The organism is Pseudomonas helvetica, from assembly GCF_039908645.1.
GTDB lineage: Bacteria > Pseudomonadota > Gammaproteobacteria > Pseudomonadales > Pseudomonadaceae > Aquipseudomonas > Aquipseudomonas helvetica.
The window spans coordinates 4,446,204-4,503,874 of the sequence record NZ_CP150917.1; the positions used below are offsets into that span (position 1 = coordinate 4,446,204).

Annotated in this window: 52 protein-coding genes and 4 pseudogenes (2 of these 56 cut by a window edge); 23 read left to right on the forward strand and 33 right to left on the reverse strand. The window is 55.3% G+C overall.

The genetic code is table 11. From position 1 onward, the window contains the following. The 10 genes from brnQ to sdhC all read right to left on the reverse strand — a co-directional run. Positions 1-32: the 5' end (the start) of a branched-chain amino acid transport system II carrier protein gene (brnQ, locus tag AABM55_RS20700; protein WP_054593420.1), read on the reverse strand. The gene continues 1,282 nt to the left of window position 1, outside the view; the window shows 32 of its 1,314 coding nt (coding positions 1-32); its start codon is at positions 30-32; its stop codon lies off the left edge, out of view. Between the two features lie 341 nt (positions 33-373). Next, positions 374-1,255 carry a succinate--CoA ligase subunit alpha gene (gene sucD / locus AABM55_RS20705; RefSeq protein WP_019692317.1) on the reverse strand — a complete coding sequence of 294 codons (882 nt, stop codon included), beginning with the start codon at positions 1,253-1,255 and terminating at the stop codon, positions 374-376. After that, the gene (gene sucC / locus AABM55_RS20710; protein ID WP_007919879.1) at positions 1,255-2,421 is read right to left on the reverse strand and encodes an ADP-forming succinate--CoA ligase subunit beta; all 1,167 of its coding nucleotides are present in this window, start codon (positions 2,419-2,421) and stop codon (positions 1,255-1,257) included. Before sucC ends, sucD begins: the two co-directional genes overlap by 1 nt. 196 nt (positions 2,422-2,617) lie before the next feature. Next, positions 2,618-4,054, reverse strand: a complete 1,437-nt coding sequence (lpdA, locus tag AABM55_RS20715; RefSeq protein WP_054593421.1) for a dihydrolipoyl dehydrogenase — start codon at positions 4,052-4,054, stop codon at positions 2,618-2,620. Positions 4,055-4,165: 111 nt separating this feature from the next. After that, positions 4,166-5,383, reverse strand: coding sequence for a 2-oxoglutarate dehydrogenase complex dihydrolipoyllysine-residue succinyltransferase (odhB, locus tag AABM55_RS20720; RefSeq protein WP_054593422.1), 1,218 nt, complete (start codon positions 5,381-5,383; stop codon positions 4,166-4,168). A 42-nt stretch (positions 5,384-5,425) separates the two neighbouring features. Further along, positions 5,426-8,257, reverse strand: coding sequence for a 2-oxoglutarate dehydrogenase E1 component (locus AABM55_RS20725; RefSeq protein ID WP_054593423.1), 2,832 nt, complete (start codon positions 8,255-8,257; stop codon positions 5,426-5,428). Between the two features lie 262 nt (positions 8,258-8,519). Continuing rightward, the gene (locus tag AABM55_RS20730; protein ID WP_054593424.1) at positions 8,520-9,224 is read right to left on the reverse strand and encodes a succinate dehydrogenase iron-sulfur subunit; all 705 of its coding nucleotides are present in this window, start codon (positions 9,222-9,224) and stop codon (positions 8,520-8,522) included. A gap of 11 nt (positions 9,225-9,235) precedes the next feature. Further along, entirely contained in the window at positions 9,236-11,011 is a 1,776-nt protein-coding gene (sdhA, locus tag AABM55_RS20735; RefSeq protein ID WP_054593425.1) for a succinate dehydrogenase flavoprotein subunit, read from the reverse strand. A 3-nt stretch (positions 11,012-11,014) separates the two neighbouring features. Continuing rightward, the gene (gene sdhD / locus AABM55_RS20740; RefSeq protein ID WP_019692323.1) at positions 11,015-11,383 is read right to left on the reverse strand and encodes a succinate dehydrogenase, hydrophobic membrane anchor protein; all 369 of its coding nucleotides are present in this window, start codon (positions 11,381-11,383) and stop codon (positions 11,015-11,017) included. Further along, the gene (sdhC, locus tag AABM55_RS20745; RefSeq protein WP_081013689.1) at positions 11,377-11,751 is read right to left on the reverse strand and encodes a succinate dehydrogenase, cytochrome b556 subunit; all 375 of its coding nucleotides are present in this window, start codon (positions 11,749-11,751) and stop codon (positions 11,377-11,379) included. Before sdhC ends, sdhD begins: the two co-directional genes overlap by 7 nt. A 363-nt stretch (positions 11,752-12,114) precedes the next feature. Between sdhC and gltA the strand changes: the two genes are divergently transcribed. After that, positions 12,115-13,404 (forward strand): citrate synthase, encoded by a 1,290-nt coding sequence (gltA, locus tag AABM55_RS20750; protein WP_019692325.1) that lies wholly within the window; start codon positions 12,115-12,117, stop codon positions 13,402-13,404. A gap of 294 nt (positions 13,405-13,698) precedes the next feature. On the opposite strand, the gene AABM55_RS20755 is transcribed toward gltA, so the two are convergent. The 3 genes from AABM55_RS20755 to AABM55_RS20765 form a co-directional block, all read right to left on the reverse strand. Continuing rightward, a complete protein-coding gene (locus AABM55_RS20755; protein ID WP_054593427.1) occupies positions 13,699-15,357 on the reverse strand; it encodes a cation acetate symporter in 1,659 nt (552 codons plus the stop codon). Beyond that, positions 15,354-15,665, reverse strand: coding sequence for a DUF485 domain-containing protein (locus AABM55_RS20760; RefSeq protein WP_054593428.1), 312 nt, complete (start codon positions 15,663-15,665; stop codon positions 15,354-15,356). The genes AABM55_RS20755 and AABM55_RS20760 overlap by 4 nt, the downstream gene beginning before the upstream one ends. A 283-nt stretch (positions 15,666-15,948) precedes the next feature. After that, the gene (locus tag AABM55_RS20765; RefSeq protein WP_347927638.1) at positions 15,949-16,800 is read right to left on the reverse strand and encodes a glycine betaine ABC transporter substrate-binding protein; all 852 of its coding nucleotides are present in this window, start codon (positions 16,798-16,800) and stop codon (positions 15,949-15,951) included. Between the two features lie 288 nt (positions 16,801-17,088). Between AABM55_RS20765 and AABM55_RS20770 the strand changes: the two genes are divergently transcribed. After that, positions 17,089-18,684 carry a beta (1-6) glucans synthase gene (locus tag AABM55_RS20770; protein ID WP_347927640.1) on the forward strand — a complete coding sequence of 532 codons (1,596 nt, stop codon included), beginning with the start codon at positions 17,089-17,091 and terminating at the stop codon, positions 18,682-18,684. 140 nt (positions 18,685-18,824) lie between these two features. On the opposite strand, the gene AABM55_RS20775 is transcribed toward AABM55_RS20770, so the two are convergent. After that, positions 18,825-19,196: a hypothetical protein gene (locus AABM55_RS20775; protein ID WP_347927642.1), complete on the reverse strand. Its 372-nt coding sequence runs from the start codon at positions 19,194-19,196 to the stop codon at positions 18,825-18,827. 33 nt (positions 19,197-19,229) lie between these two features. Continuing rightward, positions 19,230-19,421, reverse strand: a complete 192-nt coding sequence (locus tag AABM55_RS20780) for a hypothetical protein (protein ID WP_146016098.1) — start codon at positions 19,419-19,421, stop codon at positions 19,230-19,232. Here AABM55_RS20780 and AABM55_RS20785 point away from each other — a divergent pair. Both AABM55_RS20785 and AABM55_RS20790 read left to right on the forward strand, forming a co-directional pair. Next, on the forward strand, positions 19,420-20,718 hold the full coding sequence (locus AABM55_RS20785) for a serine/threonine protein kinase (RefSeq protein ID WP_054593432.1): 1,299 nt from the start codon (positions 19,420-19,422) through the stop codon (positions 20,716-20,718). The two genes, AABM55_RS20780 and AABM55_RS20785, sit on opposite strands and share 2 nt — an antisense overlap. Next, positions 20,711-21,502: a VacJ family lipoprotein gene (locus tag AABM55_RS20790; protein WP_054593433.1), complete on the forward strand. Its 792-nt coding sequence runs from the start codon at positions 20,711-20,713 to the stop codon at positions 21,500-21,502. The genes AABM55_RS20785 and AABM55_RS20790 overlap by 8 nt, the downstream gene beginning before the upstream one ends. A 99-nt stretch (positions 21,503-21,601) precedes the next feature. Here the strand turns inward: AABM55_RS20790 and AABM55_RS20795 are convergent, their stop codons facing one another. Further along, complete coding sequence (locus AABM55_RS20795; RefSeq protein ID WP_347927645.1) at positions 21,602-22,516, reverse strand: DUF808 domain-containing protein; 915 nt, start codon at positions 22,514-22,516, stop codon at positions 21,602-21,604. Positions 22,517-22,648: 132 nt separating this feature from the next. On the opposite strand from AABM55_RS20795, the gene AABM55_RS20800 reads away from it, so the two are divergent. Next, positions 22,649-23,254 carry a TetR/AcrR family transcriptional regulator gene (locus AABM55_RS20800; RefSeq protein ID WP_054593435.1) on the forward strand — a complete coding sequence of 202 codons (606 nt, stop codon included), beginning with the start codon at positions 22,649-22,651 and terminating at the stop codon, positions 23,252-23,254. A 72-nt stretch (positions 23,255-23,326) separates the two neighbouring features. Here AABM55_RS20800 and AABM55_RS20805 read toward each other — a convergent pair whose 3' ends face one another. Together AABM55_RS20805 and AABM55_RS20810 are read right to left on the reverse strand one after the other, a co-directional pair. Next, a complete protein-coding gene (locus AABM55_RS20805; RefSeq protein WP_347927647.1) occupies positions 23,327-24,460 on the reverse strand; it encodes a hypothetical protein in 1,134 nt (377 codons plus the stop codon). A gap of 37 nt (positions 24,461-24,497) precedes the next feature. Beyond that, positions 24,498-24,938, reverse strand: a complete 441-nt coding sequence (locus tag AABM55_RS20810) for a heme-binding protein (RefSeq protein WP_347927649.1) — start codon at positions 24,936-24,938, stop codon at positions 24,498-24,500. A gap of 268 nt (positions 24,939-25,206) precedes the next feature. On the opposite strand from AABM55_RS20810, the gene gcl reads away from it, so the two are divergent. The 8 genes from gcl to AABM55_RS20850 all read left to right on the forward strand — a co-directional run bounded on the left by gcl (position 25,207) and on the right by AABM55_RS20850 (position 34,808). Next, a complete protein-coding gene (gene gcl / locus AABM55_RS20815) occupies positions 25,207-26,982 on the forward strand; it encodes a glyoxylate carboligase (RefSeq protein ID WP_347927651.1) in 1,776 nt (591 codons plus the stop codon). A 145-nt stretch (positions 26,983-27,127) separates the two neighbouring features. Beyond that, a complete protein-coding gene (hyi, locus tag AABM55_RS20820) occupies positions 27,128-27,910 on the forward strand; it encodes a hydroxypyruvate isomerase (protein WP_054593439.1) in 783 nt (260 codons plus the stop codon). A gap of 108 nt (positions 27,911-28,018) precedes the next feature. Beyond that, positions 28,019-28,909, forward strand: coding sequence for a 2-hydroxy-3-oxopropionate reductase (locus tag AABM55_RS20825; protein WP_103315860.1), 891 nt, complete (start codon positions 28,019-28,021; stop codon positions 28,907-28,909). A 171-nt stretch (positions 28,910-29,080) separates the two neighbouring features. Next, positions 29,081-30,361, forward strand: coding sequence for a glycerate kinase (locus tag AABM55_RS20830; RefSeq protein ID WP_347927653.1), 1,281 nt, complete (start codon positions 29,081-29,083; stop codon positions 30,359-30,361). After that, positions 30,351-31,766 carry a pyruvate kinase gene (gene pyk / locus AABM55_RS20835; RefSeq protein ID WP_347927655.1) on the forward strand — a complete coding sequence of 472 codons (1,416 nt, stop codon included), beginning with the start codon at positions 30,351-30,353 and terminating at the stop codon, positions 31,764-31,766. The genes AABM55_RS20830 and pyk overlap by 11 nt, the downstream gene beginning before the upstream one ends. Before the next feature lie 187 nt (positions 31,767-31,953). Beyond that, entirely contained in the window at positions 31,954-32,874 is a 921-nt protein-coding gene (locus tag AABM55_RS20840) for an urea transporter (protein WP_347927657.1), read from the forward strand. Between the two features lie 21 nt (positions 32,875-32,895). Further along, entirely contained in the window at positions 32,896-33,720 is an 825-nt protein-coding gene (locus tag AABM55_RS20845; RefSeq protein ID WP_347927659.1) for an ion transporter, read from the forward strand. 89 nt (positions 33,721-33,809) lie between these two features. Then, complete coding sequence (locus AABM55_RS20850; RefSeq protein ID WP_054593445.1) at positions 33,810-34,808, forward strand: sulfate ABC transporter substrate-binding protein; 999 nt, start codon at positions 33,810-33,812, stop codon at positions 34,806-34,808. Between the two features lie 62 nt (positions 34,809-34,870). Here AABM55_RS20850 and AABM55_RS20855 read toward each other — a convergent pair whose 3' ends face one another. From AABM55_RS20855 to AABM55_RS20875, 5 genes are all read right to left on the reverse strand, one after another. Beyond that, the gene (locus AABM55_RS20855; protein ID WP_347927661.1) at positions 34,871-35,500 is read right to left on the reverse strand and encodes a DUF5666 domain-containing protein; all 630 of its coding nucleotides are present in this window, start codon (positions 35,498-35,500) and stop codon (positions 34,871-34,873) included. 217 nt (positions 35,501-35,717) lie between these two features. After that, a complete protein-coding gene (locus AABM55_RS20860; RefSeq protein ID WP_054593446.1) occupies positions 35,718-36,053 on the reverse strand; it encodes a helix-hairpin-helix domain-containing protein in 336 nt (111 codons plus the stop codon). 114 nt (positions 36,054-36,167) lie between these two features. Then, positions 36,168-38,162, reverse strand: coding sequence for a nucleoside-diphosphate sugar epimerase/dehydratase (locus tag AABM55_RS20865; RefSeq protein WP_347927664.1), 1,995 nt, complete (start codon positions 38,160-38,162; stop codon positions 36,168-36,170). 106 nt (positions 38,163-38,268) lie between these two features. After that, entirely contained in the window at positions 38,269-39,297 is a 1,029-nt protein-coding gene (locus AABM55_RS20870; RefSeq protein ID WP_347927666.1) for a glycosyltransferase family 4 protein, read from the reverse strand. Further along, on the reverse strand, positions 39,294-40,262 hold the full coding sequence (locus AABM55_RS20875) for an SDR family oxidoreductase (RefSeq protein WP_347930071.1): 969 nt from the start codon (positions 40,260-40,262) through the stop codon (positions 39,294-39,296). Before AABM55_RS20875 ends, AABM55_RS20870 begins: the two co-directional genes overlap by 4 nt. 573 nt (positions 40,263-40,835) lie before the next feature. On the opposite strand from AABM55_RS20875, the pseudogene AABM55_RS20880 reads away from it, so the two are divergent. The 7 genes and pseudogenes from AABM55_RS20880 to AABM55_RS29855 all read left to right on the forward strand — a co-directional run. After that, a pseudogene (locus AABM55_RS20880) lies at positions 40,836-41,701 on the forward strand (transposase); the annotation flags it as partial. Between the two features lie 546 nt (positions 41,702-42,247). Beyond that, entirely contained in the window at positions 42,248-43,810 is a 1,563-nt protein-coding gene (locus tag AABM55_RS20885; protein WP_347927668.1) for a hypothetical protein, read from the forward strand. A gap of 1 nt (position 43,811) precedes the next feature. Then, entirely contained in the window at positions 43,812-45,125 is a 1,314-nt protein-coding gene (locus tag AABM55_RS20890) for a nucleotide sugar dehydrogenase (RefSeq protein ID WP_347927670.1), read from the forward strand. Positions 45,126-45,140: 15 nt separating this feature from the next. Continuing rightward, positions 45,141-45,791 carry a class I SAM-dependent methyltransferase gene (locus tag AABM55_RS20895; protein ID WP_347927671.1) on the forward strand — a complete coding sequence of 217 codons (651 nt, stop codon included), beginning with the start codon at positions 45,141-45,143 and terminating at the stop codon, positions 45,789-45,791. Next, entirely contained in the window at positions 45,791-46,825 is a 1,035-nt protein-coding gene (locus tag AABM55_RS20900) for a glycosyltransferase family 2 protein (protein WP_347927673.1), read from the forward strand. The genes AABM55_RS20895 and AABM55_RS20900 overlap by 1 nt, the downstream gene beginning before the upstream one ends. Before the next feature lie 411 nt (positions 46,826-47,236). Beyond that, on the forward strand, positions 47,237-47,683 hold the full coding sequence (locus tag AABM55_RS20905; RefSeq protein WP_347927675.1) for a DapH/DapD/GlmU-related protein: 447 nt from the start codon (positions 47,237-47,239) through the stop codon (positions 47,681-47,683). Continuing rightward, on the forward strand, positions 47,673-48,059 hold the full coding sequence (locus AABM55_RS29855) for a GtrA family protein (protein ID WP_367576139.1): 387 nt from the start codon (positions 47,673-47,675) through the stop codon (positions 48,057-48,059). Before AABM55_RS20905 ends, AABM55_RS29855 begins: the two co-directional genes overlap by 11 nt. A gap of 172 nt (positions 48,060-48,231) precedes the next feature. On the opposite strand, the pseudogene AABM55_RS20910 reads toward AABM55_RS29855, so the two are convergent. Then, a pseudogene (locus tag AABM55_RS20910) lies at positions 48,232-48,773 on the reverse strand (transposase); the annotation flags it as partial. A 172-nt stretch (positions 48,774-48,945) separates the two neighbouring features. Here AABM55_RS20910 and tnpB point away from each other — a divergent pair. The 3 genes and pseudogenes from tnpB to AABM55_RS20920 all read left to right on the forward strand — a co-directional run bounded on the left by tnpB (position 48,946) and on the right by AABM55_RS20920 (position 50,767). After that, positions 48,946-49,113 (forward strand): IS66 family insertion sequence element accessory protein TnpB, encoded by a 168-nt coding sequence (tnpB, locus tag AABM55_RS20915; protein ID WP_347930072.1) that lies wholly within the window; start codon positions 48,946-48,948, stop codon positions 49,111-49,113. Positions 49,114-49,117: 4 nt separating this feature from the next. Continuing rightward, positions 49,118-49,216 (forward strand): hypothetical protein, encoded by a 99-nt coding sequence (locus tag AABM55_RS29860; protein ID WP_367576150.1) that lies wholly within the window; start codon positions 49,118-49,120, stop codon positions 49,214-49,216. 18 nt (positions 49,217-49,234) lie between these two features. After that, positions 49,235-50,767, forward strand: a pseudogene (locus AABM55_RS20920) (IS66 family transposase). A 66-nt stretch (positions 50,768-50,833) separates the two neighbouring features. Here AABM55_RS20920 and AABM55_RS20925 read toward each other — a convergent pair. The 9 genes and pseudogenes from AABM55_RS20925 to AABM55_RS20965 form a co-directional block, all read right to left on the reverse strand. Then, the gene (locus tag AABM55_RS20925) at positions 50,834-51,472 is read right to left on the reverse strand and encodes a methyltransferase domain-containing protein (protein WP_347927677.1); all 639 of its coding nucleotides are present in this window, start codon (positions 51,470-51,472) and stop codon (positions 50,834-50,836) included. A gap of 101 nt (positions 51,473-51,573) precedes the next feature. After that, positions 51,574-51,843: a tail fiber assembly protein gene (locus AABM55_RS20930; protein WP_347927679.1), complete on the reverse strand. Its 270-nt coding sequence runs from the start codon at positions 51,841-51,843 to the stop codon at positions 51,574-51,576. 6 nt (positions 51,844-51,849) lie between these two features. Beyond that, positions 51,850-52,161 (reverse strand): annotated as a pseudogene (locus tag AABM55_RS20935) (hypothetical protein). 622 nt (positions 52,162-52,783) lie between these two features. Continuing rightward, positions 52,784-53,896 carry a glycosyltransferase family 4 protein gene (locus AABM55_RS20940; RefSeq protein WP_347927681.1) on the reverse strand — a complete coding sequence of 371 codons (1,113 nt, stop codon included), beginning with the start codon at positions 53,894-53,896 and terminating at the stop codon, positions 52,784-52,786. Then, positions 53,893-54,654: a glycosyltransferase family 2 protein gene (locus AABM55_RS20945; protein WP_347927682.1), complete on the reverse strand. Its 762-nt coding sequence runs from the start codon at positions 54,652-54,654 to the stop codon at positions 53,893-53,895. Before AABM55_RS20945 ends, AABM55_RS20940 begins: the two co-directional genes overlap by 4 nt. Continuing rightward, positions 54,647-55,615, reverse strand: coding sequence for a GDP-L-fucose synthase (locus AABM55_RS20950; RefSeq protein WP_347927683.1), 969 nt, complete (start codon positions 55,613-55,615; stop codon positions 54,647-54,649). The genes AABM55_RS20945 and AABM55_RS20950 overlap by 8 nt, the downstream gene beginning before the upstream one ends. 8 nt (positions 55,616-55,623) lie before the next feature. After that, positions 55,624-56,706, reverse strand: coding sequence for a GDP-mannose 4,6-dehydratase (gene gmd, locus AABM55_RS20955; RefSeq protein ID WP_347927684.1), 1,083 nt, complete (start codon positions 56,704-56,706; stop codon positions 55,624-55,626). A gap of 24 nt (positions 56,707-56,730) precedes the next feature. After that, positions 56,731-57,642 (reverse strand): glycosyltransferase family 2 protein, encoded by a 912-nt coding sequence (locus AABM55_RS20960; RefSeq protein ID WP_347927685.1) that lies wholly within the window; start codon positions 57,640-57,642, stop codon positions 56,731-56,733. A gap of 13 nt (positions 57,643-57,655) precedes the next feature. Then, positions 57,656-57,671 carry the 3' end of an ABC transporter ATP-binding protein gene (locus AABM55_RS20965; RefSeq protein ID WP_347927686.1) on the reverse strand. Its footprint extends 1,370 nt past the window's final position, so only the last 16 of its 1,386 coding nucleotides appear in the window; its start codon lies off the right edge, out of view — the gene reads right to left on this strand; its stop codon occupies positions 57,656-57,658.

Consider the following 57,671-nt stretch of genomic DNA (forward strand, 5'->3'; position numbering starts at 1 on the left):
GCCAGGATGTCCTGGCCTTTCAACACTTTCATTAAGGAAATACCACACTACTGAATCGGAATTTAGAGAGGGATTTCCCTTATGGGTGAGGGAAATGCTGTCGGTCCGTATAGGACTGACCCGTTTAGCGCGCAGCGTCCTTGTGGGCAGCAAACGCAAAATGGCGGCTAGCGTAACTAATTTGTCTGACAAACGCACTATTACAGGGCGAACTATCCGATACGCGACATATCCATGTCGTGTTTTTGCATCTAAATCTCCGTTTGCCGTCAGGACGCCATCGCGGGCCTGTCTGGCAACACATACCCCCGGAAACGACAAAGGCCACCCGAAGGTGGCCTTTGTTTGGTGGAGCGTCAGCTAAGCGCGAGGCTTACTTGACAGCCCAGCCAGTCAGCTCGGCCAGGGCCTTGCCGATGTCTGCCAGCGAACGCACGGTTTTAACGCCTGCGTCTTGCAGAGCAGCGAATTTCTCGTCTGCAGTGCCTTTGCCGCCAGAGATGATTGCGCCAGCATGGCCCATGCGCTTGCCCGCAGGAGCAGTCACACCAGCGATGTAGGAAACAACCGGCTTGGTCACGTGTGCCTTGATGTAGGCAGCCGCTTCTTCTTCAGCCGAACCGCCGATCTCACCGATCATGACGATCGCTTCGGTCTTCGGGTCTTCCTGGAACAGCTTCAGGATGTCGATGAAGTTCGAACCCGGGATCGGGTCACCGCCGATGCCGACGCAGGTCGACTGACCGAAACCGGCATCAGTAGTCTGCTTCACAGCTTCGTAGGTCAGGGTGCCGGAACGCGAAACGATACCGACCTTGCCTGGCAAGTGAATGTGACCTGGCATGATGCCGATCTTGCATTCGCCTGGAGTGATCACGCCTGGGCAGTTAGGGCCGATCAGGATCACGCCCAGCTCGTCGCACTTGACCTTGGCATCCAGCATGTCCAGGGTAGGAATGCCTTCAGTGATGCAAACGATCAGCTTGATGCCGCCGAATGCTGCTTCCAGGATCGAGTCCTTGCAGAAAGGAGCTGGAACGTAGATCACGCTGGCGGTGGCGCCGGTGGCTGCTACAGCGTCTTTCACAGTGTTGAACACTGGCAGACCCAGGTGCTCGGTGCCGCCTTTGCCTGGAGTTACGCCGCCAACCATCTTGGTGCCGTACTCGATGGCTTGCTGGGTGTGGAAACTACCTTGCGAACCGGTAATACCCTGGCAGATAACTTTGGTGTCTTTATTGATCAGGACGCTCATTATTTGCCCTCCGCAGCTTTAACGACTTGTTGAGCAGCGTCGGTCAGGCTGGTAGCAGCGATGATGTTCAAACCGCTTTCTGCCAGTACTTTAGCGCCCAGCTCAGCGTTGTTGCCTTCAAGGCGAACAACAACCGGGATTTTCACGCCGACTTCTTTCACAGCGCCAATGATGCCTTCGGCAATCATGTCGCAGCGAACGATGCCGCCGAAGATGTTGACCAATACTGCAGCGACGTTAGTGTCGGACAGGATGATCTTGAACGCTTCGGTAACGCGTTCTTTGGTAGCACCGCCGCCCACGTCGAGGAAGTTGGCTGGTTTGCCGCCATGCAGGTTGACGATGTCCATGGTACCCATGGCCAGGCCAGCACCGTTGACCATGCAACCGATGTTGCCTTCCAGGGCTACGTAGTTCAGTTCGAACTTGGCAGCGTGCGCTTCGCGCGGATCGTCTTGCGACGGATCGTGGAAAGTCTTCAGCTTAGGCTGACGGTACATGGCGTTGGCGTCGATGTTGATCTTCGCGTCCAGGCAGTGCAGATCGCCGTCAGCCTTGATCACCAGCGGGTTCACTTCCAGCAGAGCCAGGTCGTGATCCTTGAACAGCTTGGCCAGACCTACGAAGATCTTGGCGAACTGAGCAACTTGCTTGCCTTCCAGACCCAGCTGGAATGCCAGCTCGCGACCCTGGAATGGCTGAGCGCCAACCAGTGGATCGATAGTGGCCTTGAGGATTTTCTCAGGGGTGTCGTGAGCGATTTTCTCGATGTCCACGCCACCTTCGGTGGAAGCCATGAACACGATGCGACGGCTCGAACGGTCAACGACAGCGCCCAGGTACAGCTCTTTAGCGATATCAGTGCACGATTCAACCAGGATCTTGGTGACTGGCTGACCATTGGCATCAGTCTGGTAAGTCACCAGACGCTTGCCCAACCACTGTTGAGCGAATGCTTTAGCGTCTTCTTTGCTGCGAACCAGCTTGACGCCGCCCGCTTTACCGCGACCACCGGCGTGAACCTGGGCTTTGACAACCCACTCGCTGCCGCCGATTTTGTCGCAAGCTTCTGCTGCTGCTTCCGGGGTGTCTACCGCGTAACCGGTCGATACTGGCAGGCCGTACTCAGCGAACAGCTGCTTACCCTGATACTCGTGAAGATTCATGCTTATTACCGTCTTCGTTAGGTACTGCGCATTCGGTGCTGCACTCATTCAAGTGCCGCACCACCTGTGACTGCTGCTTGCGTAGCCTTTCCGGATACCCGGTACAGCTACGCAAGGCTGCGTCCAGCGGATATTCCGCGGTGAGTCTTGCAGGCAAGGCTCACGACGGGCCATTCCGCCGTGGTTTCTTATTGTCTTAACGCTTCTTGCGGTTGGCGATGTGGATGGCGCCGCCATTCACTGCCAGAGCTGCTTCGTGCAAGGCTTCGGACAGGGTCGGATGGGAGAAAACCATCATGCCCAGGTCTTCGGCGCTAGTGCCGAATTCCATGCCGATTGCACCCTGCTGTACCAGTTCTGCTGCGCTCGGGCCAATCACGTGGACGCCCAATACGCGGTCAGTCTTGGCATCGGCGATAACTTTGACGAAACCACCGGTATCGTTGGCTGCCATGGCACGGCCAGAGGCTGCAAACGGGAAAGTGCCGACGTTAACTTCAACGCCTTCAGCTTTCAAGGCCTGCTCGGTTTTACCGACCCATGCAATTTCCGGGTGAGTATAAATAACCGAAGGGATCAGGTCATAGTTCATCTGGGCTTTGTGGCCCTTGATGCGCTCGACAACCATGATGCCCTCTTCCGAGGCCTTGTGTGCCAGCATCATGCCGCGAACCACGTCACCAATGGCGTAAACGCCCGGTACGGTGGTGGCGCAGTGATCGTCAACGTGCACGAAACCGCGCTCGTCGAGGGTCACGCCGCAATCGGCGGACAGCAGATCAGTGGTCACTGGACGGCGACCAACGGCTACGATCAGCTTGTCGAAAGTGATGTTCTGTTCGCCGTTGGCATCGGTGTAGTTCACAACGACTTCGTTGCCGTTCACTTTGGAACCGGTAACGCGAGCCCCCAGCTTGATGTCCAGACCCTGTTTGGTCAGGGTTTTCAGCGCTTCCTTGGAAACAGCAGCGTCAGCCGCCATCAGGAAGGTGTCCAGCGCTTCAAGAACGGTAACTTCTGCGCCCAGACGGGACCAGACCGAACCCAACTCCAGACCAATCACGCCAGCGCCGATTACGCCCAGACGCTTAGGTACGGACTGGAATTCCAGAGCGCCGGTCGAATCGACGATCACGTTCTGGTCAACCGGAGCCGGTGGAATGTCGATCGGACGCGAACCTGGAGCCAGGATCACGTTCTCGGCTTCGATGATTTCGACGCTGCCGTCAGGCTTGGTCAGCTCGACTTTCTTGCCGGCCAGCAGTTTGCCGTGGCCTTGCAGGGAGGTCACGCCATTGGCTTTGAACAGGGTGGCAACGCCAGAGGTCAGGCCTTTGACGATGTTGGCCTTGCGGCCGACCATTGCTGGCACGTCCATGGTCACGCCAGCGTGGTTGATGCCGTGGATCGCGAAGCCGTCTTGAGCTTCGTGAAACTTCCAGGAGCTGTCCAGCAGCGCCTTGGACGGAATGCAGCCGACGTTCAGGCAAGTACCGCCGAGGGCCAGTTTGCCCTCTTTGTCGGTGTATTTCTCGATGCAGGCAGTCGAAAGGCCAAGTTGCGCCGCTTTAATGGCAGCTACGTAGCCGCCAGGGCCCGCACCAATCACTACCACGTCGAATTTCTGAGTCATGTGTCATTCCTTCTCGAATCAAACCGGACGATCCCGTTCAGGGGACCGTCGTGGGACGAAGCTGGTCATTACAGATGGGCCGCTCATCGCTGAGCGGCCCGTGCAACGAAATCAGATATCCAGCAGCAGACGAGCCGGGTCTTCCAGCAGGTTCTTGATGGTAACCAGGAAGGTCACAGCTTCTTTGCCGTCGATCAAACGGTGATCGTAGGACAGAGCCAGGTACATCATCGGACGAATAACAACCTGACCGTTGATCGCCATCGGACGCTGCAGAATGTTGTGCATGCCCAGGATAGCCGCTTGTGGCGGGTTGACGATCGGGGTCGACATCATCGAGCCGAATGTACCACCGTTGGTGATGGTGAACGTGCCACCGGTCATTTCGTCGATGGTCAGCTTGCCGTCGCGAGCCTTCTTGCCGAAGTTGGCAATGCCGCCTTCGATTTCAGCCAGGCTCATCAGTTCGGCGTTACGCAGAACCGGCACCACCAGGCCACGGTCGCTGGATACGGCAACGCCGACGTCAGCATAGCCGTGGTACACGATGTCGCCACCGTCGATGGAAGCGTTGACAGCCGGGAAGCGTTTCAGCGCTTCGGTGGCCGCTTTCACGAAGAACGACATGAAGCCCAGGCGCACGCCATTGTGGGACTTCTCGAACAGGTCCTTGTACTTCGAACGCAGGGCCATGACTTCAGTCATGTCGACTTCGTTGAAAGTAGTCAGCATCGCCATGTTCGACTGGGCTTCAACCAGGCGCTTGGCCACGGTTGCACGCACGCGGGTCATCGGTACGCGCTTCTCGGTGCGGTCGCCAGCAGCGAACACAGGAGCAGCGGCAGCCGGGGCAGCGGCCTTGGCAGGCGCGGCAGCCGGAGCAGCGGCCTTGGCAGCAACTGCAGCAACCACGTCTTCCTTGGTCACACGACCGCCTTTGCCAGTACCGGCAACGGAAGCGATGTTGATGCCGTTTTCTTCAGCCAGCTTGCGAGCAGCCGGTGCAGCAACAGGATCATCTTCGCCAACAACGGACAAAGCAGCAGCCTGTGCAGGTGCAGCAGCGGCAGCCGGAGCGGCGGCAACAGCACCGCCCTCCCCGATGGAGCCCAGGACTTCGTCGGACAGAACGGTGTCGCCTTCGTTCTTGACGATAGCGCCCAGTACGCCATCAGCGGTAGCCAACACTTCAAGTACGACTTTATCGGTTTCGATGTCGACGATCAGTTCGTCGCGCTTGACCGCGTCGCCCGGTTTTTTGTGCCAGGTGGCAACGGTGCCATCGGCAACCGATTCCGGGAAAGTGGGGGCTTTGATCTCGATAGCCATTGTCTGTGGTTCCTTAAATTCGGTTTCAGGTGCGCGAAGGCGTTAAACAGTAAAGGCGTCTTGCAGCAGTTTTTCCTGCTGCTCGGCGTGCATCGATGCATAACCACATGCAGGTGCAGCAGAAGCGTCACGGCCCGCGTACTCGAGTACGAGAGACTTGTTGTGACCGCCAACGATGCGGCGCATGTGATGCTGGCTGCAGTACCAGGCACCCTGGTTCATCGGCTCTTCCTGACACCAAACGACGTGTTTGAGGTTGGAATAAGGAGCCAGGACTTCAATCAAGTCGTCCTCAGGGAATGGGTACAGCTGCTCAAGACGCACGATGGCGATGTCGTCACGACCTTCGGCACGGCGTTTTTCCAGCAGGTCGTAGTAGACCTTGCCGCTACACAGCACGAGACGAGTGACCTTTTTCGGATCATGCGCATCGATTTCCGGAATAACGGTCTGGAACGAACCTTCGGCCAGATCTTCCAGGGTCGAGATGGCCAGCTTGTGACGCAACAGCGACTTCGGAGTCAGCACTACCAATGGTTTGCGCAGAGGACGAATCACCTGGCGACGCAGCAAGTGGTAGATCTGGGCCGGCGTAGTCGGCATGCACACCTGAATGTTGTGCTCGGCGCACAGCTGCAGGTAACGCTCCAGACGAGCCGAAGAGTGCTCCGGACCCTGACCTTCATAACCGTGTGGCAGCAACATGGTCAGACCGCACAGACGGCCCCACTTGTGCTCACCGCTGGTGATGAACTGGTCGATAACCACTTGGGCACCGTTGGCGAAGTCGCCGAACTGGGCTTCCCAGATCACCAGCGCGTCAGGCGTGGTGGTGGAGTAGCCGTATTCGAACGCCAGTACGGCTTCTTCGGACAGGAACGAATCGTACAGGTCGAAACGTGGCTGGCCTTCGTACAGGTGTTGCAACGGGATGTAGGTGCCCGCGTCTTTCTGGTTGTGCAATACCGCATGACGGTGCGAGAACGTACCGCGGCCGATGTCCTGGCCGGTCATGCGAATCGGGTGACCTTCGAACGCCAGGGTCGCGTACGCCATGGTTTCGGCGTAACCCCAGTTGATCGGCAGGCCGCCGGCTTGCATTTTCTGACGGTCTTCGTAGATCTTCGCAACCTGGCGCTGAACCACGAAACCTTCCGGGATTTCCAGCAGTTTGGCGGACAGCTCTTGCAGGGTCTTCAGATCGAACGTGGTGTCGTGACGCGCAGTCCAGGCGTGGCCCAGGTACGGACGCCAGTCGACGAACAGCTCTTTGTTCGGCTCCTTGACCAGGCTTTTCACTACGTGCAGACCGTTGTCCAGCGCGTTGCGGTATTCGTCGACTTTCGTCTGAACACGCGCAGCGTCAAGCACACCACTCTGGGTCAGGCGATCGGCATACAGCTCACGCGTGGTGCGCTGCTTGGTGATCTGCTGATACATCAGAGGCTGGGTGCCGCTTGGCTCGTCCGCTTCGTTGTGGCCGCGACGACGGTAGCAGACCAGGTCGATCACCACGTCACGCTTGAACTGCATGCGGTAGTCGATGGCCAGCTGGGTCACGAACAATACGGCTTCCGGATCATCACCATTCACATGGAGGATCGGCGCCTGGATCATTTTCGCAACGTCGGTGGCGTACTCGGTGGAGCGCGAGTCTTCCGGGTTGCTGATGGTGAAGCCAACCTGGTTGTTGATCACGATGTGAACCGTACCGCCAGTCCGGAAGCCGCGAGTCTGCGACATCTGGAAGGTTTCCATGACCACGCCCTGACCGGCGAATGCCGCGTCACCGTGGATGGAAATCGGCAGGACTTTCTCACCGGTTGGATCGTTGCGACGATCCTGACGGGCACGGACCGAACCCTCGACCACTGGCGAAACGATTTCCAGGTGGGACGGGTTGAAGGCCATGGCCAGGTGGACTTCGCCGCCTGCGGTCATCACGTTGGAGGAGAAGCCCTGGTGGTATTTAACGTCACCGGAGCCCAGCTCGACCTTCTTCTTGCCTTCGAACTCGTCGAACAGCTCGCGCGGGTTCTTGCCGAAGGTGTTGACCAGCACGTTCAGACGGCCACGGTGGGCCATGCCGATAACGATTTCCTTGGTGCCGTAGGAACCGGAGCGCTGGATCAGCTCGTCCAGCATCGGAATCAGGCTTTCGCCGCCTTCCAGGCCGAAACGCTTGGTGCCCGGGTATTTGGTACCCAGGTATTTTTCCAGACCTTCGCCTGCGGTGACGCGCTCAAGCAGATGGCTCTTGATGTCGGCCGAATACACTGGACGACCACGCACGCCTTCCAGACGCTGCTGGAACCACTGGCGCTGCTCGGAATCGACGATGTGAGTAAATTCAGCGCCGATGGTGCGGCAATATGTCTGCTGCAACGCTTCGTGAATTTCGCGTAGGCTCGCTTCCTCTTTGCCGATGAACAGGTCGCCGGCACGGAAGGTCGTATCAAGATCGGCATTGGTCAAGCCGTAATGATTGATCGACAGGTCTGCAGGTGCAGGACGCTGCCACAGCCCCAGCGGGTCAAGCTGGGCTGCCTGGTGGCCACGCATACGGTAGGCCTGGATCAGTCGCAGTACTTCAACTTGCTTCTTCTCGTGCTCACTGCTCACGCTGCCGGCGGAAACCGGTTGGGCGCGGCGCTGGTTCTTTGCCAGCAGCACGAAATGATCGCGAATCGTCGAGTGCGATACATCGGTGGCAGCGTTGCCGTCAGCGGGCAACGTCTGAAATTTGGTGCGCCACTCTTCTGGCACAGCGTTAGGGTCGTGCAGGTAGAGCTCATAAAGCTCTTCCACATAGGCAGCGTTACCACCTGAAAGATAGCCGCTGTTCCACATGCGCTGCATCACGCTTTCTTGCATGCTTGGTCACCCTCGGTTAGGGGAACACCATCGGCGAAGACACCGAGCAAGCTTGCAGAAGTCCGAGTGCAGCGACCAAAACAAGCCACTTAGGATCACGCTGATAGTCCGGGTACCAGCCCGGATGCCCCTGCTTGTCTCATTTCTTCAAAATAAGAGCCGCAGCCTTGTGGGCTGCCACTCTGGTTATAGCCAAGACGCGGGTTGAAGCCCGCGCCTTAGCCTCTACGGGTACAGCAGTTCTACGGGTACAACAGCTGAATCACACGCCGCTTTGCAGCAGCATGTTACGTATGTGACCGATGGCCTTAGTCGGGTTCAGGCCTTTCGGACATACGTTGACGCAGTTCATGATCCCGCGGCAGCGGAATACGCTGAACGGGTCATCCAGCGAAGCCAGACGCTCGGAAGTCTTGGTGTCACGGCTGTCTGCCAGGAAGCGGTAGGCTTGCAGCAGAGCAGCTGGACCCAGGAACTTGTCCGGGTTCCACCAGAAGGACGGGCAAGAGGTCGAGCAGCAAGCGCACAGGATGCACTCGTACAGACCGTCGAGTTTTTCACGCTCTTCAGGAGTCTGCAGACGCTCGATGGCCGGAGCCGGCGTGTCGTTCTGCAGGAAAGGCTTAACCTTTTCGTATTGCTTGTAGAAGATGCTCATATCGACGACCAGGTCACGGATAACCGGCAAACCTGGCAGAGGACGAACGATCAACTTGTTACCTTTGACGACGGCAGACAGCGGCGTGACGCAGGCCAGACCGTTTTTGCCGTTGATGTTCATGCCGTCGGAACCGCAAACACCTTCACGGCAAGAGCGACGATAGGAGAAACCCTCGTCCTGCTCTTTGATCAGGGCCAGCACGTCCAGCACCATCAGGTCTTTACCACCGGTGTCGACCTTGAATTCCTGCATGAACGGCGCGGCGTCCTGATCAGGGTTGTAGCGATAAACACTGACTTGCAACATGGCGGCCACCCTTAATAAGTCCGAATCTTAGGTTCAAAAGTCGGAACAGTCTTCGGCGAGAAGTTCACGGCACGCTTGGTAACGCGCTTGTCACCCGGGAAGTACAGGGTGTGGCACAGCCAGTTTTCGTCGTCGCGATCTTCGTAGTCTTCACGGGCGTGAGCGCCGCGGGACTCTTTGCGGATCTCTGCAGCAATGGCAGTAGCTTCGGCCACTTCCAGCAGGTTTTGCAGTTCCAGCGCTTCGATACGAGCAGTGTTGAACGCCTGGCTCTTATCGTTGATCTTGACGTTGGCGATACGGCCACGCAGATCAGCCAGCTGAGCAATACCCTTCTGCATGTATTCGCCGGTACGGAATACACCGAAGTAGTTCTGCATGCAGCTTTGCAGCTCTTTACGCAGGGTAGCGACGTCTTCGCCTTCGGTACGCGAGTTCAGGCCATCGAGACGCGCCAGGGCTGCGTCGATGTCGGACTGGCGAGGGCGAGCGTAGTCGACGCCTTCTTTCAGGGTCTGCTCCAGGAACAGGCCGGCCGCACGGCCGAACACCACCAGGTCGAGCAGCGAGTTGCCGCCCAGACGGTTGGCACCGTGAACCGATACGCACGCCACTTCGCCTACCGCGAACAGGCCAGGAATGATCTGGTCCTTGCCGTCGGCATCCTGAGTGATTGCCTGACCATGAATGTTGGTGGCAACGCCGCCCATCATATAGTGGCAGGTTGGAACAACCGGGATCGGCGCTACGGCTGGATCGACGTGAGCGAAGGTCTTGGACAGTTCCATGATGCCTGGCAGACGGCTGTGCAGAACTTCTTCACCGAGGTGATCGAGTTTCAGCATCACGTGGTCGCCATCCGGACCGCAACCGTTGCCGGCGATGATTTCTTTAACCATCGAGCGAGCAACCACGTCACGACCAGCAAGGTCTTTGGCGTTCGGAGCATAACGCTCCATGAAACGCTCGCCGTGCTTGTTGATCAGGTAACCGCCTTCACCGCGGCAACCCTCGGTAACCAGTACACCGGCGCCGGCGATGCCGGTCGGGTGGAACTGCCACATTTCGATGTCTTGTACCGGCACGCCAGCACGCAGAGCCATGCCGACGCCGTCACCGGTGTTGATCAGGGCGTTGGTGGTGGACGAGTAGATACGACCTGCACCGCCAGTCGCCAGAACGGTGGCGTTAGCGCGGACGTAGGAGGTTTCGCCGGTTTCGATGCAGATGACGATCATGCCGACAAAGGCACCGTCTTCGTTCTTCACCAGGTCGACGCCGTAGTATTCGTTGAGGAATACGGTGCCGGCCTTGAGGTTGGCCTGGTACAGGGTGTGCAGCAGAGCGTGACCGGTACGGTCGGCAGCAGCGCAGGTACGGGCAGCCTGGCCACCTTTACCGAAGTCTTTCGACTGACCGCCGAACGGACGCTGATAGATGCGACCCTGTTCGGTACGGGAGAACGGCAAGCCCATGTGCTCGAGCTCGAAGACCGCTTCCGGGCCTACGGAACACATGTATTCGATAGCGTCCTGGTCACCGATGTAGTCGGAACCCTTGACGGTATCGTACATGTGCCAGCGCCAGTCATCGTTCGGATCAGCGGAGGCGATGGCGCAGGTGATGCCACCCTGTGCGGATACGGTGTGCGAACGAGTCGGGAAAACCTTGGTAACTACGGCAGTCTTGTGACCACCTTGTGCCAGCTGCAGCGCAGCGCGCATGCCGGCACCGCCGCCGCCAATGATGATGGCGTCGAACGAAAGCGTATTTACTGAGTTAGACATGAATCAGATACCCCAGAGAATCTGCACACCCCAGACGAAGTAAGCGAACATTGCAACGCCGCATACTGCCTGGAAAAGGAAACGTACTGCAGTCGCGGACTTGCCCAGCGCCATCGGCGTCAGGTAGTCGGTCGCGATGGTCCACATGCCGACCCAGGCGTGAGCGCCAAGGGCAACCAGGGCCAACAGACTGAAGATGCGCATCCAGTTGTTTGCGAACAGCAAGTGCCATTGGGCGTAGCCAAGGCCAGGGTGCGCAACAAGGTATCCGATCAGGAAAATGAAATAAGCCGCGAGAACGACCGCAGACACACGCTGTGCCATCCAGTCATAGAGGCCCGAACGCGATAGGTTCGTAACGCTGGTTACCATATCCAAACTCCCGCCAGAACGATCAACACCACGGAAATGGCGATGATAATTTTCGAGCCCAGTTTGCCGCCTTCCAGCGTCTCACCGATGCCCATGTCCATGATCAGATGGCGTACACCGGCCACCATGTGATACAGCAAGGCGGACAGCAGGCCCCATGCTACGAACTTGGCCAGCGGACTGGTCAAGCATGCCTTCACCTCGGCAAAACCTTCCTCGGAACCCAGGGATTTGCTCAATGCATACAGCATGATGCCAAGGCCCAGGAAGAGGATGATGCCGGAAACACGGTGAAGAAACGACGTAACGCCGGTGATGGGGAGTTTGATGGTCCTTAGGTCTAGGTTTACAGGTCGTTGGCTTTTCACGGCTTTTTTTTCACACTGAAGAGCCCCTAACAATCAGGGCAAAGTTGTTGGGGAGTGCACTGGTCAGGTAACCACCACCCAGGGATGCGACCCCCAATAAAGCAGGCCCAAAAGCCCCTGGCGGTCGGTGGCCGAGTATAGACAGTTAGGCTACTAATGACAACGCGTTCACCTTCCCCTAATAGCTCATTGCGCAAGCGGGATAAAAGGCGTAAACGGCAGGTAATTTCGAGGAAAAAGTCCGGTTAAAGCCTTCTGGAGCAAGACTTTAGGCAAATTGACATTCGAATTTATCTCACTATAGTGGTGCGGGCCCTGCGTGGGGGGTCTGTCTGATGATTTCAAGCATAAATAGGAGGCCACATGGCTGACAAAAAAGCGCAGTTGATCATCGAGGGCGCAGCCCCCGTCGAGCTGCCCATTTTAACCGGCACCGTTGGTCCCGATGTAATCGACGTTCGGGGCCTGACGGCCACGGGCCGTTTCACTTTTGACCCGGGTTTCATGTCGACCGCCTCTTGCGAATCGAAGATTACCTATATCGACGGCGACAACGGCATTTTGTTGCACCGCGGCTACCCGATCGAGCAACTCGCCGAGAAGTCGGACTATCTGGAAACCTGCTACCTGCTGCTCAACGGCGAATTGCCGACTGCAGAACAGAAGGCCCAGTTCGTCAGCACCGTCAAGAACCACACCATGGTTCATGAGCAACTGAAGACCTTCTTCAACGGCTTCCGTCGCGACGCCCACCCGATGGCCGTCATGTGCGGTGTAGTCGGCGCCCTTTCGGCGTTCTACCACGACTCCCTGGACATCAATAACCCGCAGCATCGCGAAATCTCCGCGATCCGCCTGGTTGCCAAGATGCCAACCCTCGCAGCAATGGTTTACAAGTACTCCATGGGTCAACCCATGATGTACCCGCGCAACGACCTGTCGTATGCGGAAAACTTCCTGCACATGATGTTCAACACCCCGTGCGAGATCAAACCGATCAGCCCGGTACTCGCCAAGGCCATGGACCGGATCTTCATCCTCCACGCCGACCACGAGCAGAACGCATCGACCTCCACCGTACGCCTGGCCGGCTCGTCGGGTGCCAACCCGTTCGCCTGTATCGCTGCCGGTATCGCTGCACTTTGGGGCCCGGCTCACGGCGGCGCCAACGAAGCCGTGCTGACCATGCTCGACGAAATTGGCGATGTCTCGAACATCGACAAGTTCATCGCCAAGGCCAAGGACAAGAACGATCCGTTCAAACTGATGGGCTTCGGTCACCGGGTTTACAAAAACCGCGACCCACGCGCTACCGTCATGAAAAAGACCTGCGACGAAGTGCTCAAGGAACTGGGTATCCAGAACGATCCGCAACTCGAACTGGCCATGCGCCTGGAAGAGATCGCCCTGACCGACCCGTACTTCATCGAACGCTCGCTGTACCCGAACGTCGACTTCTACTCGGGGATCATCCTCAAGGCGATCGGCATTCCAACCAGCATGTTCACCGTGATCTTCGCCCTGGCGCGGACCGTTGGCTGGATCTCCCACTGGAAAGAAATGCTCTCCAGCCCGTACAAAATTGGCCGCCCGCGCCAGCTGTACACCGGCTACGAGTCGCGTGACATCACCCGGCTTGAAGACCGCAAGTAAGACCTGTCTTGCGATAACGTCTTAGCTGCACCGGAAACGGCCTCTGCCTCTGATACAAGAGCAGAGGCCGTTTTTGTTTACCCCGGATCACCCCTCCGCCCCCTGTAAACCCGGCATACACGATGCCCCCCCCCCCCGAAGAACCGACGCGCCTGATTTGCGACTGCTGCGCAGCCTCGCGGGCTCGGCAGCTGCTACGGAGAGCGTACTCCTCATAAAAAATGCCCCGATCTCTCGACCGGGGCATTTCTGTTTAACGCTGCTTATATAGAGACGCTTATACAACCCTGTACGTTAGTGCGACACCGCCCCGCTCGCCCCCAATCCGGTCTGCGAACGGACGAATTGCGGGAAGAACAGCGCCCGCTCATTGTCAGCCGCTGCGGACTTGTCGGTGATCGAGAAGAACCAGATACCGACAAAGGCAATGGCCATCGAGAACAGCGCCGGGTACTCATACGGGAAGATCGCCTTCTCGTGCCCCATGATCTGCACCCAAATGGTCGGGCCCAGCACCATCAGGCCCACCGCACTGACCAGCCCCATCCAGCCGCCGACCATCGCACCGCGCGTAGTCAGTTTCTTCCAGTACATGGAAAGCAGCAGTACCGGGAAGTTGCAGCTGGCAGCGATCGAGAATGCCAGGCCCACCATGAATGCGATGTTCTGGCTTTCGAACAGGATGCCCAGAACAATCGCCAACACGCCCAAGGCGATGGTGGTGATCTTCGAAACCCGGATCTCATCCTTCTCGTTGGCCTTGCCCTTCTTGATCACACTGGCGTACAGGTCGTGAGACACCGCCGTGGCCCCGGCCAGGGTCAGTCCGGCAACCACCGCCAGAATGGTGGCGAAGGCTACTGCCGAGATGAAGCCGAGGAAGATACTGCCGCCCACCGCATTGGCCAGGTGCACCGCCGCCATGTTGTTGCCGCCCAACAGCGCGCCCGTAGCGTCCTTGAAGGCCGGATTGGTGCTGACCAGCAGGATTGCGCCGAAACCGATGATGAACGTCAGGATGTAGAAGTAACCGATGAAGCCGGTGGCATACAGCACGCTTTTGCGCGCTTCTTTAGCGTCACTCACGGTGAAGAAGCGCATCAGGATATGCGGCAGACCAGCGGTACCGAACATCAATGCCAGGCCAAGGGAGAATGCCGAGATCGGGTCTTTCACCAGACCGCCCGGGCTCATGATCGCTTCACCTTTGGGGTGAACCTTGATCGCCTCGGAGAACAGCGTATTGAAGTCGAAGTGAACATGCTTCATCACCATCAGCGCCATGAACGACGCACCGGACAACAACAGCACAGCCTTGATGATCTGCACCCAAGTGGTCGCCAGCATGCCGCCGAACAACACATAGAGGCACATCAGGATCCCCACCAGAATCACCGCAACATGGTAATCCAGGCCAAACAGCAGCTGGATCAGCTTGCCGGCACCGACCATTTGCGCGATCAGGTAGAACGCCACCACCACCAGCGAACCGCAGGCGGACAAGGTGCGAATCTGGGTTTGCCCAAGGCGGTAGGACGCCACGTCGGCAAAGGTGTACTTACCCAGGTTACGCAGACGCTCGGCGATCAAAAACAGAATGATCGGCCAGCCCACCAGGAAGCCGATCGAGTAGATCAGGCCATCGTAGCCCGAGGCAAACACCAGTGCGGAAATCCCCAGGAAGGACGCCGCCGACATGTAGTCACCGGCAATCGCCAGGCCGTTCTGCAAACCGGTGATCCTGCCACCCGCCGCGTAGTAGTCAGCCGCCGACTTATTGCGCTTGGAGGCCCAGTAGGTGATGCACAGTGTTGCACCGACGAACACCACAAACATCAGGATCGCCGAGACGTTGAGCGGTTGTTTATGCACTTCGCCAGTAAGCGCTTCGGCCGCCCAAACGGCCGGTGCGAAGGCTGCAATGCCTAAAGCTGCCAATAGACGCCGGATCATTGCTGAGCCTCCTTGAGAATCGCATTGTTCAGGTCGTCGAATTCGCCATTGGCGCGTCGTACGTAGATGGCCGTCAGGACGAAGGCCGACACAATCAGCCCTACACCAATCGGTATGCCCCAGGTAATCGATGACTCAGGGCTGATCTTCGCCCCCAGTAGATGCGGCCCGTAAGCAATCAGAAGAATGAATCCTGCGTACAGCCCAAGCATGATCGCCGAGAGAATCCAGGCGAACCGCTCTCGTTTGCGAACCAGCTCCTTGAAGCGCGGGCTGTTTTGAATCGAGAGGTAAATGCTGTCGTTCATTGTTTTTATCCTCGCAGCACAGATTTTAGTTGGAACGTATCCACTCTATGCGGCTGCAGAACAGGTTCCAGACGACCTTAGTATTAGAACGACATGACCATTTCGCCAATTATCAGTCGATAAAAAGCGCCCCTCCCCAACAAAAATACAAAAGCCACCTACATCACTGTAGGAGCACGGCTTGCCGGCGATGACGTCCTTAAGACCGCATCGCGAGCAAGCTCGGCTCCTACTGTGATATCAGGTGGCCCTGGAACGTGCTGACCAGACGCGTCAGATCAAATTACTTGGTCCACTCGGCGACGCGCGCCGGGTGTTTGGCCACCCAGTCCTTGGCTGCCACTTCAGGCTTGGCACCATCCTGGATCGCCAGCATGACTTCGCCGATTTCGTCTTTCGACGCCCACTGGAAGTTCTTCAGGAACTTCGCAACTTCCGGCGCTTTGGTTGCCAGCTCTTTGCTACCGATGCTGTTTACGGTTTCAGCTGCGCCATAAACGCCTTTTGGGTCTTCCAGGAAGCGCAGTTTCCACTTGGCGAACATCCAGTGCGGCACCCAACCGGTGACCGCGATGGATTCGTTTTTCTTCTCGGCACGGGTCAGCTCGGCAATCATGCCGGCACCGGAACTGGCCTTGAGGGTGTAGTTGCTCAGACCGTAATCCTTGATCGCCTGATCGGTCTTGAGCATCACGCCTGAACCGGCGTCAATGCCGACGATACGACCTTTGAAGCTCTCGTCGGTTTTAAGATCCTCAATGGTCTTGGCCTTGACGTACTCCGGCACGATCAGACCGATTTTCGCATCCTTGAAGTTCGGGCCGTAATCGACGACCTGATCCTTGTTCTTCGCCCAGTATTCGCCATGAGTTACTGGCAGCCAGGCCGACAGCATTGCATCGAGTTTACCGGTGGCTACACCCTGCCACATGATCCCGGTGGCCACGGCTTGCAGTTTCACGTCGTAGCCGAGCTTTTGCTTGATCACTTCTGCAGCCACGTTGGTGGTGGCGACGCTGTCCGACCAACCATCGACATAACCGATCGTCACTGCCTTGCTTTCGGCGCTGGCCATAGTAGAACTGATCGCCAGCACCAAAGCCGCACCTGCGCCCAAGAGTAGTCGCATCTTCATCGTTACTTCCCCGAAAGTGCTGCGCCCGACGGATGCCGAGCAGCGTCAATGTATTGTTATGGTGCCCAGCGCCCCCATCACGCCTCACCGCAAACCCGTTCGAACATCAGCGGAGTACTGACGAGTCGATAATCAACCTCGCGCCTGCGGCGACCTGCTCTGCCTGCGACCTCAAGGCATCGAGAAACGACATCAGAACGCCAGTAATCGCGCCCTGCAAAAATGCCCCTGCGAATCCCGCCTGAACTTTGCATGTCAAAACCATGCAGGTCACCAAGCACGGGACAAATGCAGGTAAGATGCGCGGCTTTGTTCCCAGACGGCCTGACCATGCCCGCCACCTCGCGCTTCCCCTTCTTCGCTTATCTATTTGCCTGCCTGCTAGGCCTGCTTGCCCTTGGTGGTTACTGGTACGGGCTCGGACAACCGGTGCTGCTGCCGGACGTGGCCAGCGCCACGCACAAATTGCAGTGCGCCTCGTACACACCATTCGACAAGGACCAATCGCCATTCGATCAGCCGTTCAAACTGCGCCCTGAACGCATGGACGCCGACCTCGCGTTGCTGGCAACCCGCTTCGAGTGCATTCGCACCTATTCGATGACCGGTCTCGAAGCGCTGCCGGACCTGGCGCGCAAGCATGGCCTGAAGCTGATGATCGGCGCCTGGGTCAACAGCAACCCGGTGGACACTGCCAAGGAAGTCGAACTACTGATCGCCGAGGCCAACGCCAACCCGGACGTGGTCAGCTCAGTGATCGTAGGCAACGAAACCCTGCTGCGCAAGGAAGTCACCGGCGCGCAATTGGCCAAGCTGATCAACCACGTCAAGAGCCACGTCAAACAGCCAGTGACCTACGCCGACGTCTGGGAGTTCTGGCTCAAGCATCCTGAAGTCGCCCCGGCGGTGGACTTCCTGACCATCCACTTGCTGCCGTACTGGGAAGATGATCCGTCCAACATCGACGCCGCCCTGCAGCACGTTGCCGAGGTTCGGCAGATCTTCGGCAGCCGCTTCGCGCCCAAGGACGTGCTGATTGGCGAAACCGGCTGGCCGAGTGAAGGTCGTCAACGGGAAACCGCCGTACCGAGCCGCGTCAATGAAGCCAAGTTCATTCGTGGTTTTGTGGCGATGGCCGAGCAGCAAGGCTGGCACTACAACCTGATCGAAGCCTTTGACCAACCTTGGAAACGCGCCAGTGAAGGAGCGGTCGGCGGTTACTGGGGGCTGTTCGACGCAAACCGCCAGGACAAGGGCGTACTGGCAGGCCCCGTCACCAACCTGCCGTTCTGGCCGCAATGGCTGGCCGTCGGCGGCCTGATCTTCCTCGGTACGCTGATGCTTGGCGGCCGCGTACGCAGTACTCGTGCAGCGTTGATATTGCCACTGCTCGGTGCGGTCGCTGCATGCTCCATTGGCACCTGGGGTGAGCTGGCTCGCGCTACCAGCCGCTTTGCCGATGAGTGGATCTGGGCTGCGTTACTGACCGGCCTGAACTTTTTGGTGCTGGCCCATGCAGCGTTGTTCCTCAGCGCCAGAACCGGTTGGCGTGAACGCGCCTTCAATGCACTGGAACGTCGCGCTGGCTGGCTGCTCGCTGCCGCCGGATTCGCTTGTGCGGTGATGATGCTGGGGCTGGTGTTCGAACCGCGCTATCGCAGCTTCCCGAGCGCCGCCCTGCTACTGCCAGCGCTGGTCTATCTGATTCGCCCGGTCGGCGCACCGCGCCGGGAAATTGCACTGCTGACTTTCATCATCGGCGCCAGCATCGCCCCGCAGCTGTACCGCGAAGGCCTGTTCAACCAGCAAGCCTGGGGCTGGGCGCTGGTTTGCCTGCTGATGATTGCCGCGCTGTGGCGCAGCTTGCGGGTTCGCAATACCTGATAAATCGCATTGATTATCGGCGGTCCTTTGTGGCGAGGGGGCTTGCCCCCGCTGGACTACGGAGTAGTCCCGAGTCCAGCCGGTTCACCACGAGCTTTTTACGGCTGCTTCGCAGCCGAACGGGGCGGTGCGGCGTTCCGTCAAGCCCCCTCGCCACACGCCCGCACCAACCGCAACCCTGCGATCACCACGGCAAATACCGCAATGCCGGTGTTGTACAGCGCCAATGCCGGAAATCCGAACACCAGCGCCAACACCGCCAGCCACCAACCAGCCCGGCCCGGCACCACAAAGCCCAGCACCGCTGCCGCCAATGCAGCCCCGCCCATCACCTTGAAGTGAATCATCAAGCCGAGGGTCGAGCGCGCCTGGCATTCCCAACGGCTTGCCTCATCAACGCAGAGACCCACCCACTGGGCATCCTCCATCAGGACATAACGCAGGCCATAACTGGCAGCCAGCCACAGCGGCAAGGCGATAAGCAAAATAATGACGGGCAGACGGCGAGACATGAAGCACTCCGATAAACGAAAACGGCGCCCAGCTTAATCGCCCGCCAGCCGTAAGCAAGCGAGACCCGTAGAAATCTGTTCAGACAATCGCTGCAAAGTGTATCGTTCAGCCGCTATTGATCCGAATTCAGCCTCTTTGGTGCCGCCGCATGGCACTTTGGCGCAGCAGCGGTGGTCATAGCCTGCGAACATCATCAGGTACCTTCCTCTAAGGGAATTAGTCATGCTCCGTTCCTTGCGCTTTGCTGCCTTGATAAGCGGCGTTATTTTGAGTGCGTCCGCACTGGCGGCAGACATCGACGCCGTCAGTTATGGCTACCCCTTGACCAACCCGTTCGAGGCGACCATCGCCACGACCCCGCCGGAGTTGCGTCCCGAGTTGCCGTCCGATGACGCGATCCATCAATCCGACTACACCCTGAAGCTGCGCCCGGAACGCGAGTTCGACCTGCCGGACAATTTCTGGCCAGTGAAAAAGCTCACCTATCGCATGGCCACACAGGATCACGCCGCACCGCTGATTTTCCTGATTGCCGGCACCGGCGCACGCTTCGATAGCAGCATTAACGAATACCTGAAAAAGCTCTACTACAAGGCCGGTTATCACGTCGTGCAACTGTCCTCACCGACCAGTTTCGACTTCATGAGCGCCGCTTCCCGCTTTGCCACCCCGGGCGTGTCCAAGGAAGACGCCGAGGACATGTACCGCGTGATGCAAGCGGTGCGTGCACAAAACCCGAAGCTGCCGATCACCGACTACTACCTCACCGGCTACAGCCTGGGTGGACTGGATGCGGCGTTTGTCAGCAAGCTGGATGAAACCCGACGCAGCTTCAACTTCAAGAAAGTCTTGCTGCTCAATCCTCCAGTCAACCTCTACACCTCTGTCACCAACCTCGACAAGCTTGTGCAAACCGAGGTCAAGGGCATCAACAACAGCACCACGTTCTATGAACTGATGCTCAACAAGCTGACGCGCTACTTCCAGCAAAAAGGCTACATCGACCTCAACGACGCGCTGGTCTACGACTTCCAGCAATCGAAACAGCACCTGAGCAACGAACAGATGGCCATGCTGATCGGTACCTCGTTCCGTTTTTCGGCCGCCGACATCACCTTCACCTCGGACCTGATCAACCGACGCGGCCTGATCACCCCGCCCAAGTTTCCGATCACCGAAGGCACCAGCCTCACGCCATTCCTCAAGCGTGCACTGCAATGTGATTTCAACTGCTACCTCACCGAGCAGGTGATCCCGATGTGGCGCGCCCGGACCGACGGCGGCAGCATCTTGCAGTTGATTGACCAGGTCAGCCTCTACGCGCTCAAGGACTACCTGCACGACAGCCCGAAAATTGCCGTGATGCACAATGCCGACGATGTAATCCTCGGCCCGGGCGACCTCGGTTTCTTGCGTAAAACCTTCGGCGATCGCCTGACGGTTTACCCTCACGGCGGCCATTGCGGCAACCTCAACTACCGCGTCAACGCCGACGCCATGCTGGAGTTCTTCCGTGGCTAAACACCTCCTTCTGCTTGCTGCACTGCTTGGCGCAGTCGGCTATGCCCATGCCGACAACAGCAAGGCCAACTCCACGACTGTGGTTGATCAGGACGGCTTCACCGAGCCGATGACCAAACTCAAGTTCAACCCGGGACTGGACCAGCGTGAGTTCGAACGCTCGACCCTGAATGCGCTGAGTGTCTATGACCCGCTGGAGTCGTGGAACCGTCGGGTCTACCACTTCAACTACCGCTTCGACCAATGGGTGTTTCTGCCGGTGGTCGACGGTTATCGCTACGTCACCCCAAGCTTCCTGCGCACTGGCGTCAGCAACTTTTTCAACAACCTGGGTGACGTACCCAATCTGGTGAACAGCCTGCTGCAGTTCAAGGGCCAGCGCTCACTGGACATCACCGGGCGATTGCTGCTCAACACGACCCTCGGCATCGGCGGCCTGTGGGACCCGGCCACCGCCATGGGCCTGCCGCGCCAGGTCGAAGACTTCGGCCAGACGCTGGGCTTCTACGGGGTTCCGGGCGGCGCTTACTTCGTACTGCCAATCCTCGGCCCCTCGAACCTGCGTGATACCGCAGGCCTTGCGGTCGACTATACGGCGGAGTCGGCCATCAACTACCTGAACGTCTCGAAAGTCAGCGCAAACCACCCGGAAATCTGGGTCCTGCGCAGCATCGACAAGCGCTATCAGACCAACTTCCGCTACGGTCAGCTGAACTCGCCGTTCGAGTACGAGAAAGTGCGTTACGTGTACACCGAAGCACGCAAGCTGCAGATTGCCGAGTAAGGCATTCAGCGGGTAACAAAAAAGGCCATTCGATATGAATCGAATGGCCTTTTTTATTTAGCTTTGCATACATCGCAAAGATCGCAGCCTGCGACCTTTTCAGCCTTTTACAGCCCGCCAAACTTTGCTGACGGCCATCACACCCGCCAACACCACCGCACCGGCAATAATCCCCGCCACTGCGTTGAGCAACGTCGGCACGATAAACCCGGCACCGCCCGCCACCGCGCCGGCACTTTCGATCCAGTGATGCACCACCGGCACACCGTGGGTCAGGATCCCGCCGCCGACCAAAAACATCGCCGCGGTGCCGATCACCGAGAGGCTTTTCATCATGTACGGCGCGGTGCGCAGGATCGCGCCACCGATGCTTTTGGCCAATTGCCCAGGCTTGCGGGTCAGCCACAGGCCAAGGTCGTCGAGCTTGACGATACCCGCCACCAGGCCATAGACGCCGATGGTCATGACGATAGCGATGCCTGAAACCACGATCACTTGCTGCATCAGCGTTGCACCGGCGACGGTGCCGAGGGTGATGGCGATGATTTCAGCCGAAAGGATAAAGTCGGTGCGCACCGCGCCTTTGATCTTGTCCTGCTCGTATGCCACCAGATCTGTCGCCGGATCAGCGACGGCTTCAACCAACTGCGCATGTTCCGCCTGATCTTCAGCCTTGCTGTGCAAAAACGAGTGAGCAAGCTTTTCGAAGCCTTCGAAACACAAGTAGGCCCCACCGACCATCAACAAGGGTGTGACCAGCCAAGGAACGAATGCACTGATGGCCAACGCCGACGGCACCAGGATCAGCTTGTTGCGAAACGAGCCCTTGGCCACGGCCCAGACCACCGGAATTTCCCGCTCGGCGCGGACACCGGATACCTGCTGGGCGTTGAGCGCCAAGTCGTCGCCGAGCACGCCGGCGGTTTTCTTCGCGGCCATCTTGGTCATCAGCGCGACATCGTCGAGTACGGCGGCGATATCGTCGATCAACACCAGCAAACTGCTTCCTGCCATGGGTCAGGCTTCCTTGGTATATAAATGTTGCGCAGCATAGCGTGCCGCGGTGCCCAAGTGCATTCTTGAGCGCTGCGCAAGGCCGGTGCTACCATGCGCAACCGCCAGTATCGGCAAGGAATCACCTGGTTTATGAGCACTATCCGCGAGCGCAATAAAGAACTGATCCTGCGTGCCGCCAGTGAAGAGTTTGCCGACAAAGGCTTCGCTGCGACCAAAACCAGTGACATCGCGGCCAAGGCGGGGTTACCCAAGCCCAACGTCTATTACTACTTCAAATCCAAGGAAAACCTCTACCGCGAGGTCCTGGAAAGCATCATCGAGCCGATTCTCCAGGCCTCGACGCCGTTCAACGCGGATGGCGTGCCGAGCGAAGTGCTCAGCGGCTACATTCGCTCGAAGATTCGCATCTCCCGCGACCTGCCGTTCGCATCCAAGGTGTTTGCCAGCGAGATCATGCACGGTGCGCCGCACCTGAGCGCCGACCTGGTCGAACAGCTCAACGCCCAGGCCAAGCACAACATCGACTGCATCCAGACCTGGATCGATCGCGGCCAGATCGCCCCGATCGAGCCCAACCACCTGATGTTCAGCATCTGGGCCGCGACCCAGACCTACGCCGACTTCGACTGGCAGATCTCCGCCGTCACCGGCAAGGCCAAACTGGATGAAAGCGACTACGAAGCCGCGGCGCAAACCATCATTCGGTTGGTGCTCAAGGGCTGCGAGCCGGACTGATTAAGAGATCGCAGCCTTCGGCGGCTCCAACGCGTTCGGCAAGGGGCTGGCGAAGCCTGCGATCTGTTGGTCTCAGGCTTCAGTGCCCATCATCCAACGCAACGCCAGCGGTAGTGATGTTCTCCAGTCCTCCGGGAAGAAGTGTCCCCCGTCATGGGTGGTGGACTTGACCTCGTTTCCTTCACTAAACAGTTTGCGGAAATCGGCACTCATCTGCTGATTACCCGGCCCTTCCATTTTCCCGTTGATTACGTAAACCTTTTTCCCACGAGCCTTGCTCACCGTAGGCGTCGGCTGATTACCGCCGGGTGACAACAGCAACGCTCCGGCGTAATCCTCAGGATGCTGTGCCAACAGCGCGCCGGCATGCTGAGAGCCCTGAGAGAACCCCATCAAATAAACACGCTTGCGGTCGATGCATTGTTGCGCGGCCAGTTCTTTCAGGCCGTTCTGTACCGCTTTATGTGTTCCCTCGAAACCTGGACCGATCCAGCGAAAGCTGTCGACAGCGTTGATCATTTCCGTGCCGTTGATCCCCAACACAATTGCCCCGGTGTCGGCGAGCGGCTGATAACTCTCATCCACCTCACCGTTGACGCCGTAACCATGCAGCCATACCAACACGGGACGACAAGCCGCCGGAACGGGGATAGTTGCAGGAGGATTCAACACTGAAATCGCGCCAACCTTGCCTTTGGCGATCTTCGCGTAACGCTGCTGAGCATTGGCCAACACGCTCTTGAAGGTCGACGTCTGACGCAGATCGGCAAAGTCTTCGTCACCCGCCAGCTGCGGACCGAACCACAGGCCTCGATCATCGGCCACCTTCAAAAAGCGCTCCGCCAGCTTGTCATCCCCGCGTCGGGCAAATAGCGCCGCCACTTGATAAGGCGCCAGTATTTGCTTGTGGTCTTCACGGGTGGCAGCCAGGTAAACGGCGATAGCCTGCAGGGTATCCGTGGATTCGAGTTTATCGGCTCTAACCATTAATTCGTCAGCGTCTTCGCTGTTGAGCAACGCGCTGACAACCGGACTTAGCGCCTGAAAAGCAATGTCATCGGCATCCAGAGTTTCGGCGTGCGCAGAAGAAATGCCTAGAGCCAGAATCGCAGACAGGGTAATACCAAAAAGCGTTTTCACGCGGGATCTTCCTTGATACAGAACGAGAGGGGGCGACAGTCTATAGACGTCACCCTCTCTCGTCACCGCTATCCTTTAACAGACGATATCGGCTTACTCCAGATCAAGCACTGACTCCCGCATCCGCCCGCAACCCCTGTTCCTCGATGGCGTTGATCGCGCATTGCTCGTCGATGTCCGAAGTGTCGCCGCTGATGCCGATGGCCCCCAGCACAACCCCGTCCTGATCACGAATCAGCACCCCGCCCGGTGCGGGTATGACGCTGCCCTGCCCCAGGCTGTTCAACGCGGCGATAAACGCCGGGCGCTGTTGCGCGTCCAGTGCCAATAGCCGCGAGCCCTTGCCCAGCGCGATCGCGCCCCAGGCTTTGCCGATGGCGATCTGTGGACGAAGCAGGCTCGCGCCGTCTTCGCGTTGCAGGCTCAACAAATGCCCGCCCGCATCGAGTACTGCAATGGTCAGCGGTGCCGCGGCGATCTTGCGCCCCGCAACGATAGCCCGATTGGTCAGGCTGACTGCGACTTTCAAGGTTAAAGCGCTCATGGGTGCCGTCCTTATCTTGTTATGGGAAAGCCTTTGGGGTTCTGTTTGTTGAGAAGCCCGATGCAACAAATAGAACACAATGAATTATTTTTTTGTATACAATAATTCTCGAAATACGGCTCATGCGACGAAACGCCACAGTATTTATGGCCCTCCGACGAATGAAACAGCCGCTTGAGAAAATGGATTGACCTGCGCCGTCCGCCGTGAATACACTCTGCGCAAAGCCACTTGTATACAATTACAAAACGTAAAGAGGCACAAAACCATGAGCAAAATGAGAGCAATCGAAGCCGCCGTTCTGGTGATGCGCCGTGAAGGGGTTGATACCGCTTTTGGCATTCCGGGCGCTGCAATCAACCCGCTGTACTCCGCCCTGCAAAAGGTCGGCGGCATCGATCACGTCCTCGCTCGCCACGTTGAAGGCGCCTCGCACATGGCCGAGGGTTACACCCGCACCAAGGCTGGCAACATCGGCGTGTGCATCGGCACCTCCGGCCCTGCCGGTACCGACATGGTCACCGGGCTTTACAGCGCCTCGGCCGACTCGATCCCGATTCTTTGCATCACCGGGCAAGCACCCCGTGCCCGTATGCACAAGGAAGACTTCCAGGCCGTCGATATCACCAGCATCGTCAAGCCGGTGACCAAGTGGGCGACCACCGTTCTGGAGCCGGGCCAGGTGCCTTACGCGTTCCAGAAAGCCTTCTATGAAATGCGCTCCGGCCGTCCGGGCCCGGTACTGATCGACCTGCCGTTCGACGTGCAGATGGCTGAAATCGAATTCGACATCGACACCTACGAACCACTGCCATTGGCCAAGCCCGCGGCAACCCGCAAGCAAGTCGAGAAAGCCCTGGCCATGCTCGATCAGGCTGAACGTCCATTGCTGGTAGCCGGCGGCGGCATCATCAACGCCGATGCCAGCGACCTGTTGGTGGAATTCGCCGAGCTGACCGGTATTCCGGTGATCCCGACCCTGATGGGTTGGGGCACGATCCCGGACGATCACCCGCTGATGGTCGGCATGGTTGGCCTGCAGACTTCGCACCGCTACGGCAACGCGACGATGCTCAAATCCGACGTGGTGCTGGGCGTGGGTAACCGTTGGGCCAACCGTCATACCGGTTCGGTCGAGGTGTACACCGAAGGCCGAAAATTCATTCACGTCGACATCGAGCCGACCCAGATCGGCCGCGTATTCACCCCGGACCAGGGCATCGTTTCCGACGCCGGCCTGGCGCTGAAAATGTTCATCGAAGTCGCCCGCGAGTGGAAAGCCGCCGGCAAACTGAAGGATCGCAGCGCCTGGTTGCAAGACTGCCAGCAACGCAAGGCCAGCCTGCACCGCAAGACTCACTTCGACAACGTGCCGGTCAAACCGCAGCGCGTGTACGAAGAGATGAACCAGGTGTTCGGCAAAGACACCTGCTACGTCAGCACCATCGGTCTGTCGCAGATTGCCGGCGCGCAGTTCCTGCACGTCTACAAACCGCGTCACTGGATCAACTGCGGTCAGGCCGGCCCTCTGGGCTGGACCATTCCGGCAGCGCTGGGCGTGGTCAAGGCCGATCCGAGCCGTAAGGTCGTGGCACTCTCGGGCGACTATGACTTCCAGTTCATGATCGAAGAACTGGCGGTGGGCGCGCAGTTCAAACTGCCGTACATCCACGTTGTGGTGAACAACTCATACCTGGGTCTGATCCGTCAGGCGCAGCGCGGTTTCGACATGGACTACTGTGTGCAATTGTCCTTCGACAATCTCAACGCACCGGAGCTCAATGGTTACGGGGTGGACCACGTAGCGGTTGCCGAAGGTTTGGGTTGCAAGGCGTTGCGCGTGTTCGAGCCGGCGGGCATCGCCCCTGCCCTGCGCAAGGCCGAGGAGCTGATCGAGGAGTTCAAGGTTCCGGTGATCGTCGAGATCATCCTGGAGCGCGTGACCAACATTTCCATGGGCACCGAGATCAACGCCGTCAACGAATTCGAGGACCTGGCGCTGGTCGGCAGCGACGCACCGACAGCGATTTCGTTGCTGGATTAAGAATGACTTGTCACCTGTAGCAGCTGCCGAGGCACGAGGCTGCGTTGGGCTGCGAAGCGGCCCCCGACGGCGGTCCTGCGGACACGCAACGCAGCCTCGTGCCTCGGCAGCTGCTACAGGCACATATTTTTTACAGGAGACCACCATGCCGCGTTTCGCAGCCAACCTGTCCATGCTGTTTACCGAGCAGGATTTTCTTGCCCGCTTTGAAGCGGCCGCCAAAGCCGGCTTCAGTGGTGTCGAATACCTGTTCCCTTACGATTTCAGCTCCGCCGACATCAAGGCTCAACTGGATGCCAACGGTCTGACCCAAGTGCTGTTCAACCTGCCGGCCGGTGACTGGGCCAAGGGTGAGCGCGGGATCGCCTGCCATCCGGATCGCGTGGAAGAGTTCCGCGCCGGCGTCGATCTGGCGATCGCTTATGCACAGGTTCTGGGCAACACCCAAGTCAACTGCCTGGCCGGTATCCGCCCACAAGGCGTCGACGACGCCACCGTGGAAAAGACCTTTGTCGCCAACCTCAAATATGCCGCCGACAAGCTGCAAGCGGTGGGCATCAAACTGGTAATGGAAGCAATCAATACCCGCGACATCCCGGGCTTCTACCTGAACAACACCGCCCAGGCGCTGTCGATTCGCGAACAAGTGGGCAGCGCCAACCTGTTCCTGCAATACGACATCTACCACATGCAAATCATGGAGGGCGACCTGGCCCGCACCATGGCGACGCACCTGGAGGAGATCAACCACATTCAACTGGCCGACAACCCGGGCCGCAACGAGCCGGGCACCGGTGAAATCAACTACCGCTTCCTGTTCGAACACCTGGACCGCATCGGCTACCAGGGCTGGATCGGCTGTGAATACAAGCCGCTGACCACCACTGAAGCGGGTCTTGGCTGGTTGAAAACCCATAACGCAATCTGATCGAAGACCGCGTCATCGTTCATCGCGGGCAAGCCTGGCTCCTACAGGAGTCAGGTTTACCTGTAGGTGCAATTGCGAACAGAGCTATAAAAACAAGAGGATTTTCTCATGGCTAAAATCGGATTTATCGGCACCGGCATCATGGGCCACCCAATGGCGTTGAACCTGCAGAAAGCCGGTCACAGCCTGTTCCTGTCGGCGCACCACGACGCTGCTCCGGCTGACCTGGTTGCCGCTGGCGCGGTCGCCCTGGCGAGCCCGAAAGAAGTCGCTCAGGAAGCCGAATTCATCATCATCATGGTGCCGGATACCCCACAGGTCGATGATGTGCTGTTCCGTGCCGATGGCGTCGCCGCCGGTGTTGGCAAAGGCAAAGTGGTCATCGACATGAGCTCGATCTCGCCGACCGCGACCAAAGCCTTCGCGGCGAAGATCAACGAGAAAGGCGCGCAATACCTTGACGCTCCGGTGTCCGGTGGTGAAGTCGGTGCCAAGGCTGCGACCCTGAGCATCATGGTCGGTGGCGACAGCGATGCGTTCGAACGCGCGCTGCCGCTGTTCCAGAGCATGGGCAAGAACATCACCCTGGTCGGCGGCAATGGCGACGGTCAAACCGCCAAAGTGGCGAACCAGATCATCGTGGCGCTGAACATCCAGGCCGTGGCCGAAGCCTTGCTGTTCGCCTCGAAGAACGGTGCGGATCCTGCCAAGGTCCGTGAAGCGCTGATGGGCGGTTTCGCCTCCTCGAAGATCCTTGAAGTACATGGCGAGCGCATGATCAAAGGCACCTTCGATCCAGGCTTCCGCATCAGCCTGCACCAGAAGGACCTCAACCTGGCGTTGGCCGGTGCGCGCGAATTGGGCATCAACCTGCCCAACACCGCGGGCACCCAGCAAGTGTTCAGCACCTGCGCGGCCCTCGGTGGTAGCAACTGGGACCACTCGGCGCTGATCAAAGGTCTGGAACACATGGCGAACTTCTCGATTCGCGATAAGTAAGCCCTGCTACAGAGGGTCAGCCTGGCCCTCTGTAGGAGCAAGGCTTGCCCGCGATCGAATCGCTTCGGTGCAGCTGAAACACCGTGGTGTCTGGATCGCGGGCAAGCCTTGCTCCTACAGGGGCTATGTAAGTCTCGATATCCCCAATAACAAGAATTCCGGGAGCCCGCCATGTCGGTCGATCCGCAACAATTCCTGCGCGAGCTGTTTGCCACAGCCATCGACGCGGCCCATCCGCAGCATGTCCTCGAAGCCCATTTACCGAAAGATCGCAGCGGTCGGGTGATCGTCATTGGTGCCGGCAAAGCCGCCGCGGCCATGGCCCAGGTGGTCGAGCGCTGCTGGCAGGGTGAAGTGTCTGGCCTGGTGGTCACCCGCTACGGTCACGGCGCCCCTTGCGAAAAAATCGAAGTGGTCGAAGCCGCCCATCCGGTGCCTGATGCGGCCGGTCTGGCCGTGGCCAAACGGGTGCTGGAACTGGTCAGTAACCTGAGCGAAGACGACCGGGTGATCTTCCTGCTCTCGGGCGGCGGTTCGGCCCTGCTCGCCCTGCCCGCAGCCGGTATCACTCTGGCCGACAAACAGGCGATCAACAAAGCCCTGCTCAAATCCGGCGCAACCATCGGCGAGATGAACTGCGTGCGCAAGCACCTCTCGGCAATCAAGGGCGGCCGTCTAGGTAAGGCCTGCTGGCCAGCCACTGTTTATACCTACGCGATTTCCGATGTCCCGAGCGACCTCGCCACCGTGATTGCATCCGGCCCGACCGTCGCCGATCCGAGTACCTCGGCTGAAGCCCTGGCGATCCTCAAGCGCTATGCCATCGAGGTTCCGGTGTCGGTACGCAGCTGGTTGCAAAGCCCCGAATCGGAGACGGTAAAACCTGGCGACCCGAGCCTGGCTCGCAGCCATTTCCAGTTGATCGCCCGACCGCAGCAATCCCTGGAAGCGGCAGCGGTGAAAGCCCGCCAGGCCGGTTTCAGCCCGTTGATCCTCGGCGATCTGGAAGGCGAATCCCGTGAAGTGGCGAAAGTCCATGCCGGGATTGCGCGCCAGGTGGTGCTGCACGGTCAGCCGTTGGCGGCGCCGTGCGTAATTCTCTCCGGTGGCGAAACCACCGTCACCGTGCGCGGCAATGGTCGAGGCGGACGCAACGCCGAGTTCCTGCTCAGCCTGACCGACAGCCTCAAAGGTCTGCCCGGCGTCTACGCGCTGGCCGGTGATACCGATGGCATCGACGGCTCCGAAGATAACGCCGGCGCAATCATGACCCCGGACAGCTACGCCCGCGCCACGGCTCTCGGTTTGAGCGCCAGCGACGAGTTGGACAACAACAATGGCTATGGCTATTTCGCAGCGCTCGACGGGCTGATCGTCACCGAGCCGACGCGCACCAACGTCAACGACTTCCGCGCCATCCTGATCCTCGAGAGCCCTGAACATGACGCCTGATAAGAAGGTCAAAATCCTCGCCACCCTTGGCCCCGCCACTGACGGGATCGATGACATCCGCGAGCTGGTGCAAGCCGGGGTGAATATCTTTCGCCTGAACTTCAGCCACGGCGATCACGCCGACCACGCCCAGCGCTACCAGTGGATCCGCGAAGTCGAGCGCCAACTCAATTACCCGCTGGGCATTCTGATGGACCTGCAAGGCCCGAAGCTGCGGGTCGGCCAGTTTGCCGAGGGCAAGGTGCAACTGGTGCGCGGTCAGGCCCTGCGCCTGGACCTCGACGCCACGCCGGGTGACGAGCGGCGGGTCAACCTGCCGCACCCGGAAATCATCGCCGCGCTGGAACCCGGCATGGACCTGTTGCTGGACGACGGCAAACTGCGTTTGCGGGTGGTGACCAAGTATGCCGACGCCATCGACACCACGGTGCTCAATGGCGGCGAGTTGTCGGACCGCAAAGGCGTCAACGTGCCGCAAGCGGTGCTCGACCTCAGCCCGCTGACGGCCAAGGATCGTCGCGACCTGAGTTTCGGTCTGGAATTAGGTGTCGATTGGGTCGCGCTGTCATTTGTGCAGCGTCCTGAAGACATTCGTGAGGCACGCGCACTGATCGGCAACAAAGCCTTTTTGATGGCGAAAATCGAAAAACCGTCGGCCGTTGAACAACTGCGCGAAATCGCTGAGCTGAGCGACGCGATCATGGTTGCCCGTGGCGACCTCGGTGTGGAAGTACCGGCCGAGAGCGTGCCGCAGATCCAGAAAGACATCATCAGCATCTGCCGCCAGCTCGGCAAACCGGTGGTGGTGGCGACCCAGATGCTTGAGTCCATGCGTTTCTCCCCGGCGCCGACACGGGCCGAGGTAACCGACGTCGCCAACGCCGTGGCCGAAGGGGCTGACGCGGTGATGCTCTCGGCGGAAACCGCTTCTGGCGATTACCCGCTCGAAGCGGTGCAGATGATGAGCAAGATCATCCGTCAGGTCGAAAGCGGTCCGGATTACCAGGCGCAACTGGATGTCAGCCGACCAAAAGCCGAAGCCACGACTTCGGACGCCATCAGCTGTGCGATCCGCCGGATCAGCAACATCCTTCCAGTAGCGGTGCTGGTGAACTACAGCGAGTCCGGCAGTTCGAGTTTGCGTGCGGCGCGGGAGCGGCCGGCAGTGCCGATTCTCAACCTGACGCCGAACCTGCAAACCGCGCGGCGCTTGAGCGTGGCGTGGGGTGTGCACTCGGTGGTCAACGATCGTTTGCGGCAGGTCGACGAGGTGTGCTCCACCGCCCTGGAAATCGCCCAGGCGCAAGGCATGGCCAAGCGTGGTGATACGTTGTTGATCACTGCGGGTGTGCCTTTCGGTCAGCCAGGATCAACGAACTCGTTGCGTATAGAGACGTTGATTTAGCGAACAGCTTTTGTGGCGAGGGAGCTTGCTCCCGCTCGACTGCGCAGCAGTCGTGATACGTAATCCCGATTCATCCTATAAAAAACGGGATACGTTTTGGGGCCGCTCCGCGCCCCAGCGGGAGCAAGCTCCCTCGCCACGGGCTTGATGCAACTCCTTGGTGCTTCCTCTGCCCTTAGACCCCAACATGCCTGCCAACCACTTCAACACCCACTGCCCCGACTGGGCCACTGCCCTGCTCAACGGTTTCAGTCAGATTTTCCTCCAGCGTCATCCGCTGTGCGGCCTGCTGTGCCTGTTGGCCATCCTGTTTAGCGCTCCGACGTTACTCGGCGGCGCCCTGTTGGGTGGCGTGGCCGGTTTGCTCACTGCGCAACGTCGCGGCTATGCCAAGGCTGATCGCCAAGCCGGGCTCTTCAGCTACAACGGCGTCTTGCTCGGCCTCTTGCTGAGCCTGCAGTTCAGTTGGTCGGCCATGCTGCCGCCACTGATCCTCGCCAGCGGTGGACTGAGTGCGATCGTCACCCAGCAATGGCTCAAGCGCGCACGCGACCAGCATTTTCTACCCGCCTACACCGCACCTTTCGTGGGACTGGGCTGGATACTGCTGAGCGTTGCTGCCCCGGCTCACTCGATACCTGCACCACGTCCAGAACTCGATGCCTTGGGCCTGCTCGGCGCCGAGTTCAAAGGCTTGGGCCAAGTCATCTTCCTCGACCATCCTTTGGCAGGCGTGCTGATCGTCGTCGGGCTGCTGCTTGCCAACCGCCGTGCCGCGCTCTGGGCTCTGGTGGGTTCCGCCGCGGGTCTGCTCTGCGCCGTGTGGCTGAACCAAACGCCCGACGCATTGCTCGGCCTGTATGGCTACAACCCGGCGCTGGCCGCCCTCGCCTTCAGCCAGCAACGCCGCCAACCCTGGTTGCCGCTGCTGGGTATTGCACTGGCGATCCTCCTCACACCGGCGTTTGCTGCCGTGGGGTTGGCGACCTTGACCGCGCCGTTCATTCTCGCCTGCTGGTTGCTGCGCTCGGGTATTCGCCTGCTGCGCCACGCAACTACAGACAGTGCGCCTTGCCAAACCTCGGAGAATCAACCTAGGCTGCGCTGATTTATGGCCAAGGCGATTTGAATGGACAGCAACGACACGTGGCGTAAGCGCCTGTACGTGATGATTTTCCATACCGACACGGTGGCCGGGCGGCGCTTCGATAAAACGCTGCTGCTGATCATCCTTGCCAGTCTGGTGGTGGTGATCCTCGACAGCATCGATGACGTTCACCAGAACTTCGCCAACACCCTGGCGTACTTCGAGTGGGGCTTTACCCTGATCTTCCTGGTCGAGTACATGTTGCGCTTGTACTGCTCGCCCAGGCCGCTGCGTTACGCCTTCAGTTTTTACGGGCTGGTGGATTTGCTGGCGATTGTTCCCGGCATCCTTGCGATCTATTACAGCGATGCGCAGTACCTGCTGATCATCCGAATCATCCGTATGCTGCGGATCTTTCGCGTGCTCAAACTGCTCCCCTACCTGAAGCAGGCCCATTACCTGCTCGACGCCCTGCGCGGCAGCAAACAGAAAATCATCGTATTCCTGCTCAGCGTCTGCACGCTGGTAACGGTGTTCGGCACACTGATGTATGTGGTCGAAGGCCCGGAGCATGGCTTTACCAGCATCCCCAAAGGGATCTATTGGGCGATCGTCACCCTGACCACCGTCGGCTACGGCGACATCGTGCCCAAGACCGCTTTGGGGCAGGTCATCTCAGCGATGGTGATGGTCACCGGTTACTCGATCATCGCCGTCCCCACCGGGATTTTTACCGCCGAACTGGCCAACGCCATGCGCGGCGAACAGCAGCAACATGACTGCCCGGTGTGCCGCAAAAACCAGCACGAACACAGCGCGGCATTTTGCTCACGCTGCGGTAATGCACTGTTCAAGAAAATAGAATAAGCAAAGTACTTTTTAATCTTTAAAGGGATATGTAGCCCCGGCTATAGTCGACGGCAAATTGCCTTCATCTCGAACAAAAGGAATGTGCAGTGAAAAAGATCTTTGGCGCCTCACTTCTGGCCGCTGGCCTGACCCTCGCGAGCGTGGCCCAGGCCGCACCGACCCTGCTCAACGTGTCCTATGACGTGATGCGCGATTTCTACAAGGACTACAACACCGCCTTCCAGAAACACTGGCAAGCCGAGCACAACGAAAACATCACCCTGCAAATGTCCTTCGGCGGCTCCAGCAAACAGGCCCGATCAGTGATCGATGGCCTGCCGGCTGACGTCATCACCATGAACATGGCCACCGACATCAACGCGTTGGTCGACAACGGCAAACTGGTCCCGGACAACTGGGTAACTCGCCTGCCGGACCACAGTGCGCCGTTCACTTCCGCCACCGTGTTTATCGTGCGCAAGGGCAACCCGAAAGCCCTGAAAGACTGGCCGGACCTGCTCAAGGATGGCGTGCAGGTTATCGTGCCCAACCCGAAAACCTCGGGTAATGGCCGCTACACCTATTTGTCGGCGTGGGGTTACGTGCTGAAAAACGGCGGTGACGAGAACAAGGCCAAGGCCTTCGTCGGCAAGCTGTTCAAACAAGCCCCGGTACTCGACACCGGTGGCCGCGCAGCCACCACCACATTCATGACCAATCAGATCGGCGACGTGCTGGTGACCTTCGAGAACGAAGCGGAAATGATCGCCCGCGAGTTCGGTCGCGACCAGTTCGAAGTCATCTACCCAAGCGTCTCTGCCGAAGCCGAGCCGCCGGTAAGCGTGGTCGACAAAGTTGTCGACAAGAAAGGCACCCGCGCTGCCGCCGAGGAATACCTGAAGTACCTGTGGTCCCCGGAAGGCCAGGAAATCGCCGCCGCCAACTACCTGCGTCCGCGTGACCCGGCCGTTTTGGCCAAGCACACCGACCGCTTCCCGAAAGTCGACTTCCTGTCGGTGGAGAAAACCTTCGGTGACTGGCGCACCGTGCAGAAAACCCACTTCAACGATGGTGGGGTTTTCGACCAGATTTACAGCGGGCAATAAGCGCTGGATCAGCAATGAAAAAGGCGACCTCAGTAGTCGCCTTTTTCATACCCGCCGGTAACTCACATCGGCGGCGCGACGCCATCCTTGCCAGCCGAGATCGATTGCGCCGTCAGGGTGCCATCGGCGCTTTGAGTGGCGAACAACACGACCTTGACCCCGACTTTGAGCAGGCTGCGATCAGCCGGTGTCAGGTTGACGATCGGCACGTCCTCCGGCACCAGGATGGTCTGCTGGCCACCCTTGTAATTGACGGTCAGGATTCGGCCATTGTTGACCACCAGATCGCCGACAATGCCATTGGTCATGCTGCTGCCCTTGACCAGATCGAACGGACGGTGGCCGTCGCCGGTGCCAGCCATTTCAGGTGGGAACACATGCACTTCCAGTGCCTTGAGCGTGCCATCGTCTTGCGGTATTGCCGCTGAGCCAATGTAGCTGCCGGGCTTGATGTCTTCGATGTTGGCCGGGGTTACGGCGCGAACCTGGGTGTCCTTGGTCAACTGGATGATCACGTTCTCGCCCGTGTTGGCATGCACCTTCAAGACCTCTTCGGACACCCCGGTGACTTCACCGCGCACGCCGATGCGCATACCCGGTGCCTCCTCAGCCATAACAGCAGTGGCGATCAGCACGCTGCCCAGGGAAATCACACCGATGTTGCGTATCAGGCGACCAAACATCGTTTTCATGAGACCGGTTTCCACTGATGAGACGTTGAAAATGACTGATACCAAAGGGCTTAACCGCCCACACAAATCATAGGCGTTACGGTGCAAGATGAAAGTTTTGCGGGCAACGTCCTCTTGACCGTCTCGCAACGCTCTCTAACAGCCACTGCAAGACGCAATTAGGCGCACCAACGAAAAAGGCCGGTCAATGACCGGCCTCTGGCGCTAGCGCTACGAATCAGTTCACCTCAAGCTTGTCGCGATTCTTGTCCAGAATCGCCTTGCCGATGCCCTTGACCTCCAACAACTCATCCACCGATGCAAACGGTCCATTACTCTCACGATATGCAACAATCGCCTTGGCCTTGGCCTCACCTACTCCAGCGAGTTCCCGCTGCAGTGTCGTTGCATCCGCCGTATTGAGATCGACTTTTGCAGCCTCCCCGGACGGTGCGACCTGTACGGTCAATGGCGCGGTTACAGCCTCCGTGTTTGTCGCTGGCGCAGCGATAGCGGCAATAGAGGCGCTGGTCAGCAGGGCAAAAACCAGAGAGTAGAAATAGCCTGTACGCATAAGTGACGCTCCATGACATCGATAGGAAAGAAGCAGCTTTTCCGAAGCTGCCTCCCAAACCTAGGTCATGCTGTGAGCCTGTCAAAAATGTATCAGTTACAGGGTGTGTAACAATCAGGGTTCGAGACGGCGTTGCTGGTAGATCCAGTCGACGATTTCACCATCGGGGGTGTAGCCGCTGACGGTTTCGCGTAACAACTGACGAACCCGTGAGTAGTCATCCCGCTCGACAGCGCCGAGCAGCTCGGTCAGCCGCGCCTTGAGCACGTCCCAAGGCAGATGGTCTTCATTGGCACTCATGATCATTGGGTGCTGAGTCGCTGCGACGTTGTCGCCGATCAGTAACTCTTCATAGAGCTTTTCACCCGGGCGCAAACCGGTGAACTCAATGGCAATGTCACCTTGCAGGTTCTTCTCCGAGCGAATGCTCAAACCAGACAGATGGATCATCTTTTCAGCCAGCTCGACAATCTTCACCGGCTCACCCATGTCCAGCACAAACACATCGCCGCCCTGCCCCATGGAACCGGCCTGGATCACCAGTTGCGCCGCCTCGGGAATGGTCATGAAGTAGCGCGTGATCTTCGGGTGAGTCACCGTCAACGGTCCACCCGACTTGATCTGACTATGGAACAACGGGATCACCGAACCGGAAGAGCCCAGCACATTACCAAAGCGCACCATCGTGAACCGGGTCTTGTTGACACGCGATACATTGGCCTTGTCGCCCAGCAATACCGGCGCAATCTCACGACTAAGCGCCTGCAGTGTCATTTCGGCCAAGCGCTTGGTGCTACCCATCACATTGGTCGGACGCACGGCTTTGTCGGTGGAGATCAGCACAAAGTTGGCGACACCTGATTGCAAAGCGGCTTGTGCGGTATTGAGCGTACCCATCACATTGTTCAACACGCCTTCGGCGATATTGTGCTCAACCATCGGCACATGCTTATAGGCCGCTGCGTGGTAAACCGTTTCCACTTTCCAGGTTTTCATCACGTCCAGAAGCTTTTCCTGATGCCGGACAGAACCGAGGATAGGCAGCAGGCGAACAGACAGGGATTCACGACTGGCTCGTTTCTCCAACTCGGAAAGAATGCTGTAAAGATTGAACTCGCTGTGTTCAAACAGGATTAGCGTCGTAGGACCAAGAGAAAAAATCTGCCGGCAAAGCTCCGCACCGATAGAGCCGCCCGCACCGGTCACCATGACCGTTTTGCGCTTGATACAACGCTCCAGCAAATCAGGCTGAGCCGGTACCGAGTCACGCCCCAGCAAGTCGGCAATGTCGACCTCCTGGATGTCCTCGACCTTCACCCGCCCACTGGCCAGGTCAGTGAAATTCGGAACGCTACGGATGTGAAGCGGAAAGCCTTCCAGGAGATTCAGAATCTCCCTACGTCGTGCTCGCGTGGATGACGGCAGCGCCAGAAGAATTTCCTGCGCGCCGGTGACATCGATCATCTGCTGAATATGCTTGGGCTTATAGACCTGCAGGCCTGAAATAGAGCGATCCGCGATACTCGCGTCGTCATCGATGAAGGCCACAGGACGCATTACCCGCCCCATGCGAAGCGCCGCGACGAGCTGGTTGCCAGCAACACCCGCGCCGTAGATGGCGACCTTGGTCAAACCATCATCACGACTGGTGAACGGCACGTGCTGAGCGGCGGTGAACCAGTCACCCATGAAGTATTGACGCATGCACAGGCGTAAGCCGCCGATGATGACCAGGCTGAGCCACCAGTAGTTGAAGATGATGGAGCGCGGAACCACAGTTTGGTGATTGCTGTACCAATAGACAACGACTGCCAGGATCAGTGACGAGAGGCTGACGGCCTTGACGATGGCTATGAGGGCGTCGTTGCCGAAGTAGCGCATGACGGCACGGTACATGCCGAAGCGGATGAACAGGGGGATGGCGATAACAGGGGCGCAGGCGAAGAGCCACAAGTGGACTTTGAAAGGGTTATACATATCGTCGATGCCCAGACGCACGATAAAAGCCAGCCACAGTGCAGCCCAGACCAGCACGACGTCTGTCGCGACCTGTATCAACCTTTTCTGTCGGCGGGGTAGCCCTACCAGATACGCTCTGACTTTATCCATGAACCTTTCAAACACCTCAGCCTGCTCCCTTCAACTGGTTACATCAATGTGGTGAAACCTACGGGCGCAACGTTGTTACTTTAAACCTAAATGGCAGAACCGTTACTCAGATCTTCGACGAAGGGCCTTCGAGTTCTCCGGCATGGCACTTTACTGCCAGTACGATTAACGGTGCGTAAGCCAAAATCACTCCCAAAGCGCCGTCCAGACCATAGTTTGTTACGCAAAGAGCAATCGGCAAGAGCCAGAACAGATTGATCACACCAACAGCCAGGGTCACGGGCAAGTGTTTACCGAAACGGCGCGAGGCAAACTGATAGGCGTGGCTGCGATGGGCTTCATAGACCTTGTCCCCCCTGAGCAAGCGCCGTAACAGAGTGAACGTTGCATCGACAATAAACACCCCTAGCAAGATCAACCATGCCCAGAGCAATGACGGTGCAGTCCAAGCCGCCTGAAGCGAAAGCCCTCCCAATACAATGCCCAGAAATCCGCTGCCTGCATCTCCCATGAAAATCCTCGCGGGAGGAAAATTCCAGTACAGAAACCCCGTCACTGAAGCGGCGAGCAACAATGGACCCCAAATCAGACCTTCCAGACCTGCCAACCAATAAAGCAGGCATGCTCCCAAGCAAACACAAATCGCTTCTATGCTTGCGATACCATCGATTCCATCCATGAAGTTGTAGAGATTGAGTAACCACACCAGATAAAAAGCTGTCAGAACATGACCTGACCACCCCATATCGAGGTAGGTGCCGAACAGCTGAATGGGAGGCAATCCACCCAACCAACTCAGCAGCCAAACCGCCGCTACAAAATGGCCCAACAAACGCCAGCGTGCGGCGATATGTCCGTGGTCATCCATAAAGCCAATCAAGGCTATCGAGGCCCCTGCCCCCGCATTCGCGATAAATGCAGATGAAGAAATCAGCCCAACGGCGTAGAGACACCCCAATGACGCTATAAAAGCCACGACAATTGCGACGCCGCCACCTCGTGGTGTCGCAACCATGTGGGAACTTCGTGCATTCGGAATGTCCATCAGACTTCGAGATATCGCGTACTGGCGTAACGCGGCAGTCAGAAAAAAAGAAACACCGGCAGCCACCGGAATGAACCACGCATAATTCATTGTTTGCGAGACTCCAGAAAATGCTGTGCCGTCAATTTCAGTCCATCATCCAGACTTCCGGGAGGACGCCAACCCAATAGCTCGCGATTTTTTTTGATATCGACTTGCAATGAGCCGAAAAGCCGTTGCGCCATTGATCGGCGCCCCATCAGGCCTGCGAGAAACACCAGCAATCCAGCGGGAACGGGCGCCAGCCAGGTTTTTACACCCAGATAGGTGATAAGGCGTCGCATCAGCTGGGTCGTTGAAACATCTTCATCATCACTCACCAGAAAAACCTGATTGACCGCACGGGGATGATCAATGCATGTTTTTATCAGATCAACTACGTTTTCCAGTGACACAAGACTTCGGTGATTACGTACTGCGCCAAATGGTAGCGGAACGCCCTTTGCTAACAAGCACATCATTTGCTGAAAATTGGCGCCTACGCCAGCACCATAAATAAGTACCGGGCGGACTATGACAAGCTCTATTACGCCCGTCTTGGCAAGCTCCAACAACTTTTGCTCCGCCTCGTACTTTGAAATCGCATAAGGGTCCGAGGGCATCGGAATGTCATCGGCTGAAAATACAGTTCCAGGCGCAGTAGTTTCCCCATTGACTTTGATCGTACTTATAAAAACAAATCTTTTAACGCCTGCCTGTATGGCCTGACGCGCCAAATTAAGCGTTCCTTGCACATTTATAGCGCGAAATTTTTCCAGCGATTGTGCTGGATCTTCATGCATGACATGTACTCGGGCCGCAGCATGCACAACGACATCCACCCCCGAGAGAGACGTAGCCCAGTCAGTGGTGTTATCAATATTTGATATATAGATCTTGCTTACCGTTTCCGGCAACTTACTATCCATATTTCTGACTGGCGCCACAACCGAGGTATCGGGCAAAGCACAGAAGCACCTTGCCAAGGCATTTCCCAGAAAGCCTGTCGCTCCGGTTACAAGTATTTTTCTCGACATTTCAAACCGATTCAAAAGACTGATAGCAATGGAATAATCTATCACGAAAAAATGGCAGGATAAAATTTCCTGGCTATTCACAAGTTAATCTTACAAGCCTGCCAAATCTATCTGCTTGTAAGCTAGAACGCGATGCAAGAGCCCCCACACACACGCAGGAAAACGTTGCCCACACTCAACAAATCTGGCAGCTGAAGCCTGGTGTGTGCTACCGATTTCCATCAGGAGCCAGCAACCATGTTACGTCGATACGCCTTGTCGCCAAAATCGAAGAAATCTACCTCTAGCCCTAGCCAGTGGACTTCCGAAAACCCATCGACAGCCTTGCAGCCCTGGTGGAGTTGGACATCAAGGTCGCCGTGTGGGACCTGCGCTTTTCGTTTTTCTGAATTGCCACCGTAACCGCGTGAAAATCCTCTACTGCAAGCGCAACGGGTTTTGCCTTTGACTCAAGCGACTGGAGTCCGAACGCGTCAAAGCCGCTCCTGCCCCCTACTGACGAACCGATTGTTTCGAACGAGCATGAATTGGATGCCCGACAACCTCCCCGATGATCCGGCCCCGCTCAAGTAAATGCTTGTGCAGATGCTCAGCGAGCGTCAGTTGGACAAGGGCTAGATTGTTGACCCGAAAGAACAGATCAAGCTTTGCGTGAACGTTTCTTCAGGCGCAATTCAGAACAAACTGTTGATCCGCAGACACCGCACCTCGCGCTCTTTAACGAACCCGAAAACCTCGCGGTTCCGGTCACCGATGAGTTTGACGAAGAAGGCGTTGCCCCCGAACCAACGCAACCGCAAAACGCCGCCAACTGATCTACCGAGTACTGAAGTCATCCACAAACTGCCCGAGTCCGAACTGAGGCGCACGTGCGGCTGTCGTAAACACGTCATTGGCGAAGAAACCAGCGAGCAGCTGGAAATCGTGCGGATGCAAATCCACGTGATCAAACACATCCGCAAGGTCTATGCCTGCCATGACTGCGATACGCCGCAGGTCACTGCTGACAAACCAGCACGACAGATCATCCGGTTGTTGACTACACTTTCAGTCGCGCACAGGAGGTGCCGATGCGGTTGCTAGCCGATTATCGCGACTACCTGATGACTGACAATTACTCTGGCTATAACGGCTTGGGCGCCTAGCCGGGTGTCGAGCGCCTGGGTTGCCGGGCGCATGTGCAACGCAAGTATGTCAATGCGCAAAAGGTGCAGCCTAAAGGTAAGGCGGAGCGTGTCGATATAGCACTGACCACGATTAACAAACTGTATGGCATCTAACGTGAACTCAAAGACCTCACTGATGATCAGCGCTTTGCCGGTCGACAGGAAAAGAGCTTGCCGGTGCTCGCCCAACTGAAAAGTTGGCAGGAGAGAACTCATCCCCGAGTCACATCTCAAAGCGCCTTGGGAAAAGCCGTCGGTCATTTGACCAGCAACTGGCTGCTCAGTGACACGTCCAAGGCCGCCACTGCCGGCACACCGCTCAAGCCCCCCCAAAAAATGCGTGCCGGCCCAGAGGAAACGTTTGTCAATCAATAAACAAGGCTTGAAAAAACCTCAAAAACTCGCGAAATAGGCCGCGGGCTCTCTGAGATTCTTCCGATGAGTCGCCCGCTCGGTTACACTGCGTCAATTTTTGTCTCCGTGATCCGCGAAATGCTGGTGAAAAAGACAGCTCAACTGTGAACGCTATTCGCCCCTATTGAGTCAGTAGATGGTAAATAAAACGCTTGCTGATTACGGGTGAACTGAACCTGCAATGCGGGAAAATCCCCCGCCAAACGCTCTCAAGAAAAAAAATAAGGAGGGATGAAGTAGCCGGAGACTGATACGTAGCCTTATTTTCCGACCTGGAGGGAGGAGAAAGCGCGAACTCATGATCTATTTTAAAAAATTTTTAGAATGCTTGACTGTTGTTGGCAAGAAGCAGAGTTGACATTGGTCGCTTGGGATGCAACTTGACTTTCTAATAACTGCGTTCGAATGCAAGAGAATAAATACAAGCAAGAGCAAAAAGACCTTCGTACAGGTGCAGGCCAGCAAGGAACAAATATGAGCACGCCGTCAAAGACATCAAAACTTAGCCACAGAGTTATACTTGCTCTAATTATTGCTGTCGCCTCGTTATTCTTTATACCTAGTAACGGGAAAATGTTTTTCTCTGGCGATGACGACGATTATTTCGCCGTTGCAAGTTCAATAGCTTATGGACAGTTCCCATCTTTCTCCAACGAGTTCCACTCTGGTGAGAAAATGCCCTTCGCAAGTGTTGGCGCAGGGGTCATGGCCTCGCCATTTGTTATGATTTCCTCTATGTTTGACCGCCACAACAACTTACCAATAGTCAACAAAAGAACACTATCCAATCGGGAAGACAGCGCTTCAGCCTATGGGTTCTATATAGCAACCCAGTTTTATTTTATATTAGCCACGCTTTTTTTATACAACTTGATTTGTCTATGGGTTGACAGCAGATCAGCCATTTATACCACGGCACTCACTTTACTGGCAGGAGGTGGTATATTTGTTTACGCATTCAACAGACCTATTATGTCTCACGTGTATGAACTATTCGCGATAACTGCAGCCCTCCTGTTGCTGTCTAAGACTTACTTTGGTAGGCGTGGAAGTGGCACCTGGGCCTTACTCGGCCTTGCAATATCCTTTATCTTCCTAACGCGCTATAACAATGCACCGATAGTAATTGGCATATTTTCGACTCTATTGTACTGGGCTTACACAAAAAAAATATCCACTACTGACTTAGTTATCACAATGATATCAAGTGCTCTGCCGGTCCTTGTTTTTAGAATATTACCAATTTTCAGCAACGGATTCTCAATTGAAGACTCGTCATATCTAAACGCGGGCGAACGGTTACTGGCCCTACACAACATCGAGTTCTACTACAGCCGCCTGATTACAATTATCTTGGGGACTGATATGGGGCTAACCTATACCGCACCCGCCATAATCCTTTCTTTTGTCGGTTACGTTTTTCATGCCAAAAAGATGCCTATCTGGTACTCCGCGCTGGCAATACTTTTTTCACTCAACTTGTTCATGTCTATGCAATGGTGCAGCGCAGGTTCTTACTACGGTTATAGACACTTCATATTCACTGCCACCCCTCTGCTGGCGGTCTTTCTTGCGCTACTTATCCAGCCTGCGATAAATTCAATAAGCCATTTCTCAGCCTCTCTGCTACTGGCTCTATTCAGCTGGACTTCGATATGTTCAGCACTGGTGTTTGGTGTATATCAATTAGGTTACTCCCTTGATTTAGGCACAACGAGTTGCGGATTTCCAGCTTATCAAAACTTCGATTACCAGATAACTTTGATTAAGCTGCTTTCAACTGATCCTTTCAAGCCTTTTCTCATAGCATGGGAGCGATCTTTTGGCGGCACCTTGGCGGCCGGCAATCTTGCCGACCAAACTGGACATCTCATGCTGTATGCATTTCCGTTTCTGATGACAGGTACAATTTTTATTCACGGGATTACCTGCCAGCACTCCCATATATATAAAAAATACGAGAACTAACATGCATCAAGAACTATTGCGCCGCCTGAATAACAAGCAGGCCGTCATTGGAATATTTGGGCTTGGATATGTTGGCCTGCCCCTGCTACTTCGGTACGCCGAGGTTGGTTACCATGTGGTGGGGTTCGACATTGATCAGCGCAAAATTTCTGCCTTGTTGAGCGGGGAGAGTTACATTGAGCATATCCCTAGCACCTCTATCAAGAGTGCGCTTGGGAAGGGTGTGGAAGTTACGACAGATTTCTCCCGTGCAGCCGAACTCGACGCCTTGATTCTCTGTGTGCCAACCCCTCTGAATAAGTACCGAGAACCCGATCTCAGCTACATTATTGATACAACCGATGCGCTGGTTCCGTACCTTCGAGAAGGTCAGGTTATTTCTTTAGAAAGTACAACATACCCAGGCACAACAGAGGAGGAACTGCTTCCTCGCGTTGAGTCTCAAGGACTAAAAGTTGGTCGTAATGTTTTCCTCGTTTACTCGCCTGAACGAGAAGACCCGGGAAACGCGAACTTTACAACAAGGACAATCCCAAAAGTTTGTGGCGGCCAGACTGCAGCCTGCCTTGAAGCCGGGATCGCGCTTTATGGGCAAGTCATTGATAGAATCGTACCGATAAGCTCTACCCGCGCTGCGGAGTTGACAAAGCTGCTGGAGAACATTCACCGGGCGGTGAATATCGGCCTTGTGAACGAAATGAAGGTTGTCGCGGATAAAATGAATATCGATTTCCACGAAGTCATTCGTGCAGCTGCAACGAAACCATTTGGTTTCGTTCCTTATTATCCAGGCCCCGGGCTCGGCGGCCACTGCATACCGATCGACCCCTTCTACCTCACTTGGAAGGCACGAGAGTATGGCGTCCACACTCGCTTTATTGAGTTAGCTGGAGAAGTAAACTCTTCAATGCCGGACTATGTGATTTCAAAAACATCCTCCGCATTGAACTCTGCGAAAAAATCCATTAATGGAAGCCGTATTCTCGTTTTGGGTATTGCTTACAAAAAGAATGTAGATGATATGCGAGAGTCACCCTCTCTTGCGATAATGGAAAAATTGAGCGCCCTCGGTGCAATAATTGCATACAGCGACCCTCATATCCCAATGCTGAAGCACTCAGGTGACAAACATGGTTACCAAGAAGACCTTCACAGTACTGACCTAACTGCACAAACGCTCAGTGAGTTTGACCTCGTATTGCTAGCAACAAATCATGATAAATTCAATTACGAAGCTATCCTTCAGCATGCTCAATTAATCGTTGATACACGCGGCGTTTACCTTGAGCCTTCATCCAAGGTTTTCAAGGCCTAAATAGGCAAATTAATTATGAAGAACAAAAATCCCCAAAGTGGCGTGGGAGAGCTTTTCAGCGGTGTTGCGCATGCTGATAAGTATCAGTCCGGAAATTGGATTGCCAACAAGCTGGTCAATAATTTCATGAATTCAATTCTGGCAACGGTAAAATCTGCCGGATCAACTGACGTTCACGAAATTGGCTGCGGCGAGGGCCACATATTAGGAATGCTTGCAGCTAATAATTTCAATGCTAGGGGCTGTGATATTTCTGTAGAGTCATTGGCGGTGGCCAGTACTGAAGCTAAGAAACGGGGGCTCTCCCTCCCTGTCGAGGTGAAGAGTATTTACGACCTTAATCCCGACCAAGATTCCGCTAATACGGTACTTTGCTGTGAAGTACTGGAGCATTTGACCGACCCTGAAGCGGCGCTGCGAAAGCTTGTATCTATTACCCAAAAAGACTTGATCGTAAGTGTTCCTAATGAGCCGATCTGGCATATTTTGAATATGGCACGCGGCAAATACCTGACAGCCCTAGGCAATACACCTGGACACTTTCAGCACTGGTCAAGTAAGCAGTTCATCAAATTTATTTCTGCTCATGCTGATATTGTCTCTGTTAAAACCCCACTGCCTTGGACTCTCATCCACTGTCGCCCTCGCGGAAAGGTTATCAAATGATGTCCTCACAACAGAACAAAAAGCTTCGGCTTTTGGTAGCCATTCCCTGCCTCAACGAGGCAGTAACTATTGCGCAAGTGGTGCGGGATGTTCCACGCTCGATCATTGGCGTGCATAGCGTAGATGTACTCGTTATCGATGATGGTTCTGACGACAGCACCTCAACTGAAGCAAAATCCGCGGGCGCTATTGTTCTTCGCCACTCTAGAAATCGCGGTGTGGGCTCAGCCTTCCAGTCAGCGGTAAATTACGCTGTGGAACTGGAGTATGACCTCATGGTCAATATTGATGGTGACCGCCAGTTTAACCCCAACGACATTCCAAAACTGGTTGCTCCAATTTTATCCGGCGAAGCGGATATGGTCACTGCATCTCGCTTTATTGATGCATCCATGACTCCTAAAATGCCGAAGGTAAAGCTATACGGTAACCACATGATGTCCTATCTCATCAGTAGGTTAGTACGCAGAAAATACGCGGACGTATCGTGTGGTTTTCGTTGTTACAGCCGGGAAAGCTTACTAAAGATAAACTTGCACGGCGCGTTCACCTACACGCAAGAGACGTTCCTTGATTTCGCTGCCAAGAGCCTTGAAATCAAAGAGGTACCCATTGAGGTACAGTACTTTGATGATCGGAAATCGCGAGTAGCCGGAAGCATATCAAAGTATGCAATAAATACCTCAAAGATAATATTTAGAGGCTATAGAGACTACTTTCCGCTGCGATTCTTCTGGGGAGTTTCTGCATTTTTTGCTGTGCCAGCCACGTTATTCACTATAGCATTTATCTTGCATTATATACTGACGGGAGCTTTTTCAGGTTTTCTTTTTGCGGGATTCAGTGCAGCGTTCTTATTTTTCATGGCGACAGTGTTCTTTGTACTCGGGGTAGTAACGGATATGCTAGATCGCATTCGTACTAACCAAGAACGTATTTTGTATTTGCTGAAAAAAACACCAACTAATTTTCAAGGTATAGAAGATGTGCGGAATATTCGGTCTCGTGATCGCACCAACATCACCATTATCTAACGGTGCGATCGAAACCCTAATAAAGGCTTTATTTAAGCTATCTGAGCGTCGTGGCAGCGAAGCCGCAGGGATAGCGATTGGAGGGAAATCGGCGATTAACGTATATCGTCGCGCTCAACCTGCGAGCAAGGAGACGGAACAGCTGCTTTCTACAACTACATCTACCATACCGTCGCAGGATTTTCTGAGCACGATACCTTCAGGAGCAATCAAGTTCGCGCAGGGATTATAAGTAGAGAGCAGGCAATTGCGTTAATTGAGGTGGAAAACAGACCTCGCTACACGGCTATGCAAGAATACTCGAGAATTGTTGGCTTTAGCCTCGACGAGGCTCTGGTTTTGATAAACAACATCCCAAAGATCTACTAAATTATGAAAAACAAAAGTTATGCCACATGGAATAACCTATCCATGAAATTTTTCAAGCATGCATTTAAATATGTGCTGATCCATATCGCTCGAAGCTGGCTTGCTCCACCGCAACTGAGAACAATTTGTTTGAGCCTCGTGGGTCACAAATTCGCGCATAGAAACTCTGTCTTCATTGGCGCTGACGTATTATTCGACAACCCCTCTGGAGCCAGAACGCACGTCGGGAAAAATGTAACAATTACTTCTGGTGTCAAGATCATGAATCACTTTCTTGAACCCGGGGGAAAAAATCAGAACTACACGATTGGTGATGTTTTCCTGGAGGATGGGGTTTTTCTCGGAATGAATGTTCTCATTGTCCGCCCTGTAAGGATAGGTAGAGGTTCTGTCGTGGCCGCAGGCGCAGTCGTCGTAAACGATGTCCCAGACAACGTGGTGGTTGGTGGCATACCGGCTAAAGTGATCCGGGTGATCCATGAGTCTTAATTTTTTTTCACCTACCTTATTGCAATTCTATAAATACATTTCGATTAGCGTCTTGGGTTATGTATCAATCCTATCATTGATGTTTTTACTCATTGATGTTATGCACACAAACAAGTCGCTGGCTTTTTTTATTGCTTATGCTCTGGCCTATACTGCAGGGTATTTACTTAATTTAAAATACCTCTTCTATAAAAAACACAACACAAAAATTCTGCTGAAATTTGCACTACAAATTTTTTTATCATTGGTTATTGGTAGTATTGTCTTCAGAGCGCTTTTGTTGCTAGGCATTAATTATTTGGTATCGACTTTATTAACGGCCGGTGTGCTTTTACCTATCCGTTTCATAAGTCAAAAATTTTTAGTATTCCGTTAGGGGTAATCTGACATGGCACCCTGTTTCATGATGCTTCTGAATCGGCAGGACAACAAACCAAGATTCACGCATCAGACCGGGATATTTCATCCTCCCTTGATTAAAGCTCCGTAAGTGCTCCATGAAACGTAAGCGCTCCATGAACCCCATATTTTAAAAGTGGGATCTATGCCTATATAGGAATTTTCGGCGTGCAATTCCACGGTAGCAGGACCTCGAAGCCTTCTACGCTCGAAGCTTGTGGCAGGCGCTCAAGTGCGCGGCGCAGCCACGCATAGGCTCTTGGCCGCTGGCTTTAGCCGTCTCGACCAAACTGTAAAGTTGAGCGCTGGCCGTCGCGCCTTTGGGCGTGTCGTTGAACAGCCAGTTCTTGCGCCCGATCATGAAGGGCCGGATCGCACGCTCTGCCGCAATGTTGTCGATCGGCAAGTAACCGGCTTCGGTATAGCGCACCAACTTCATCCAGTTGCTGGCCAGGTAGCTGATGGCTTTGCCCAGGGCATTTTGCGCCGTTACTAGTGGCCGGGTTTTCTCCAGCCATATTTGCAACGGCGCCAACACCGGCAGGCTATTTTACTGTCGGCTTTTATGGCGATGTTCATCGCCGCCTTCTTTTAAATCTCGCTCGATACCGTACAGCTTGTTGATCAGATTCAGGGCGATATCGGCACACCCGGTTTTGCCTTTAGGCTGCACCTTTTGCGCCTCGACAAACGTAAGCGCTCCATGAACCCCACATTCTAAGCCGCAATTTGATGTTCGATGCTGTGCTCCCGATTCCTTTCCGGAGCCAGCCCCTCATGATGCGTACCGACGCCAAAGTCGAAAAGTCTACCTCTACCCAAAGCCCGTCGACTTCCAAAAATCCATCGATGGCCTCGCTGCCCTGGTCGAACTAGACATCAAGGTCGCGGTGTTTGACCCGGTGCTTTTCGTGTTCCTCAACAAACCCCGAAACCGAGTGAAGATTTTGTATTGGGAGCGCAACGGCTTCCCTCTGACTCAAGCGCCTCGAATCCGAGCGCTTCAAAACATCGCCAGATTGTTCGGATGAAGCCATCGTGCTGACGGTTCAAGAACTCAACTGGTTATTGGACGGTTTTGATTTGTGGCGCAACCGTCCGCATCAAGTTTTGACACCTAGATTCGTCGCCTGATTCGGTGTAATCCAGGGCATGATTTCCATGCCCAAAGACCTTCCTGACGACCCTGTTTTGCTCAAACAATTGCTTGAGCAAATGCTGAGTGAGCGCAAGTCGGATAAGGGCAAGATCGCTCATCCTGAAGAAGAAAAGGCGCTGTTACGTCAGTGCCTTTTTGGGCGCAAGTCAGAGTAGACACCCGATCCCACGACCCCGCAAATGGCCTTGTTCAACGAGGCTGAAAGTGTGGTCGAGGCTGTCGACGAAACGGTTGAAGAAGAGGTCGTAGCACCGACCAAGCAACGGGGCAAACGCAAACCTCTTCCCGCCGATCTTCCGCGTATCGAAGTCATCCACGAACTGCCCGATCATGAGCTGACCTGCGCCTGCGGCTGCCGTAAACACAGCATTGGCGAGGAAATCAGCGAGCAGCTCGAGATCGTGCCAATGCAAATCCGCGTGATCAAACATGTGCGCAAGGTCTACGCCTGCCGTGGCTGTGAAACCGCGCTGGTCACCGCCGACAAGCCAGCGCAACTGATCGAAAAGAGCATGGCCAGCCCCAGCGTTTTGGTGATGTTGCTGACGACCAAATACGTCGATGGCCTGCCACTGCATCGCTTCGAAAAAGTACTCGGTCGCCACGGCGTCGATATTCCACGACAAACCCTGGCGCGCTGGGTGATCCAGTGCGGCGAACACCTGCAACCCTTGATCAACTTGATGCGGGATCGACTACTGGAAAGTCGCGTAATCCACGGCGACGAAACGCGTGTCCAGGTGATGAAAGAGCCAGATCGAGAGCCCACCAGCCAATCCTGGATGTGGGTGCAAACCAGCGGACCGCCGGATCAGCCGGTGATCCTGTTTGACTACTCGACCAGCCGGGCGCAGGAGGTTCCGTCGTGCCTGCTCGAAGGTTATCGCGGCTACCTGATGACCGATGATTACGCTGGTTATAACGCCTTGGGCGTGCAATCCGGTGTCGAGCGTTTAGGTTGTTGGGCATATGCGCGACGCAAGTTTGTCGAGGCGCAAAAGGTGCAGCCTAAAGGCAAAACCGGGTGTGCCGATATCGCCCTGAATCCGATCAACAAGCTGTACGGTATCGAGCGAGATTTAAAAGAAGTCGGTGATGAACATCGCCACGAAAGTCGACAGCAAAATAGCCTGCCGGTGTTGGCACAGTTGCGAACATGGCTGGAGAAAACCCGGCCACAAGTGACGGCGCAAAATACACTGGGCAAAGCCATCAGCTACCTAGCCAGCAACTGGATCAAGTTGGTGGGCTGCACCGAAGCCCGTTACTTGCCGATCGACAACAATGTGGCAGAACGTGCGATCCAGACCTTTCGTTATCGGACGCAAGAACTGGCTGTTCAGCGACACGCCCGAAGGCGCGACGGCCAGCGCTCAACTTTACAGTTTGGTCGAGACGGCTAAAGCCAACGGCCAAGAGCCTATGCGTGGCTGCGCCGCGCACTTGAGCGCCTGCCACAAGCTTCGAGCGTAGAAGGCTTCGAGGCCTTGCTGCCGTGGAACTGCACGCCGCAAATGCCAAGATAGCCATAGGTCTCCACCTTTAAAATGCAAGGTTCATGGAGCGCTTACGTTTATTCGAGCTATTCGAGCCTATTTAGTAAGCTCAGCATAAATATTAATTTTATATTCAGCTTGCTCAGCGCGAGTCTCCAAATTTTTCAGAGCCTTATGCCATGACTTACCGTATGACCGCTGCCGATACTTACGAAAGCCAAGGTATAAAGCCATAGTCTTCAGGCTCTCATGCGAGAAAAAATGAACATGCCCCCATCTGGTATACGCTGCGTCGTGATTTTCTAAAATGGACTCATAGCTTGGCTTATTGAAGTGAGAGTTCATCACGCCATGCAACCCTGGAGTTGCTAAGCGAAGAACGCCGCCAGGCTTAAGTGTTCGATAGGCTTCAGAAAGAAAAAGGATCGCGTCTTTCTGCTGAACATGCTCAATGAAATCCTCGCAGAAGGCATAATCAAAATGGTTGTCAGGAAATGGATGGCGCTCAAGAAGATTTAATTTGTAGACGCCCTCTGCAATATTTCTAGGAACGCCGCCAATATGGCCAAAATTCCATATCAATGCGTCATCAAAGAAGTCGACGTTCAACCATCCCTCGAGAGCATTCAGCCCGCAGGCGTACTGGATCTTACTAGGCACTGTAACGTTTTTGTCAAGATGAAGTGGTGTAAATCCATCCAGCGGAATAAGATCTGTAGCGTTATAACTGGTCATTCCGTAACCCTCACCGTTTATGGGTCAATGCACCATAACATATATGCCTGACGAACCAGCATCTATGTATCACGCGCGACAACCTTCAGGGAACAGCCAATCTAGGCTGGCGCTACAGGCCAATCTATTGTTTCTGGGTAGCCTGTCTGAGTCTCGATGCGGTTTAGCGCTACCCGGTATTTCTTCCATGACTTGAGCAGTGCCACGTCGGTGTCGGTCGCCTCGTCGATGTCCACGGCATCCTGTAGCGGGGTGATCGTGCAGTCGGCGACAGAGCGACGGTGAGCGGCCTCGGTAATGGCAATGACACTGGCCAGATGCTGGAAGGCAGCGCGGCATCCTTCATAGACGTTGTGATCAGTTGAGACCATCGATATTCATGCCCGGCCCTCCGGTAGTGGCTTGGGTAGAGCTATAGGTCCGTCAGGAACATCCACCAGCGGCTCCGGAAAGGCCTGCTCCTGGCTGTAGTTCGATGGTAAAGGAAGGATGAGGGTAAGCTCCACTCTGTGCCCACCCTATCGACCTGCCCCACGAACCAGGCAGACGAAATGGCGAGTGCGAGCAAGGTGTCGCCATCGCTCATCTCTGTAAAGTCGAAGGCCTCGCCATTGATGGTCAGTACTTCGCCTACCTTGGAGACGTCTAGGGTCGTCATCACGACGTTGCGGAGATAGTTTTATCTGCATCAGTACCACCGCCCAATAGCCGTAAGCTTAACTAAGTACGGCCCAGAAGCCTGGGCACCTTAGGGTCTACGACTGTGAACGTCCGTGCGCTTGCGCTAGCAGGCCCTGATGCTATGTAGGTAGCTGCAAACAGCGAGCCATTCAGGCCGCAGAAGACGCCCGCCTCGCAGAGATCAAGCGTCAGAACGATGCCGCCGACGAGATCCAGCGTCAAACAGCGGCCCGGGAGGCCGACAAAGAAGACCGCCGCAAGATCAACCTGATCGCCAGCCGCTTGATCCCAGCCACTTCAATTCAGTACTGAGGTCGCCATGAGCAATCGTAAGCGCTCCATGAACCTCACATTTTAAAGGTCGGGACCTATGGCTATCCTGGAACTGCTCGCCAGAGATGCCAAGGTAACCATTAAACCCATCGCTTGGTATGCGGGGGTCTATGAGGCGCTTACTTTGCTCGGAGATTGATTGTTTACTCCGCCTTACACTCGAACAAACGCAAAGATAATAATTTGATCTGTTCTTGCAGGTCGACGATATGCCCCTTGTCCGCCCAACACCAAATTATCGGACAACTTGCAAAAAGCCGAAGATATTGAAATCGCCTAAAAATAAAAACAGCAGCCTCATCCCCCTGACAATAAGTCACGATATAGCTCTGCATAACACCTAGCCATGCTCTCCGAAGTGAACATTTCTTTGTATCGAACAAAGGCGGCCTGCCCCATCGCGTAGCTCGTATTCGAATCTTCCCACATTTTACGCATAGCAACAGCCAAACCAGCGGGATCTTCGGGTGGTACAACAAATCCAGTTAGCTGATCGACGTTTATGTACGTCGTACCTGTACCAATCTCACAGCAGATCATTGGCTTGGCATACATCGCAGACTCTAACAATGAAATTCCGAATGCTTCAGACCTAAGATGAGATGGAAACACAGTTGCCGTACAAAGTGTAAGAAGTGCAACCTTATCCTCATCACTGACTCGCCCGACAAATACTATATTGGTCAGACCAAGCTCAACGGCCTGCCTCTTCAGGTTATCTTCCTCTGGCCCCGAACCGGCGATGACGATCGGGTAGCCACAAATTTTGGCGGCGTCTAGAAGGGTATGTAAGCCTTTATAATATCTCAATACACCAACAAAAAGAAAAAACCGAGATGGAAGGTTCGATCGCCAATGCAACTCTCTCTCGGGTGCGGGTACTGGAAAGCTACGCTTATCTAAACCAATCGGAATAACTGAAACCTTATCTTTAAATTTTTGTAAAACAGAGCTACTTTCTAAATAGTTAGGCGAGGAGGCGACTATAGCAGATGCCGAAGACAGGAATCTGTTCATCAAAGGACGATACAGCTCAAGCGTCCAACGCTGCTTAACGATATCCGAGTGATATGAAACGACAATCGGCTTATCACGCTGAACAAGGAAGTGAGCAACATCCATGAAAGGCCATGGAAAATGGTAATGCACGATATCTACCTGAGCTGCTAGCTTACGCAAACTGAGGATTGCAGAAAGAGAAAACGGAGTTGATAGAAGAGTAAAGTTCGATCTCGCATAATGAACTCGATGTCCCTCGTAGAAAAGTGATCCAGCCCGCTGAGTCGAAACGCAAAGGACCTGGCTTTCAACACCGAACTCCTCTCCCCCCTTGCAAAGCTGATAGATACACTGCTCTATGCCACCAAAAGTATCGGGGAAATACGTTTTAAAGACATGAAGAACTTTCATTTTCTACTTTCTATTTTATTGAGAAGAGCCTTAAACCATACTGCATAAGGCTGAAACAGCCACCACTTGAGCGGAAGCTTACCATGGTGCTTACGAACGACCGCCATCGCCTCAGTATAATGAGCTACTCTTCTGGTATTAGTTTTAGTATCACCATGATCCCGGTTAACGGCAACAAACTCATTGAGGAAACGCAATGGACCTCCTAGCCGATACAACTTCCACCACAAGTCATAGTCCATGGCCATGTGGCGAGAGGCATCAAGCCCTCCCACTGCGTCCCAAGCTCGACGTCGTATCAATGTAGCAGGCTGCGAAATAATACAGCGCACCGCCAACCTTTTTTCACTGAACTCTTCAACCCAGATAGCCGTTCTTTTGTTGTCCTTCTCGCGAACATTCCAAGCCCGACCGTACACAGCAGGAGCACTTTCACTCGAGAGCAGTTCATTAACTAGCCTGGCCAGGCCGCCCTCTAGAAAATAGTCATCGCTATTAATCCAGCACACGAATGGAGCAGAACCCTTGCTAATACATTCGTTAATAGCAGCAGCTTGGCCATCATCCGCCGAACTCCTCCATCCAGCCAATCGTCCTTCCCACGACTTGATGATCTCGACAGAGTTATCTGTCGAGCCACCATCCGCAACGAACACCTCAACGGGTAAGTTTTGAGAGAAAATCGAAGACAGTGCGGCATCCAGATACTCGCCCTGATTGTAAGAAGGTACTGCGACCGTAACTAATGCTTCAGTCAACTTGTACCTTCTCTCTTACTAGAAAGTCAGCATAAGCAATAGACAAGCCTTGCTCAAGTCCGACAGAAGGCTGCCAGCCCATCCCCGTAATTCGCGAAATATCCATGAGCTTCCGAGGTGTACCATCGGGCTTACTACTATCAAGTTCAATAAGCCCATTGAACCCAATAACCTTGGCTACAAGATGGGCCAACTCAAGGATGGTCATGTCCGTGCCGCAACCGACATTGATATGAGAGAGGGTCTGTTTTGTAACACTGGCATAGAGTTCCGGGGTAGCCTCCATCACATGGACACTTGCTGCCGCCATGTCATCCACAAACAAAAACTCACGTTTTGGCGTACCGCTCCCCCAAATTAGAACTACCGGCGAACCCGCGACTTTGGCCTCATGAAATTTGCGTATAAGTGCAGGTATGACATGGCTATTTTCAGCGTGGTAATTGTCGCCTGGACCATACAAATTCGTCGGCATGACGCTTCTATAATCAACGCCATGTTGACGATTATAAGACTCACAAAGCTTGATACCGGCAATTTTCGCGATCGCGTACGCTTCATTAGTTTCTTCAAGCTTTCCGGTGAGAAGCGCATCCTCCGTCATTGGCTGCGGTGCCAAACGAGGATAAATACAACTCGATCCTAAAAAGAGAAGTTTCTGCACACCGCCACGCCAAGCCTCATGAATAATATTGGCCTGAATCATGATGTTTTGATAAAGAAAATCAGCAGGATAAGTGTTATTCGCATATATCCCCCCCACTTTTGCCGCAGCTAGATAAACCTGATCAGGCCGCTCAACCTCGAAAAAATTTCGAACGGAAACCTGATCACATAGATCAAGTTCAGCCCTATCACGAGTGACAATATTAGTATAACCGCGTTTCTTAAGCTCACGCAGAATGGCTGAGCCAACCATTCCGCGATGACCCGCCACATAAATTTTACTATTATACGGCATAATCGAAATCACTCGTGATAGTTGAATGCGCTGTAACCGTGACGCTTAACCAGCTCATCACGCTCAGCTGCCTTCAAGTCTTCTCTGACCATCTCAGAAACGAGCTCAGCAAAAGTGGTTTTCGGTGTCCAACCCAACTTATTCTTGGCCTTGGACGGATCACCCAGCAGCGTTTCAACTTCCGCCGGACGGAAATAACGTGAATCTACTTCTACAATACATTTGCCCGCCGCATCGTACCCCTTCTCGTCTACCCCTTGCCCTTTCCAGGTAATTTCGATATCAAGCTCTTTAGCGGCAGCATCAACAAAGTCCCTGACGCTGTATTGAATACCTGTTGCAATCACAAAATCTTCTGCAACTTCCTGTTGAAGCATAAGCCATTGCATTTCAACATAATCACGCGCATGCCCCCAATCCCGCTTAGCGTCCAGGTTGCCCAAGTACAAGCAATCCTGCAGATTGAGCTTAATACGCGCTAGCGCACGGGTAATTTTCCGAGTCACAAAAGTTTCGCCACGAACAGGTGATTCATGGTTAAACAAAATACCGTTACAGGCATACATGCCATACGCTTCACGGTAGTTTACAGTGATCCAATAAGCGTAAAGCTTAGCGACGGCATAAGGGCTACGAGGATAAAAAGGAGTGGTTTCTTTCTGGGGGGTTTCTTGGACCAAACCGTACAGTTCGGAAGTCGAAGCCTGATAGAACTTGGTCTTCTTCTCCAGCCCCAAAATACGGATAGCCTCTAGAATACGAAGAGCGCCCAAGGCGTCTGAGTTCGCAGTATACTCAGGCTCTTCGAAACTGACAGCAACGTGAGACTGTGCTGCCAAATTATAAATTTCGTCCGGCTGCACCTGCTGGATGATGCGAATCAAACTCGTAGAATCGGTCAGGTCACCGTGGTGCAGGATAAAATTTCGATTTTCAATATGCGGATCTTGATAGAGATGATCGATACGGTCGGTATTGAAAAGCGACGTTCGCCTTTTAACACCATGCACTTCGTACCCCTTACCCAGAAGCAACTCAGCCAGATAAGCGCCGTCTTGACCTGTGACGCCAGTAATCAGTGCAACCTTCATATCATTCTCCGAAATATTATACGTTCAATCAGCCACATTGCTCATAGACTTCTTATCAGCGCGAATGTGACTTAGTAAAAAGCATAGATGCCTGATCGGCATCAGCCATCGGCTCAACAAACCTCGCGGATACCGGGCTCTAATCTTCATCATTTCAGCACGCCCGATTTGCTCGTACTGACTGGTGGTTTTTTGATCACTGTGAATACGAAATGCACCGAGAAAACAAGGTACATGTCTGAAATGCGCACTATTTTTCACAAAACACAGCAGCATATCCCAATCCAAGGCAAATGACAGTGTATCATCAACACGCCCACCTACGCGAGTCCAAAGTGAACGCCTCCAGAATAGGGTCTCCTGAGGAATGTAGTCTATGGCGTGTAGCAAATTGTCATCATGATAAGGCAGCACCCATCTCCCGACCAAACGATCCTCCTCATCAATGATGAGTCGATTACCATATATACAATCTACAACAGGGTTTCTTTCGAATTCGCGTGCAATAAAACCCAAAGAGTTAGGCAGCAATACGTCATCGGAATTCAAATAGTGCAAGATCTCGCCTGACGACTTCTGAAACCCTCTATTAATTGCATCCGCTTGCCCTTTATCTTTTTCAGAATAAAAAACAATTTTATCAGAGGCAAAAGAAGCAACTACATCTGAAGTACTGTCAGCCGAGCAGTTGTCCTGCACAATAATTTCAATATTGGGGTACGACTGACTCAAAATACTCTGCAGCGTTCGCCCTATATATTGCCCTTGATTAAACGAAGGAATTACTATTGAAATCAAAGGCATGCTTTGACACTCAACAGCATCTACCGAATAAACGGACGGGGCAATTAATCTACCCGCGTGCTGCTTCAAAACCCCAAGCTTTACATGAAAGAGCTGCCTTACACGCACACCCAGCGATTGACGTTGCGACATATTTATTACCCCGTTAACCGCTGACGGTC

What these genes read in the sequence shown, in the direction of transcription:
- AABM55_RS20780 (WP_146016098.1), bottom strand. Translation starts at nt 19,421, where the DNA reads ATGACTAATTCCCTTAGAGGAAGGTACCTGATGATGTTCGCAGGCTAT.
- AABM55_RS20795 (WP_347927645.1), bottom strand. Translation starts at nt 22,516, where the DNA reads ATGGCAGGAAGCAGTTTGCTGGTGTTGATCGACGATATCGCCGCCGTA.
- AABM55_RS20890 (WP_347927670.1), top strand. Translation starts at nt 43,812, where the DNA reads ATGCATCAAGAACTATTGCGCCGCCTGAATAACAAGCAGGCCGTCATT.
- gltA (WP_019692325.1), top strand. Translation starts at nt 12,115, where the DNA reads ATGGCTGACAAAAAAGCGCAGTTGATCATCGAGGGCGCAGCCCCCGTC.
- sdhA (WP_054593425.1), bottom strand. Translation starts at nt 11,011, where the DNA reads ATGTCTAACTCAGTAAATACGCTTTCGTTCGACGCCATCATCATTGGC.
- AABM55_RS20765 (WP_347927638.1), bottom strand. Translation starts at nt 16,800, where the DNA reads ATGAAGATGCGACTACTCTTGGGCGCAGGTGCGGCTTTGGTGCTGGCG.
- AABM55_RS20840 (WP_347927657.1), top strand. Translation starts at nt 31,954, where the DNA reads ATGCCTGCCAACCACTTCAACACCCACTGCCCCGACTGGGCCACTGCC.
- AABM55_RS20810 (WP_347927649.1), bottom strand. Translation starts at nt 24,938, where the DNA reads ATGAGCGCTTTAACCTTGAAAGTCGCAGTCAGCCTGACCAATCGGGCT.
- sucC (WP_007919879.1), bottom strand. Translation starts at nt 2,421, where the DNA reads ATGAATCTTCACGAGTATCAGGGTAAGCAGCTGTTCGCTGAGTACGGC.
- AABM55_RS20760 (WP_054593428.1), bottom strand. Translation starts at nt 15,665, where the DNA reads ATGAACGACAGCATTTACCTCTCGATTCAAAACAGCCCGCGCTTCAAG.
- AABM55_RS20755 (WP_054593427.1), bottom strand. Translation starts at nt 15,357, where the DNA reads ATGATCCGGCGTCTATTGGCAGCTTTAGGCATTGCAGCCTTCGCACCG.
- odhB (WP_054593422.1), bottom strand. Translation starts at nt 5,383, where the DNA reads ATGGCTATCGAGATCAAAGCCCCCACTTTCCCGGAATCGGTTGCCGAT.
- AABM55_RS20730 (WP_054593424.1), bottom strand. Translation starts at nt 9,224, where the DNA reads ATGTTGCAAGTCAGTGTTTATCGCTACAACCCTGATCAGGACGCCGCG.
- AABM55_RS20725 (WP_054593423.1), bottom strand. Translation starts at nt 8,257, where the DNA reads ATGCAAGAAAGCGTGATGCAGCGCATGTGGAACAGCGGCTATCTTTCA.
- AABM55_RS20855 (WP_347927661.1), bottom strand. Translation starts at nt 35,500, where the DNA reads ATGAAAACGATGTTTGGTCGCCTGATACGCAACATCGGTGTGATTTCC.
- AABM55_RS20940 (WP_347927681.1), bottom strand. Translation starts at nt 53,896, where the DNA reads ATGAAAGTTCTTCATGTCTTTAAAACGTATTTCCCCGATACTTTTGGT.
- lpdA (WP_054593421.1), bottom strand. Translation starts at nt 4,054, where the DNA reads ATGACTCAGAAATTCGACGTGGTAGTGATTGGTGCGGGCCCTGGCGGC.
- AABM55_RS20950 (WP_347927683.1), bottom strand. Translation starts at nt 55,615, where the DNA reads ATGCCGTATAATAGTAAAATTTATGTGGCGGGTCATCGCGGAATGGTT.
- AABM55_RS20800 (WP_054593435.1), top strand. Translation starts at nt 22,649, where the DNA reads ATGAGCACTATCCGCGAGCGCAATAAAGAACTGATCCTGCGTGCCGCC.
- AABM55_RS20865 (WP_347927664.1), bottom strand. Translation starts at nt 38,162, where the DNA reads ATGGATAAAGTCAGAGCGTATCTGGTAGGGCTACCCCGCCGACAGAAA.
- gcl (WP_347927651.1), top strand. Translation starts at nt 25,207, where the DNA reads ATGAGCAAAATGAGAGCAATCGAAGCCGCCGTTCTGGTGATGCGCCGT.
- AABM55_RS20770 (WP_347927640.1), top strand. Translation starts at nt 17,089, where the DNA reads ATGCAGGTAAGATGCGCGGCTTTGTTCCCAGACGGCCTGACCATGCCC.
- AABM55_RS20860 (WP_054593446.1), bottom strand. Translation starts at nt 36,053, where the DNA reads ATGCGTACAGGCTATTTCTACTCTCTGGTTTTTGCCCTGCTGACCAGC.
- AABM55_RS20870 (WP_347927666.1), bottom strand. Translation starts at nt 39,297, where the DNA reads ATGAATTATGCGTGGTTCATTCCGGTGGCTGCCGGTGTTTCTTTTTTT.
- pyk (WP_347927655.1), top strand. Translation starts at nt 30,351, where the DNA reads ATGACGCCTGATAAGAAGGTCAAAATCCTCGCCACCCTTGGCCCCGCC.
- AABM55_RS20775 (WP_347927642.1), bottom strand. Translation starts at nt 19,196, where the DNA reads ATGTCTCGCCGTCTGCCCGTCATTATTTTGCTTATCGCCTTGCCGCTG.
- AABM55_RS20960 (WP_347927685.1), bottom strand. Translation starts at nt 57,642, where the DNA reads ATGTCGCAACGTCAATCGCTGGGTGTGCGTGTAAGGCAGCTCTTTCAT.
- AABM55_RS20925 (WP_347927677.1), bottom strand. Translation starts at nt 51,472, where the DNA reads ATGACCAGTTATAACGCTACAGATCTTATTCCGCTGGATGGATTTACA.
- AABM55_RS29855 (WP_367576139.1), top strand. Translation starts at nt 47,673, where the DNA reads ATGAGTCTTAATTTTTTTTCACCTACCTTATTGCAATTCTATAAATAC.
- AABM55_RS20930 (WP_347927679.1), bottom strand. Translation starts at nt 51,843, where the DNA reads ATGGTCTCAACTGATCACAACGTCTATGAAGGATGCCGCGCTGCCTTC.
- AABM55_RS20830 (WP_347927653.1), top strand. Translation starts at nt 29,081, where the DNA reads ATGTCGGTCGATCCGCAACAATTCCTGCGCGAGCTGTTTGCCACAGCC.
- hyi (WP_054593439.1), top strand. Translation starts at nt 27,128, where the DNA reads ATGCCGCGTTTCGCAGCCAACCTGTCCATGCTGTTTACCGAGCAGGAT.
- gmd (WP_347927684.1), bottom strand. Translation starts at nt 56,706, where the DNA reads ATGAAGGTTGCACTGATTACTGGCGTCACAGGTCAAGACGGCGCTTAT.
- sdhD (WP_019692323.1), bottom strand. Translation starts at nt 11,383, where the DNA reads ATGGTAACCAGCGTTACGAACCTATCGCGTTCGGGCCTCTATGACTGG.
- AABM55_RS20900 (WP_347927673.1), top strand. Translation starts at nt 45,791, where the DNA reads ATGTCCTCACAACAGAACAAAAAGCTTCGGCTTTTGGTAGCCATTCCC.
- AABM55_RS20905 (WP_347927675.1), top strand. Translation starts at nt 47,237, where the DNA reads ATGAAATTTTTCAAGCATGCATTTAAATATGTGCTGATCCATATCGCT.
- AABM55_RS20845 (WP_347927659.1), top strand. Translation starts at nt 32,896, where the DNA reads ATGGACAGCAACGACACGTGGCGTAAGCGCCTGTACGTGATGATTTTC.
- AABM55_RS20825 (WP_103315860.1), top strand. Translation starts at nt 28,019, where the DNA reads ATGGCTAAAATCGGATTTATCGGCACCGGCATCATGGGCCACCCAATG.
- sucD (WP_019692317.1), bottom strand. Translation starts at nt 1,255, where the DNA reads ATGAGCGTCCTGATCAATAAAGACACCAAAGTTATCTGCCAGGGTATT.
- AABM55_RS20785 (WP_054593432.1), top strand. Translation starts at nt 19,420, where the DNA reads ATGCTCCGTTCCTTGCGCTTTGCTGCCTTGATAAGCGGCGTTATTTTG.
- AABM55_RS20885 (WP_347927668.1), top strand. Translation starts at nt 42,248, where the DNA reads ATGCAAGAGAATAAATACAAGCAAGAGCAAAAAGACCTTCGTACAGGT.
- AABM55_RS20895 (WP_347927671.1), top strand. Translation starts at nt 45,141, where the DNA reads ATGAAGAACAAAAATCCCCAAAGTGGCGTGGGAGAGCTTTTCAGCGGT.
- AABM55_RS20875 (WP_347930071.1), bottom strand. Translation starts at nt 40,262, where the DNA reads ATGTCGAGAAAAATACTTGTAACCGGAGCGACAGGCTTTCTGGGAAAT.